50 protein-coding genes (1 of these 50 running past the window's edge) are annotated in these 57032 nt (G+C 67.2%); 20 read left to right on the top strand and 30 right to left on the bottom strand.

Features of this window, described 5'->3' with window-relative positions:
* Positions 1-669, top strand: the 3' portion of a protein-coding gene (locus AUL32_RS09040) for an FAD-dependent oxidoreductase (protein ID WP_062113898.1). Its footprint begins 1530 nt before the window's first position; the window shows 669 of its 2199 coding nt (coding positions 1531-2199); the start codon falls outside the window, past its left edge; its stop codon occupies positions 667-669.
* Between the two features lie 64 nt (positions 670-733).
* Here AUL32_RS09040 and AUL32_RS09035 read toward each other — a convergent pair whose 3' ends face one another.
* Complete coding sequence (locus tag AUL32_RS09035; protein ID WP_061976620.1) at positions 734-1762, bottom strand: YihY/virulence factor BrkB family protein; 1029 nt, start codon at positions 1760-1762, stop codon at positions 734-736.
* Between the two features lie 592 nt (positions 1763-2354).
* Here AUL32_RS09035 and AUL32_RS09030 point away from each other — a divergent pair.
* Together AUL32_RS09030 and AUL32_RS09025 are read left to right on the top strand one after the other, a co-directional pair.
* Positions 2355-2999, top strand: a complete 645-nt coding sequence (locus AUL32_RS09030) for a S24 family peptidase (protein ID WP_062113896.1) — start codon at positions 2355-2357, stop codon at positions 2997-2999.
* A 73-nt stretch (positions 3000-3072) separates the two neighbouring features.
* Entirely contained in the window at positions 3073-3849 is a 777-nt protein-coding gene (locus AUL32_RS09025; protein ID WP_062113894.1) for a thermonuclease family protein, read from the top strand.
* A 69-nt stretch (positions 3850-3918) separates the two neighbouring features.
* Here AUL32_RS09025 and AUL32_RS09020 read toward each other — a convergent pair whose 3' ends face one another.
* A complete protein-coding gene (locus AUL32_RS09020) occupies positions 3919-5580 on the bottom strand; it encodes a lysine--tRNA ligase (protein ID WP_062113892.1) in 1662 nt (553 codons plus the stop codon).
* A 102-nt stretch (positions 5581-5682) separates the two neighbouring features.
* Positions 5683-6519 carry a transporter substrate-binding domain-containing protein gene (locus AUL32_RS09015; RefSeq protein WP_244497764.1) on the bottom strand — a complete coding sequence of 279 codons (837 nt, stop codon included), beginning with the start codon at positions 6517-6519 and terminating at the stop codon, positions 5683-5685.
* 143 nt (positions 6520-6662) lie between these two features.
* Between AUL32_RS09015 and AUL32_RS09010 the strand changes: the two genes are divergently transcribed.
* Positions 6663-8624, top strand: coding sequence for a glycosyltransferase family 2 protein (locus tag AUL32_RS09010; protein ID WP_062113888.1), 1962 nt, complete (start codon positions 6663-6665; stop codon positions 8622-8624).
* On the opposite strand, the gene AUL32_RS09005 is transcribed toward AUL32_RS09010, so the two are convergent.
* Both AUL32_RS09005 and AUL32_RS09000 read right to left on the bottom strand, forming a co-directional pair.
* Complete coding sequence (locus AUL32_RS09005; protein ID WP_061976626.1) at positions 8597-8842, bottom strand: DUF2188 domain-containing protein; 246 nt, start codon at positions 8840-8842, stop codon at positions 8597-8599. The two genes, AUL32_RS09010 and AUL32_RS09005, sit on opposite strands and share 28 nt — an antisense overlap.
* Before the next feature lie 71 nt (positions 8843-8913).
* On the bottom strand, positions 8914-9162 hold the full coding sequence (locus tag AUL32_RS09000) for a hypothetical protein (RefSeq protein WP_062113885.1): 249 nt from the start codon (positions 9160-9162) through the stop codon (positions 8914-8916).
* Between the two features lie 149 nt (positions 9163-9311).
* On the opposite strand from AUL32_RS09000, the gene AUL32_RS08995 reads away from it, so the two are divergent.
* Positions 9312-9731, top strand: coding sequence for an NUDIX hydrolase (locus AUL32_RS08995; protein WP_062113882.1), 420 nt, complete (start codon positions 9312-9314; stop codon positions 9729-9731).
* 60 nt (positions 9732-9791) lie between these two features.
* On the opposite strand, the gene fdhD is transcribed toward AUL32_RS08995, so the two are convergent.
* Positions 9792-10598, bottom strand: coding sequence for a formate dehydrogenase accessory sulfurtransferase FdhD (gene fdhD / locus AUL32_RS08990; RefSeq protein WP_062113879.1), 807 nt, complete (start codon positions 10596-10598; stop codon positions 9792-9794).
* Between the two features lie 251 nt (positions 10599-10849).
* Between fdhD and AUL32_RS08985 the strand changes: the two genes are divergently transcribed.
* The 3 genes from AUL32_RS08985 to ribB all read left to right on the top strand — a co-directional run bounded on the left by AUL32_RS08985 (position 10850) and on the right by ribB (position 13179).
* The gene (locus AUL32_RS08985) at positions 10850-11512 is read left to right on the top strand and encodes a TerC family protein (RefSeq protein ID WP_061976629.1); all 663 of its coding nucleotides are present in this window, start codon (positions 10850-10852) and stop codon (positions 11510-11512) included.
* Positions 11509-11976, top strand: coding sequence for a preQ(1) synthase (queF, locus tag AUL32_RS08980; protein WP_062113876.1), 468 nt, complete (start codon positions 11509-11511; stop codon positions 11974-11976). Before AUL32_RS08985 ends, queF begins: the two co-directional genes overlap by 4 nt.
* A 72-nt stretch (positions 11977-12048) precedes the next feature.
* Positions 12049-13179, top strand: a complete 1131-nt coding sequence (gene ribB / locus AUL32_RS08975) for a 3,4-dihydroxy-2-butanone-4-phosphate synthase (protein ID WP_062113874.1) — start codon at positions 12049-12051, stop codon at positions 13177-13179.
* 312 nt (positions 13180-13491) lie between these two features.
* Here ribB and AUL32_RS08970 read toward each other — a convergent pair whose 3' ends face one another.
* Positions 13492-14763 (bottom strand): porin, encoded by a 1272-nt coding sequence (locus AUL32_RS08970; protein ID WP_061976632.1) that lies wholly within the window; start codon positions 14761-14763, stop codon positions 13492-13494.
* Positions 14764-15437: 674 nt separating this feature from the next.
* On the opposite strand from AUL32_RS08970, the gene AUL32_RS08965 reads away from it, so the two are divergent.
* A complete protein-coding gene (locus AUL32_RS08965; RefSeq protein ID WP_062113872.1) occupies positions 15438-16529 on the top strand; it encodes a pyridoxal phosphate-dependent aminotransferase in 1092 nt (363 codons plus the stop codon).
* Positions 16530-16559: 30 nt separating this feature from the next.
* Here AUL32_RS08965 and AUL32_RS08960 read toward each other — a convergent pair whose 3' ends face one another.
* Complete coding sequence (locus tag AUL32_RS08960; RefSeq protein ID WP_062113869.1) at positions 16560-16823, bottom strand: hypothetical protein; 264 nt, start codon at positions 16821-16823, stop codon at positions 16560-16562.
* Positions 16824-17104: 281 nt separating this feature from the next.
* Between AUL32_RS08960 and AUL32_RS08955 the strand changes: the two genes are divergently transcribed.
* From AUL32_RS08955 to AUL32_RS08945, 3 genes are all read left to right on the top strand, one after another.
* Positions 17105-17455 carry a DUF2147 domain-containing protein gene (locus AUL32_RS08955; RefSeq protein ID WP_061977856.1) on the top strand — a complete coding sequence of 117 codons (351 nt, stop codon included), beginning with the start codon at positions 17105-17107 and terminating at the stop codon, positions 17453-17455.
* A 350-nt stretch (positions 17456-17805) separates the two neighbouring features.
* Positions 17806-19077, top strand: coding sequence for a porin (locus AUL32_RS08950; RefSeq protein WP_061976635.1), 1272 nt, complete (start codon positions 17806-17808; stop codon positions 19075-19077).
* 283 nt (positions 19078-19360) lie between these two features.
* Positions 19361-19705, top strand: a complete 345-nt coding sequence (locus AUL32_RS08945; protein WP_062113866.1) for a DUF2147 domain-containing protein — start codon at positions 19361-19363, stop codon at positions 19703-19705.
* A 206-nt stretch (positions 19706-19911) separates the two neighbouring features.
* On the opposite strand, the gene AUL32_RS08940 is transcribed toward AUL32_RS08945, so the two are convergent.
* Positions 19912-20619, bottom strand: a complete 708-nt coding sequence (locus tag AUL32_RS08940; protein WP_061976637.1) for a glutathione S-transferase family protein — start codon at positions 20617-20619, stop codon at positions 19912-19914.
* Positions 20620-20795: 176 nt separating this feature from the next.
* Between AUL32_RS08940 and AUL32_RS25100 the strand changes: the two genes are divergently transcribed.
* The 4 genes from AUL32_RS25100 to sbmA all read left to right on the top strand — a co-directional run bounded on the left by AUL32_RS25100 (position 20796) and on the right by sbmA (position 24918).
* A complete protein-coding gene (locus AUL32_RS25100; protein ID WP_156421136.1) occupies positions 20796-20954 on the top strand; it encodes a hypothetical protein in 159 nt (52 codons plus the stop codon).
* Between the two features lie 76 nt (positions 20955-21030).
* On the top strand, positions 21031-22533 hold the full coding sequence (locus AUL32_RS08935) for an AMP nucleosidase (RefSeq protein WP_156421381.1): 1503 nt from the start codon (positions 21031-21033) through the stop codon (positions 22531-22533).
* Between the two features lie 4 nt (positions 22534-22537).
* The gene (locus AUL32_RS08930; RefSeq protein WP_062113864.1) at positions 22538-23563 is read left to right on the top strand and encodes an endonuclease/exonuclease/phosphatase family protein; all 1026 of its coding nucleotides are present in this window, start codon (positions 22538-22540) and stop codon (positions 23561-23563) included.
* Positions 23564-23685: 122 nt separating this feature from the next.
* Positions 23686-24918 (top strand): peptide antibiotic transporter SbmA, encoded by a 1233-nt coding sequence (gene sbmA, locus AUL32_RS08925; protein WP_062113862.1) that lies wholly within the window; start codon positions 23686-23688, stop codon positions 24916-24918.
* A 27-nt stretch (positions 24919-24945) separates the two neighbouring features.
* Here sbmA and AUL32_RS08920 read toward each other — a convergent pair whose 3' ends face one another.
* On the bottom strand, positions 24946-26622 hold the full coding sequence (locus AUL32_RS08920; protein ID WP_062113940.1) for an electron transfer flavoprotein-ubiquinone oxidoreductase: 1677 nt from the start codon (positions 26620-26622) through the stop codon (positions 24946-24948).
* A gap of 161 nt (positions 26623-26783) precedes the next feature.
* On the opposite strand from AUL32_RS08920, the gene AUL32_RS08915 reads away from it, so the two are divergent.
* Together AUL32_RS08915 and AUL32_RS08910 are read left to right on the top strand one after the other, a co-directional pair.
* The gene (locus AUL32_RS08915; RefSeq protein ID WP_244497762.1) at positions 26784-27680 is read left to right on the top strand and encodes a uracil-DNA glycosylase; all 897 of its coding nucleotides are present in this window, start codon (positions 26784-26786) and stop codon (positions 27678-27680) included.
* Between the two features lie 124 nt (positions 27681-27804).
* On the top strand, positions 27805-29055 hold the full coding sequence (locus tag AUL32_RS08910) for an MFS transporter (RefSeq protein ID WP_061976641.1): 1251 nt from the start codon (positions 27805-27807) through the stop codon (positions 29053-29055).
* A 9-nt stretch (positions 29056-29064) separates the two neighbouring features.
* On the opposite strand, the gene AUL32_RS08905 is transcribed toward AUL32_RS08910, so the two are convergent.
* Complete coding sequence (locus tag AUL32_RS08905; RefSeq protein ID WP_244497759.1) at positions 29065-30015, bottom strand: DMT family transporter; 951 nt, start codon at positions 30013-30015, stop codon at positions 29065-29067.
* A 272-nt stretch (positions 30016-30287) separates the two neighbouring features.
* Between AUL32_RS08905 and pepN the strand changes: the two genes are divergently transcribed.
* Together pepN and AUL32_RS08895 are read left to right on the top strand one after the other, a co-directional pair.
* Positions 30288-32936, top strand: coding sequence for an aminopeptidase N (pepN, locus tag AUL32_RS08900; RefSeq protein WP_062113850.1), 2649 nt, complete (start codon positions 30288-30290; stop codon positions 32934-32936).
* Between the two features lie 445 nt (positions 32937-33381).
* Positions 33382-35586: a PAS domain-containing sensor histidine kinase gene (locus AUL32_RS08895; RefSeq protein WP_244497758.1), complete on the top strand. Its 2205-nt coding sequence runs from the start codon at positions 33382-33384 to the stop codon at positions 35584-35586.
* Positions 35587-35792: 206 nt separating this feature from the next.
* Here the strand turns inward: AUL32_RS08895 and AUL32_RS08890 are convergent, their stop codons facing one another.
* The 19 genes from AUL32_RS08890 to AUL32_RS08800 form a co-directional block, all read right to left on the bottom strand.
* The gene (locus AUL32_RS08890) at positions 35793-38768 is read right to left on the bottom strand and encodes a bifunctional [glutamine synthetase] adenylyltransferase/[glutamine synthetase]-adenylyl-L-tyrosine phosphorylase (protein ID WP_062113844.1); all 2976 of its coding nucleotides are present in this window, start codon (positions 38766-38768) and stop codon (positions 35793-35795) included.
* Positions 38758-40176 carry a sensor histidine kinase gene (locus AUL32_RS08885; protein ID WP_062113934.1) on the bottom strand — a complete coding sequence of 473 codons (1419 nt, stop codon included), beginning with the start codon at positions 40174-40176 and terminating at the stop codon, positions 38758-38760. The genes AUL32_RS08890 and AUL32_RS08885 overlap by 11 nt, the downstream gene beginning before the upstream one ends.
* 40 nt (positions 40177-40216) lie before the next feature.
* On the bottom strand, positions 40217-40933 hold the full coding sequence (locus AUL32_RS08880) for a response regulator transcription factor (RefSeq protein ID WP_062113841.1): 717 nt from the start codon (positions 40931-40933) through the stop codon (positions 40217-40219).
* A 110-nt stretch (positions 40934-41043) separates the two neighbouring features.
* Positions 41044-42561 (bottom strand): Do family serine endopeptidase, encoded by a 1518-nt coding sequence (locus AUL32_RS08875; RefSeq protein WP_062113838.1) that lies wholly within the window; start codon positions 42559-42561, stop codon positions 41044-41046.
* Between the two features lie 120 nt (positions 42562-42681).
* Entirely contained in the window at positions 42682-43173 is a 492-nt protein-coding gene (locus tag AUL32_RS08870; RefSeq protein ID WP_062113835.1) for a cytochrome c-type biogenesis protein, read from the bottom strand.
* 2 nt (positions 43174-43175) lie between these two features.
* Positions 43176-45155, bottom strand: coding sequence for a heme lyase CcmF/NrfE family subunit (locus AUL32_RS08865; protein WP_062113832.1), 1980 nt, complete (start codon positions 45153-45155; stop codon positions 43176-43178).
* Positions 45152-45655 carry a cytochrome c maturation protein CcmE gene (gene ccmE / locus AUL32_RS08860; RefSeq protein ID WP_062113829.1) on the bottom strand — a complete coding sequence of 168 codons (504 nt, stop codon included), beginning with the start codon at positions 45653-45655 and terminating at the stop codon, positions 45152-45154. Before ccmE ends, AUL32_RS08865 begins: the two co-directional genes overlap by 4 nt.
* Positions 45652-46830 (bottom strand): c-type cytochrome biogenesis protein CcmI, encoded by a 1179-nt coding sequence (gene ccmI, locus AUL32_RS08855; RefSeq protein ID WP_062113826.1) that lies wholly within the window; start codon positions 46828-46830, stop codon positions 45652-45654. The genes ccmE and ccmI overlap by 4 nt, the downstream gene beginning before the upstream one ends.
* Before the next feature lie 111 nt (positions 46831-46941).
* The gene (locus tag AUL32_RS08850) at positions 46942-47349 is read right to left on the bottom strand and encodes a hypothetical protein (protein ID WP_061976651.1); all 408 of its coding nucleotides are present in this window, start codon (positions 47347-47349) and stop codon (positions 46942-46944) included.
* Between the two features lie 213 nt (positions 47350-47562).
* A complete protein-coding gene (locus AUL32_RS08845) occupies positions 47563-48906 on the bottom strand; it encodes an ATP-binding protein (RefSeq protein ID WP_062113931.1) in 1344 nt (447 codons plus the stop codon).
* Between the two features lie 87 nt (positions 48907-48993).
* Complete coding sequence (locus AUL32_RS08840) at positions 48994-49656, bottom strand: response regulator transcription factor (protein WP_062113824.1); 663 nt, start codon at positions 49654-49656, stop codon at positions 48994-48996.
* 35 nt (positions 49657-49691) lie between these two features.
* A complete protein-coding gene (locus AUL32_RS08835; RefSeq protein WP_062113822.1) occupies positions 49692-50024 on the bottom strand; it encodes a hypothetical protein in 333 nt (110 codons plus the stop codon).
* A gap of 79 nt (positions 50025-50103) precedes the next feature.
* Positions 50104-50310, bottom strand: a complete 207-nt coding sequence (locus AUL32_RS08830) for a hypothetical protein (protein ID WP_062113818.1) — start codon at positions 50308-50310, stop codon at positions 50104-50106.
* Positions 50311-50350: 40 nt separating this feature from the next.
* Positions 50351-54229 carry a baseplate multidomain protein megatron gene (locus tag AUL32_RS08825; protein ID WP_062113815.1) on the bottom strand — a complete coding sequence of 1293 codons (3879 nt, stop codon included), beginning with the start codon at positions 54227-54229 and terminating at the stop codon, positions 50351-50353.
* Between the two features lie 3 nt (positions 54230-54232).
* Positions 54233-54679 (bottom strand): NlpC/P60 family protein, encoded by a 447-nt coding sequence (locus AUL32_RS08820; RefSeq protein ID WP_062113812.1) that lies wholly within the window; start codon positions 54677-54679, stop codon positions 54233-54235.
* Positions 54679-55566 carry a DUF2163 domain-containing protein gene (locus tag AUL32_RS08815; protein ID WP_062113809.1) on the bottom strand — a complete coding sequence of 296 codons (888 nt, stop codon included), beginning with the start codon at positions 55564-55566 and terminating at the stop codon, positions 54679-54681. The genes AUL32_RS08820 and AUL32_RS08815 overlap by 1 nt, the downstream gene beginning before the upstream one ends.
* On the bottom strand, positions 55563-56189 hold the full coding sequence (locus AUL32_RS08810; RefSeq protein ID WP_156421379.1) for a DUF2460 domain-containing protein: 627 nt from the start codon (positions 56187-56189) through the stop codon (positions 55563-55565). The genes AUL32_RS08815 and AUL32_RS08810 overlap by 4 nt, the downstream gene beginning before the upstream one ends.
* 1 nt (position 56190) lies before the next feature.
* Entirely contained in the window at positions 56191-56784 is a 594-nt protein-coding gene (locus AUL32_RS08805; RefSeq protein ID WP_082659435.1) for a phage tail tape measure protein, read from the bottom strand.
* 1 nt (position 56785) lies between these two features.
* A partial coding sequence (locus tag AUL32_RS08800; RefSeq protein WP_244497757.1) for a phage tail assembly chaperone occupies positions 56786-57032 on the bottom strand: 247 nt, incomplete at its 5' end.

Raw genomic sequence — 57032 nt, 5'->3', positions numbered from 1 at the left:
GCCAATCGCTGCGTGCTGCGCTACATGACCGAGGCCTACGACATGCTGGTCGAGGGCGTGCCTCCGGCCATGATCGAGAACGCGGCGAAGTTCGCCGGCATGCCGGTCGGCCCGCTGGCGCTGAATGACGAGACGGCGGTGGATCTCAGCCATCGCATCATGAAGGCGACCATGCGCGACGAGGGACAGGACGCGGTCGATCCGCGCCATTTCCAGCTGGTCGAATCCATGGTGACCGAGGACGGGCGTCTCGGCCGAAAAGCAGGCAAGGGCTTCTACGACTACCCCGCCAAGCCGGCCAAGAAGCACCTCTGGCCGGGCCTGAAGGAGAAGTTCCCGCAGCAGAAGCCAGAGGACGTGGACTTCGCGGAGCTCAAGCAGCGCTTCCTCGTCACCATGGCGCTGGAAGCGGCGCGCACCATGGAGGAAGGCGTCGTGACCGACCCGCGCGAGGCCGATGTCGGCTCGATCCTCGGCTTCGGCTACGCGCCCTATACCGGCGGCACGATCTCCTACATCGACGGCATGGGCGCCAAGGCCTTCGTCGCCCTATGCGAAAAGCTGGAAGCCAAGCATGGCGAACGCTTCCGCCCGACGCCTCTCCTTCGTGAGATGGCCGAGCGCGGCGAGAGCTTCTACGGCCGCTTCGGCGCGGCGGAAGCCGCCTGAGCCAGATAAGGCGGCCCGATCGGGCCGCTGCCACCTCTTCTCAACTCGGGCGGGTCCGCTGGTTTCAGTGGGCCCGCTTTTCTTTGGCGAGGCTGCGGCCGATCGTGTCTGCGACCCGCGCGCCCCGCGCGCCGAGCGGCTTGTCCGGCTTGTCGGTCGTGTCCATCGCGGTCTGGTGCTCCATCTCGGCATTGATCTCGGCGCCAATGATGAAGATGGTCGAGGACAGCCAGACCCACATCATGAAGCCGACCACCGCGCCGAGCGAGCCATAGGTGGCGCCGTAATTGGCGAAGTTCTGCAGGTACCAGGAGAAGCCCATCGAGGCGAGAAGCCAGATGCAGGCGGTCAGCGTGGCGCCGAAGAAGACCCATTTCCAGCGTGCCCGCGCGCGGCTCGGCCCATAGCGGTAGACCATGCTGATGCCGCCGACCGCGAGAACGAAGACCAGCGGCCAGCGGGCCGCCGCGATCAGTTCGTCGGTCAGGCTTTCCGCGCCGATCAGGTTCATGATGATGGGCACCACGCCGACCGTCACGAACATCACGATGCCGATGAAGACCGCGCCCATGGTGAACAGGAAGGCGATGGCGTTGAGCCGAAGGAACGAACGCTCCTCCTGCTCGCCATAGGCGACGTTCATCGCCTCGAACAGCGTCTTCACGCCGTTGTTGGCGCTCCAGAGCGAGAAGAGAAGGCCCGACAGGAAGCCGATCGACAGCGAGGCGGGATCGCGCGTCACGAGATATTGAAGCTGGGAGGTCAGGATGTCGGTGCCGGCGCGCGGCAGAAACTGGCCGACATAGGCGATATGGTCGGCGATCGTGGTCGGATCGGCGACGATGCCATAGAGCGAGACGAAGACCGCCAGCGCCGGGAACAGGGCGAGCAGGAGATAGAAGGTCGCGCCGGCCGCGATCAGCATCACCCGGTCCTCGAAGAACGAGTACCAGAGACGCCAGGCGATATCTTTCCAGCCCCGCCAGGGGATGCCCAGCGGCCCACTGGCGTCGCGCCCCCGCCCCGGCTCGCTGGCGCGGCGGCGGGTTTCCTCGGTCGTGTTCGGGGCAAAGCGCAAGCCCGGCACAGGCATGATCATCTCCAGGAAGCACGAGGCCGGACACAGCCCGCGAACCCAACGGAATGCAGCCTCCGCCCGCAGGTTCCCCTTCAGGCTGTGGAGAACCCATATAGGAGATTGTTTGACAACTCGGCGGCGGAGGGCCGTCGAGTGATTTTGCGACGTTCGCGAGGCGCCAAACTTGCGTGATGCGAGGGCGCATCTGCGAGGATTGGCAACGAAGTGGCGGCGGAAAAACGCCGACGGGCCGACCCGACCGAGTTGTCAAACAGTCTCTAAGAGCGCCTAACAAAATCTCTGGGCGGAGGATGGGCGAGGGATTTTCGTTCGGGAACGAGGAGCGAAGCGCAGTCGATGCCGGCGGCATCGGCGAGCATTCGCGACGAAGTCCACGGCGAAAAGACCCGACCAGCCGACCCCACGAGATTTTTGTTAGGTGCTCTAAGGCCAAACTCCGCGCAAGCTTGCGGCTCGGGCGTGGAAAACCGGGGCCGTTGCGCACTCGCCTCTCGACACCGCGCGCGGGCGACCGTAAACAGATGGGAAGGCAAGGATAATATTCCTTGCCGTCGATCTTCCATCCCCGATCCTCGAGACGATCCGCATGTTTTCCCACGAGCGCATCTGGACGGCGATCGATCTTCTGGCCGCCCGCTGCAAGCTGTCCCCCTCGGGCCTCGCCCGAAAGGCGGGGCTCGATCCCACGACCTTCAACCGCTCCAAGCGCTTTGCCGTCGACGGGCGGCCGCGCTGGCCCTCGACCGAATCGATCGCCAAGATCCTGGAGGCGACGGGCGTCGCGTTTTCCGAGTTCTCCTCGTTCCTGGGCAGCGGCCTGTCGCCGGCCAACCTGCCGGCGCGCCCCTCGGCCGCCGTGCCGCTGATCGGCTTCGCGCAGGCCGGCGTGGGCGGCTTCTTCGACGATGCCGGCTTTCCCGTGGGCCAGGGTTGGGACGAGATCGAACTGCCCGGCCAGGACGGCATGCTCTATGCGCTGGAGGTTTCCGGCCAGTCGATGATGCCGCTCTACCGCGAGGGCGACGTGGTGATCGTCTCGCCCGGCGCCTCGGTGCGGCGGGGCGACCGCGTCGTCGCCAAGACGCGGGACGGCGAGGTCATGGTAAAGATCCTGCAGCGGCAGACCGCCAAGACCGTGGAACTCGCCTCGGTCAACCCGGACTTTCCCGACCGCCAGTTCGCCGCGTCCGAGATCGAATGGATCGCCCGCATTCTTTGGGTCAGCCAGTAGCGCCGAGCACCTGCGACATTCCAACCAGCGGGCGCCGCGCTAGATCCCATGGTGGCGAAACCGAGGACCGAACATGCGAACCTTTCGAATCGCGCTGGGTCTCTGCGCGCTTCTTCTGGCGTGGATGTTTCTCCTGCCGCAGACCGCGCTCGGGCCGGTGGAACGCCGCGTCGCGCGGATCGAGCCCGCTCAAGCCACAGCCTCGACGCCGGCTTCGAGCGAAGCGCGCGCCGCGCCCAGTGAGGCCGAACTCACTCTCGGCCCCGTGCGCACGGTCGGCCCCGTCGCGGTGGAGACAGTCGGCCCCCTGCACCGCCTGCCGCCGGTCGTGAGCGGCGCGGCCGAGCCCCCTGTCGCGGCGATTCCTGCCGCCGAGAGCGAGCCTGAGATCGCGGCCGCCGGGGAGACGACGCAAGCGCCCGTCGAGGAGGCCGCCCTCGCCCCCGAGCCGGCCAAGCCCGAGGTGCCGGGCACGCGCCGCCTGCCCTTCCCGATCGCGCTCGACAGCGGCACGATCCGCTCCGGCGAGACGATGATCCATATCGCAGGCGTCGCGCCCATCGCGCCGGACGCGCGCTGCGCCGACGGGCCGCGCTCCTGGCCCTGCGGGGTGCGAGCGCGCACGGAGTTCCGGGCCTGGCTGCGAGGGCGCACGCTGGTCTGCGATCCCGTCGCCGAGCAGGCGCCGGACGCGCCCGTCGCCTGCCGGCTGGGCGAGGAGGATGTCGGCGAATGGCTGGTGCGCAATGGCTGGGCCAATGCGGAGTCGGGCAGCCGCTACGAGGCGACGGCCGATGCCGCCCGCAAGGAAAGCCGGGGCATCTGGCAATTCGAGATCGCGCAGCAATAGCGCCCGCAAGAGGGCGGACGCTCTCAAGCGCTCAGGCCGGAGCCCAAGCACCCCGGCCCTGTCTCCAGTTCAGGCCAGCGGCTGGAGCCGGCCTTCCAACGCATCGCGGATCAGCCGGCGCGTTTCGGCGATGCCGTAGAGCGCGACGAAGGAGCCGAAGCGAGGCCCCCGCTCCTGCCCGATCAGGATCTGGTAGAGCGCCGAGAACCATTCCAGCGACACGCCGGGGCCGCCGTCCGGCCCCTTCTTCTTGGCGTCTTGGTAGCGCGGCAGCGGCCGGGCCACGTCGAGCACCGCGTCCTGAATCGCGCCGGCGTCGGCGTCCGGCGCAAGGCCGGCGAGCTTCTCGTCCAAGGCTTCCAACGCCCCGCGTTCCACGTCATCCGGCGCGCGGAACCGCTTGGCGGGCCGCACGAAGTCCTCGAAATAGCGCAGAGCGTAGCTCACCAGCCGGTCTAGCTCGGGATCGCTTTCGGCGGTGACGCCCGGCGCATAGCGCGAGATGAAGCCCCAGAGCGTCTTGGCGTCCGAGGCGTTGGAGGCCGAGACGAGGTTGAGCAGCAGCGCGAAGGGCACGGCGATGCCCTTCACCGGCGGCTCGCCATTGTGGATGTGGAACACCGGATTCTGCAGGCGGGACTTGGCGTCCTGCCGGTCGAAGGCGCTGGCGAAGGCGTAATAATCCTCCACCGCCTTGGGGATCACGTCGAAATGCAGACGCTTGGCGGCGCGCGGCTTGTTGAACATGTAGAGGCCGAGGCTTTCCGGCGAGGCGTAGGTCAGCCAGTCCTCGATCGACAGGCCGTTGCCCTTCGACTTGGAAATCTTCGCCCCTTCCGCGTCGAGGAAGAGTTCGTAGACGAAATGCTCCGGCGCCTCGCCCCCTAAGATCTCGCAGATCCGGTCGTAGACCCCGGCATTGGTCTGATGGTCCTTGCCGAACATTTCGAAATCGACGCCGAGCGCGGCCCACCGCATTCCGAAATCGGGCTTCCACTGCAGCTTCACCGCCCCGCCGGTCACCGGCAGCGTCGTCTCCGTTCCGTCCTCGTCGAGGAAGGTGACGGTGCCGGCCTTGGCGTCGACATGCTTCATGGGCACGTAGAGGACCCGGCCGGTCTTGGGCGAGATCGGCAGGAAGGGGCTGTAGGTCGCCTGACGCTCCGTCCCCAGCGTCGGCAGCATGACGCCCATGATGTCGTCGTAGCGCTCGGCCGCGCGCAAGAGCACCGTGTCGAAGCGACCCGAGCGATAATAGTCGGTCGCGCTGGCGAACTCGTATTCGAAGCCGAACGTGTCGAGGAAGCGGCAGAGCATGGCGTTGTTGTGCTCGGCGAAGCTCGCATACTCGCCACCGAACGGATTGGGCACGTCCGTCAACGGCTTCTGGAGATAGGGCTCGAGCGCGGCGCGATCGGGCACGTTCTCGGGGATCTTGCGCATCCCGTCCATGTCGTCGGAAAAGCAGATCAGCCGCGTCGGCACCTGGTCCTGCGTCAAGATGCGGAAGGCGTTGCGCACCATGGTGGTGCGCGCCACTTCGCCGAACGTGCCGATATGGGGCAGGCCCGAGGGGCCGTAGCCCGTCTCGAACAGAGCCTCGCCCTTGCCGGTCCGCTCCAGCCGCTTGACGATCTTGCGCGCTTCCTCGAAGGGCCAGGCATTGGAGGTCAGCGCCTCCGGGTGGATCGTGGCATCGTCATAAACGGAAGGCCGCGGCGCGTCGGACATTCGTTCGGTTTCCTTCATGCAAGGGGTGTAGCGCGCCTGGCGCGCGTCGCTTTGGGCCGGTCTATGGGTCGCGCGCGGCCCTTCGTCAACAAACTCGGGCGGTCAGAAGGCGCTGATCGGGAAGTAGCGCAGGAGAAGCTCCGACAGGCGCTTGTCGCGCACGATGCGCCCGATCGCATAGTCGAAGGCCGCCGCCAGCTGCGGATCGTCTCCGCGCACCGCAATCCCCAGCCCTTCCCCCAGGAACCGATCGGAAAGATAGGGGCCGCCGGCGAACTCGCAGCATTCCCCCGCCGCCTCGCTCGCCTGCCAGAAGGACAGGGCGACGCCGTCCCCGAACAGGGCTCGAACACGGTTGGAGCGCAGCGCTGCTTGCGCATCGGCGGGCGAATCGAAAGCGACGGCGCGCGCCTGCGGGAAAAAGGAGCGCAGCATCGCCTCGTGCGCGCTGCCGGCCACGACGCCGATCTCGGCGCCGGCCAGCCCCGTGCGCAGCGATTGCGAAAGGTCGGTCCCCCGCGCGACGAGAAAGCGGGCGGGAAAGCGCAGGAAGGGCTGCGTGAAGGCGAAGCGCGCGCGGTTCTCCGCCGTAATCGCCAGCCCGGCGACGACGGCGTCTCCCTCCCCGCTCTCCAAGGCGGAGGCGAGCTCGGCGAAGGGCCGCGCCTCGATCTGGCAGATCGCGGTGACATTCAGCTCCTCGCAGATCGCGCGGGCGAGATCGACATGGAAACCCGTCAGCCGGCCGCGCTGGTCGAGAAAGTTGAACGGGGGATAATCGACCGCCGTGAGGAAGCGAATCCGGGTCCGGGCGGAAAGGTCGGGCTCGGCCAGACGCTGCGCCTGATCGCGGAAGTTCGGGGTCTCGACGGACTGCTGGGCGCTCGCCGGCCCGACCAGAAGCAGCAACGCAACCGACAGGTTGCGTAGGCACGACAAGACGCCGGAGTTTCGCGCGGCGGTTGGTTTCCTCCTGCGCGTCATTTCGCAACCATGAAGCGTTGTCCTTCGAGAGGTGACGCGTGTCGGCTGTAACATCCGCCGGGTTGGATGAGAATGAAGCCGCAGCACAGGGATGGCCTTTGTATGGCGCGGCGGCCGGCTTCGGCAAGCCGGCGGGGCTGATCCTCGAACAAGGATCGGACGCGGCGCGGGCCGCTGTCGAGCAGCGCCTGCTTGACGCCTTTCTGCGCCATGCCGGTCTCGACCTCGCTCGTTTCCGCCTGATCCAGGCATCGGCGCGCCACAACGGATCGAGCCTCGACGAAGAGCTTGTGTCCCAGCGCGTCCTGACGGAAGAGGAACTGGCGAGCGCGTTCAGCCGAACGCTCGGCCTGCCCTACGAGGCGATCGAGCCCGGCATCACGATCCTGCGCAACGCGCGCGGGGAGTGGCAGTGCGGCCCGAGGCACCTGAAGGGCTGCGGCACCGGGTTCGAGGTGCTCTTCCATTTCAACCCGATGCTCGGCCGACTGGCGGAACTGGCGGAGGCGATCGAAGCGCTCGGCCCCCTTCGGGCGGCGCTGCGCATCGCCACGCGAAGCGACATCGCCCGCGCGCGGGCCGCCTTCACCGCGAAGGAGCGCTCGGATCGCGCGAGGCTCAGCTTAGCCGCCGACCATCATCGCCTGTCCGCGCGCGAGGTGATGACGCCGCCCCAGGCCGCGGTGCTGACGCTCACCGTCGTGCTGATTTTCTTCGCCTGGGCCAAGCTGACCTGGTTCTGGACGGGTGTTCACGCGCTTTGCAGCGTCTGCGCCATGGGGCTCACCAGCTTTCGCCTGGCCGTCCTGTCCGAAACCCCGCCCTTGGCGGAGACGGAGGCGCGAGCTGCCCCCCAATCGCACGCGCGGATGACCGACGAGGGCCTGCCGGTCTATTCCGTCCTGGTCGCGCTTCACCGCGAAGCGGCGATGGCGCCCTCCATCGTGGCGGCCATGGCCGCGCTCGACTGGCCCCGCTCCAAGCTCGAAGTCTTCTTCGTCTGCGAGGCGTCCGATCCCGAGACCGTCCATGCTGTGGAACGCGCGATCGGTGGCGAGCCGAACTTCTTCGTCATCGCGACCCCGCGCACCGATCCGCTGACCAAGCCCAAGGCGCTGAACTTCACCCTGCCGCTCGCGCGCGGCGAGTTCCTCGTTCTCTACGACGCGGAGGACCGCCCCGCCCCCAATCAGCTTCGGGCCGCTTTTTCCGCCTTTCGCGAGGGCTCGCCCGACCTCGCGTGCCTTCAAGCGCCGCTGGCTGTCCGCAATGCCGGCGACGGCTGGTTCGAAGCCATGTTCGCGATCGAATACGACGTCTTGTTCCGGGCCACCCTACCCTGGCTCGCGGCGTGCGATCTGCCGATCCCACTGGGCGGCACGTCCAACCATTTCCGGCGCGACGTGCTGATGAGTGTCGGCGGGTGGGACAGCCACAATGTCGCGGAAGATGCCGATCTCGGCATTCGTCTCGCTCGCATGGGATACCGGACCGGCGTCATCGCGGCTCCCACCTCGGAAACCGCGACGGGATGCTGGCGCGACTGGCGCAACCAGCGCACGCGCTGGATCAAGGGATGGATGCAGACCTGGTTCGTCCACATGCGCGACCCCATCCGGCTCCTGCGCGAGCTCGGCTGGCGCAACGTCCTGGCCTTTCAGATCGTCTTCGGCGGGATGGTGGCGTCCAGCCTCCTGCACGTCGTCTTCGGGCTGTCGCTGCTCAACGCGGGTCTCGCCTCGCTCGCGGGCGGCGACGATCCGCTCATAGGCCTCGGCGCTCTGGCGTTTCTGGATGTCGCCAATCTGGCGCTGGCCTATGCCAGCTTCATCGCCCTCGCGCGCCGGGTCACGCCAGTAGGGAGACGTCGCCATCTCACCCGGCTCTGGTCGCTCTGGGCCTACTGGTTCCTGGTCAGCGTCGCCGGCGTGCGGGCCGCGCTCCAGCTGATGCGCGCCCCGCATCGCTGGGAGAAGACCCCGCATGGCCCGAAGGCGATGCGGGTTTCGGCGCAGCCCCGCGCGCTTGTCGTTCAGTCGCCGTCGACGACCTCGGCGTGAGGCCGGTCGTCGCCGCGCGAGACCTCCTCGTGCCAGCCGCCTTCCCGGTCCTGATAGACGATGCCCTCGGTTTCGCCGGCCAGTTCCTGTCGGGCGGAGGCGTCGCGCGCAGCGGCGAGCGCGTCGTCATGCGAGCGAAAGGTCTCGGAAAAAACGTCGCCGACCTTGTAGGCCCAGCCGCCATCGTGTTCAACGACCTCGTAGCGGATGTTCGACATAGGGCTCGCTCCTCATTCTGCGTCTTCGCGACATAGGCATTGGGACGCTGTTCGCTTCGCGCAAAGCTAAATCACCCGTGCCGGAAGGCCAGCCCGCGCCGCTTGAATGAACGTTCAAGAATGCGCATCTCCAGACTGTGCCCTCGATCCGCTGTCTCTTGCCTGCGGATTTCGACAACGGGCTCCGCGTCAAGATCGCACGCGATCATTTTTAAGGTCACAAAACTCGCCATTCCATGGTAAGTTAAACGAAGAAGCGGGTAGTTGCGCTTCTTCCAGATCCAATTCAGGCCTTTGCAGGAGGTTTTGGCCCGCAGCATTGGGAACCTTCCTCCATGCCGCCGAGGGATACACAACTTTTGGTAGGAGCCAGATTGGGTCGCGGCCAATATAATTAGGACTTAGAATCCAGTTTGGCACAGTTAGAACATGTGTTCATTCGGACAAACGCGAGACGAAAGCATCGGACATGAAAGATCGCAGGCAGATCGGCGCCATCGCCTATTCCAATGATGCCGAAGCGGGCCTGCGCATCCTTCTGGTGACGTCGCGCGAGACAGGCCGCTGGGTCATCCCGAAGGGCTGGCCGATGAAGTCCAAGCTGCCGCATCAGGCGGCGGCGCAGGAGGCCTTCGAGGAAGCGGGCGTCGAAGGGTCGATCGCAAAGAAGGCGGCCGGCACCTACCGCTATCCCAAGACGTTGCGCAATGGCGACGTCGTGTCCTGCCGGGTCAAGGTCTATCCGATGGAAGTGAAGAAGCTCGCCTCGAAATGGCCCGAGGCGAGCGAGCGCAAGCGGCGCTGGTTCAGCACCGAGGACGCGGCCGCCGCCGTGGTGGAGCCGGATCTGGCCAAGATTTTCCTCTCGATCGGCCAGATCGTCAGCTAAGGCGGCTGGGCGCGATAACGGGCGAGCCTGTTTCGCGTCTAAAAGGTCACGGGGTCGTCGCTAACCGACGGCGCCGAGAACTCGCTGCGGATGAGTGGCGAGTTCGAAATCGGGGCCTCGCACCACGACTGCGAGCGTCAGCCCCGCCACCTCAGCGCTGTCGAGGGCCAGCGCCGTCGGCGCCGAAACAGCCGCGAGCAACTCGCAGCCCATCACCGCGGCCTTCTGCACGAGTTCGACGGACACGCGGCTGGTCATCACCAGGAACCCCTCGCCCGCCGCCACGCCTTCCAAAGCGAGCCAGCCGGCCACCTTATCGAGCGCGTTGTGGCGGCCGACATCCTCGCGCACCACCTGAATCGTGCCGTTCACCGCAGCGAAAGCCGCCGCATGCACCGCCCTCGTGGCGGCGCCGAGCACTTGGCGCGCGCCGAGATCGGCCACGGCCTTCACGATGGCTTCGGGCGCGACGCGCAGGCGATCGGCGAGATCCGGCAATTCCGGCCGCGTTTGCTCCAGGCTCTCGACGCCGCACAAGCCGCACCCCACCGGCCCCGTCATCAGCCGCCGGCGCGCGACATAGCGGGCCGCAAGGCTCGGCGCCAGCCAGAGCCGGCAGTCGTAGCCGCTGTCCGTTTCCTCGATCTCGAGCGTTTCGATGTCGCCGATGGTGCTGACGATCCGCTCGCTGAGCGCGAGGCCGATGGCGAACTCGCGCAGGTCGGCCGGCGTCGCCATCATCACCGCATGGGTCGACCCGTTGACCGAGAGGGCGACGGCCGTCTCGGCAGGCACGTTCCGCTCCTGCCTGACGAAACCACCATTGCGCCAGGCCAGAAGGGGGGCGGCTCGATAGGTCTCGACCAAGGCATGTCTCCCGAACGCAGAAGGAAGGACAAAGTGAGCTTTTCTCGATCTGAGTCGAGGGACACCAGGGCAATTCGACCGTGCTGGAGAGCGCCGAGAACAACAGGTCTGGCCCGTCTCCTGCAACACTCCCCTCGGAACCAGCTGCCTGCTCTTCGTCTACACGAAGCACACGCGGATTTGTTATCGACTTTCACGAGAAACTGAACGAAGAACCCGGCACGTCTCCTTCATCAAGGTTTGTCAAACCCGTGAGCGACTTTTTCTCAGCCGAACTGGCCGCCCTGTTCCAGGTTCTGTTCATCGATATCGTTCTGGCGGGCGACAATGCCGTGGTCGTGGGCCTTGCCGCAGCCGGCGTCGACCCGGCGATCCGCCGCAAGGTCATCTTTCTCGGCATCGCCGGCGCGGTGGTGCTGCGCATCCTCTTCGCGCTCGTCGCGGTGCAGCTTCTGGCGATCGTCGGCCTGACGTTGGCCGGCGGCATCCTTCTGCTCTGGGTCTGCTGGAAGATGTTCCGCGAAATCCGCGAGAGCGACAGCGCCGACGAGGAAGCGGCCAGAATCGCGGCGGAAGGCAAGAAGCACAAGACCTTCGGCCAGGCGCTGTTCCAGATCATCATCGCCGACGTGTCCATGTCGCTCGACAACGTGCTGGCGGTGGCCGGCGCGGCGCGAGACCACCTCACGGTTCTAGTGATCGGTCTCCTGATCTCAGTCGTGCTCATGGGCGCGGCCGCCACATTGATCGCCAATCTCCTGCATAAGTACCGCTGGATCGCCTGGGTGGGCCTTGCCGTCATCTTCTTCGTGGCGCTTCGCATGATCTACCACGGGTGGGACGACGTGGCCTGCCATGTCCAGACGCTGTCGAGCTACTGCTCGGGCATCGCCGTTGAAGGAGCCGCCCATTGACCTCGGGATCGACCGAAAACCTGACGCAGCTTGGCCGGGACACGCGCCCGGCCGCCAGCCCCGAGGAAGCCGTTCTGGAAACGGTCCCCTTCGCGCGGCGCACCGACCCCGGTGCGGTGGTGCGTTTTACCTGCCCCGAATTCACCTCGCTCTGCCCGGTGACGGGCCAGCCGGACTTCGCCCATATCGTCATCGACTACGTGCCGAATGAGCGACTGGTGGAATCCAAGTCGCTGAAGCTGTTTCTGACGAGCTTCCGCAACCACGGCGCCTTTCACGAGGATTGCACGGTGATGATCGCGCAACGCATCGTGGAGGCGACGCGCCCGCTCTGGCTGCGCATCGGCGGCTACTGGTATCCGCGCGGCGGCATTCCGATCGACGTGTTCTGGCAGACGGGTGCACCCCCTGCCGGCGTATTCCTGCCCGACCAGGGCGCCCCGACCTATCGCGGGCGCGGCTGATCGAACACAGCGTCCCGGTTGATCGCGACCCCGGCTCGGCCTAATGCCGATGCCAGAAAAGGGGAAAGCCTCATGCAACTGGACCGAATCGAAGACGCCATCGAGGCCATCGCGGCGGGCGAGCTCGTCGTGGTGGTCGACGACACCGACCGGGAGAACGAGGGCGATCTGATCATGGCCGCCGGCAAGGCGACGCCGGAGAAGATGGCCTTCATGATCCGCCACACGAGCGGCATTCTCTGCGTGCCGATGACGGGCGAGCGCGCGGTGCAGTTGAACCTGCCGCCCATGGTCGCCAACAATCTCGACCCGATGCGCACGGCCTTCACCGTTTCGGTGGACTACAAGGTCGGCATGACCACGGGCATCTCGGCCGAGGAGCGCGCCAACACCGCGCGCGCCCTCGTCAACGACAATGCGATGGGCGCCGACTTCATCCGTCCGGGCCATATGTTCCCGCTGATCGCCCGAGAAGGCGGCGTCCTGACGCGCTCCGGCCACACGGAAGCGGGCGTCGATCTCGCCAAGCTGGCGGGCCTCGCCCCGGCCGGTATCCTTGCCGAGATCGTCAACGACGATGGGACCGTGAAGCGCCTGCCCGAACTCCTGGTGTTCGCCAAGGAGCATGGCCTGCGCATCATCTCGATCGAGGACCTCATCTCCTATCGCATCCGCCGCGAAAGCTTCGTCAAGAGCGTGCGCGACGAGGACATGACGATCGGCGGACTCAAGGGCCGCGTGAAGATCTACCAGACGCCTTTCGACCCCATTCAGCATGTCGCGGTTGTGTTCGGGAACGTGCGCGGCTCGCGCAACGTGCCGACGCGCATCCACCGCGAGCAGCCGGTGGTCGATCTGTTCGGCCGCGCCTCGGGCGGCAAGCCTTGGGTGGACGCCGCGCTGGCGCCGATCCGCAAGGCGGGGAGCGGCATTCTCATGCTGCTTCGCACGGCCAATGTGGACGAGTTCGAGACGGAGGCGCAGGCACGCATCGAGCCGAATGCGGCGGGTGTCGCCGATGGCGAGAAACACGCCAGCGCCCGCGCCCGCTCGCAGCGCTGGCGCGAGGTGGGCGTCGGCGCGCAGATCCTGCGCGATCTCGGCGTCGATTCGATCGCGGTGATGTCGACCACTGAGCGCGACTATGTCGGTCTCACCGGCTTTGGGATCGAGATCGGCGACACCATCCTGCTGGAAGACTGAGCGCCAGCCGCTCGCGAGCACGCGCTCGCTTATCGCCCGGCTGATGGGTAGCGGCCCTTCGCACCGTTTCACCCTCAGCTCGGATGATCAGTTCTCGGGAGGGTCTGACACGCCCCTTCCCCGCTAAGCCCAAATGTGAAACGCCGTCCGGTCCCTCGACAATCGCTCGAAGGGACCGGACGGCGTTTTGCATTGAACGGTGGCCATCATTTCAGATGGGCCAGGACAGGCCGACCCGATCCTGCGAAAGGGCTTGAACGCAAAAAGGCCCGGCTTGCGCCGGGCCTCCTCGTTTCGGATCGGCTGAGCCGATTAGAAGTCGCGCTGGAAGCGGAGGAAACCGGCCACCTGGTCGGTGTCGCCGATCGGGCCGCCGAAGTCGACGTTCTTGTAGGACACTTCGCCGAGCGTGGCGAAGTTGTTCGTGATCTGGTAGCCGACGTTGGCAACCGCAGCGTAGTAGTCGCCGCGAGAATTGATGAAGGCCGGAGCGCCGTTGACGGCAACCAGGAAGCGCGTGTCGAAGGTCTCGCCGTACTGACCGGAGACCGCGATACCGAGCTTGCCGAAAGCCTGAGCGTAGCCCGCACCAGCGGCCCACTCGAGGAAGATCGGCAGCGAGCCCGGGGTCGGGTTCAGGATGTTCGGGTTGTTCGGCGAGAAGGAGTTGACCGAACCGAGGCCGGAGATCGACGCGTAGACGGTGGGGTCGAAGGCATAGTGACCTTCGATCTTCAGCTGCGAGTCAGCCGCGATCAGGTTCTTCAGCAGCACGCCGCCCTTCAGAGCGAAGGCGTCGTTGTTGCCGTTCTGCAGGCGGGTCGGGAAGTTGCCCGACAGCGTAACCGGCGAGAACGACGCGCCGTTGATCTGCTGAGCCGCGAAGGACGAGTAAGCGTTCGCGACGTCTTCAGCGTTGAAGGTCTCGTCGTAGACGGCCGAGAGGTAAGCACCACCCCAAGCGCCGGAATAGACCAGCTTGGCATGAACGTCCGGAACAGCGTCGCCCGTCGCGTCGTCTTCGAGGCCGATCGTGGCCGAGAAGCCGTTGGCGGCGAAGGTGTAGTTGATCTGGTTGGTGTTGAAGTCGCCGACCACGAGATCCGTGTCGGTGAGCAGGCCGTCCTCGAGACCGCCGATGCCCGACGACCACATCGTGTCGCGGTAACCGACCAGCAGGCCGCCGAGCTGGATGTAGGCCTGATCCATCGCGTAGTTCGCGTTGGTGGCGCCCTGGTTGTTGGTGGCCTGGACGCGGGCGAAAGCGCGCAGCGTGCCGAGCTCGGTCTCTTCGCGGGCGTCGAAGTTCAGACGGGCGCGAACCGAGCTGCCGACCTGGTAGTCGTCGCCTTCGAGGTTCACGGCCGGGTCACCGGCGACGTTCACCTGGAAGCGGACGTAACCACCGACGCTGAGGCAGGTCTCGGTGCCGGGGATGTAGTAGAAGCCCTTGCCGTAGACGTCGCAAACGCGGACGTAGTCGACCGGCTCGGGCTCGGCGACGACGACGGCGTCGGCCGCACGAGCGCCGGTGACGGCAACGAGGGCTGCAGCGGAGCCGAGAAGAAGACTCTTGATGTTCATGTCCTGACCTCCAGTCAAGTTATGGATAGGGTTGGGCCTTGTATCGAAGGACAGCCTTCCCTGCCCCATACCCTCAGAAATCCCGGGTCGTCCCCCGCTCTTTCTCGTCTTAGAATATTCACAGTCACGGCATGCGCAATTGCAGAAAGGACACACTGAGGCTGGGGTGACACGTCTTCGCCAGGCTTGTGGCCGGAGAGACACGCATTGCAGGATGGTAAGGGGCCGCCGGAAACGGGCGAAACCGCCTTCGAGCCGCCGAACAGGATCGTCGTCGCCTCCTCTCAACAGCCTGTTTTCGATGTTGTTTCGCCCGATTCCGATCGCGCGTGATGGCCATCATCAGGCGATGCAAAGGCAGTTCGCCTCCTTTCCGCGCCATCGAGACGGGCCGGGCCGAAGCGCCCCGCCATCTCCGCCCGAACGTCAGTTCGAGGTCAGTTTCGAAGCCGGCGGACCCTCGCGAGGTCGATCGCGGCACTCGAATCAAGCCGGAGCGTCTGCCTAGCGGCCTTTCCCCCGGCATCGGTCAGTCGATCACACGGTGACTTTTCCAATCGAGGCGACAGGCTTTAAGACGGAAGAGGCGACAGGCTTTAAGATGGAACAAAAGACGAAGCCGGCGGGTCGCCCGCGCAACGGTCCCCTCCTTATTTAGAAGAGGCGCATCGCCCATGCCGTTCACTGCCCGCACCCTGGCTCTTCCAGCTAGCGTTCCCTTCGTGGGCCCCGAGGCGCTGGAACGGCGGCTGGGGTTTCACTTCCGGGCGCGGCTCGGCGCCAATGAAAGCGTGTTCGGCCCCTCCCCGCGCGTCCTGGAGGCCATGGCCGATGCGGCGCGGGATAGCTGGGCCTATGGCGACCCCGAGCATCACGGGTTGCGCGCTGCGCTAGCCGCGCATCACGGTCTGGATCCGAACTGCTTCGTGACGGGTGAGGGAATCGACGGGCTGTTCGGCCTTCTGGCGCAGCTGACGCTCGACCCCGGCGACACGGTGGTTACTTCGCTGGGGGCGTATCCCACCTTCAACTATCATGTGAACGGCCATGGCGGCGTTCTGGACTTCGTGCCTTATCGCGACGACCGGGAGGATGCGGAGGCACTGGCTGCCCGCATGGCCGAGGTCCGTCCGAAGCTCGCCTATTTCGCCAATCCGGACAATCCGACCGGGAGCTGGCTGGAGGCGGAGGCTGTGGAACGGCTGATGGACGCGGTTCCCGAGGGAACGCTTCTGGTGCTGGACGAAGCCTATAGCGACCTGGCCCCAGCCAGCGCGCTGCCGCCGCTTGAGCCTTTGCGGCCGAACGTCCTGCGCTTTCGCACCTTTTCCAAGGCCTATGGCATGGCGGGTGTGCGCGTTGCCTATGCGATCGGCGCGCCGGAGACCGTGGCGCAGTTCGACAAGGTGCGCAATCATTTCGGCCTGTCGCGGATGGCGCAGGCGGGCGCCGTCGCGGCCCTCGAAGATCAGGCTTATCTTAGAGAGACGGTCGCGAGGATCGAGCGCGCGCGCGATCGCCTTGGCGCGATCGCCGTCGAGGCGGGGCTGCACCCCCTGCCTTCGGCGACGAATTTCGTCGCGATCGATTGCGGCCGGGACGGCGCCTATGCGCGCCGGGTTCTGGAAGCCATCCTGAGCGAGCGCGTCTTCATCCGCATGCCCGGCGTCGCGCCGCTGGATCGGCTGATCCGTGTGACGGTCGGGCGGGACGAGGAGCTCGATCTCTTCGCCCAGGCGCTGCGGATCGCGCTGGAGAGAGCTTGATCCGGACCCTTGAGCGGCAAAGGCGCGGCGTCAGTTGCGGGCGAGCCATTCGCGGGCGAGCCGCTGGGCCCGGGCGACCTGAACCCGCGTCATGCCGCCGGCGAGGTCCTGCCGGTGGAAAGCGGCGTCTTCCACGCCCATGCGGTCGGCGAGGTTGAAGTACATGTGGGCCGAGACGATCTGCGCGGGGTCGGCCGCCAGACGAAGGCCCATGGCGAAGAGCGTATCGCCCAGCGGCATGGCCGTGCCGAGCGCGGTGCCGAAATCTGCGTCCTGAAGTTCGAAACGTGCCATGTCCTGGTTTCCTTTTGCTGGCCTCGTCGGCCGATCATGCAAGCAGGATGGCAGCGGCAACTGAACGGGTCTCTAAAAGACTTGGATAATTCGAACTAAAAGCCGTTGCAGGAAATCGAAAACCTTAACCGACCTCCAAACCTAAGGAATGCGAAGCAGCAGGCGGATCGCGTTGCGCATCGCCCCTTCGACGGCGAAGCCGTTCATCTTCCGCTTGCATGGCGGCGAAAGGTGCATAGCCTGTCCCAAGGCGCGTCAGACGCCGTGTTTGGGAGGATATGATGAAAAAGACCTTGCCGCTGTTGCTGCTTGCAGCGGGCCTTCTGTTTCCCGCCTTGGCGCAGGCCGACCCGATCGAGGGGCGCTGGAAGATGCCGTCGGGCAACGACGCGACGATCGCCCCCTGCTCGGGCGGCTTTTGCCTCACCTATGTCAACGGCCCGTTCAAGGGCAAGCAGTTCGGCCGCATGACCCCCTCGGGCACGGGAACCTACGAGGGCACGGTCACCGACTACACGCGCAACGGCCGCGAGTTCACGGGCAAGGGCAAACTTTCCGGCGACACGCTCTCGGTTTCGGGCTGCGTGCTGGGCGGGCTGATCTGCCGCTCGCAGGAACTGAAGCGCGTCTGACGCATCTGGGCTGACCAGCCCAATAGGGCGACCACGGCGGCGGCCGGGCAGTTTTGCGGCCGCCGTCAGGCACGAATCAGGCAAAATTGCGCCTTGAAGCTTTAATGACAGATTCGCGATCAATAGACGAATATTTGCGTTGCTAATGGTGCCTTAGCTTGTGATGCAAAGCTACAACGCGGAAGGATGAGCAGCTGTTGCGAAGCTGACTTCCGCCGAAATGACTCTTCTCTGAAGAAACGTTCATGTTAAACGCCTCCCAGAGGGCCTCGCCGCTGCCGCAGGCTTTCGCCAACGAACCGAACGAGCTCGCTAGAAGCTCGATCCGAATGTTGACTGGAGAAAAGAACATGAACATCAAGAGCCTTCTTCTTGGCTCCGCTGCGGCCCTCGTGGCAGTCACTGGCGCTCGTGCGGCCGACGCCGTCGTCGTCGCCGAGCCCGAGCCGGTCGACTACGTCCGCGTTTGCGACGTCTACGGCAAGGGCTTCTACTACATCCCCGGCACCGAGACCTGCCTCAGCATCAACGGCTATGTCCGCTTCCAGGTGAACGTCGCCGGTGACCCGGCTCGCAACCTCGAAGGCGACGACTATCAGGTCGGCTCGCGCGTCCGCGCCCGTCTGAACTTCGACGCCCGCGAAGAGACCGAGCTCGGCACGCTGCGCGCTTTCGCCCGCGTCCAGGCCACCAACGCCCAGGGCGGCTCCAACGCGAACTACGCGATGGACCAGGCCTACATCCAGCTCGGCGGCCTGCTCATGGGTTACCGCGACTCGCTCTGGACGTCGGGCGTCGGCGGTCTCGAGGACGGCCTGCTCACCGACACGGACCTCGTGGTCGGCGACTTCAACACCAACCAGATCAACTACACCTTCGCCGCCAACGGCTTCTCGGCCACGATCGGCCTCGAAGACGACGCGACGGGCGACGTTGTTCCGGACGTCCATGCCAAGCTGGTCTACTCCGGCGCCTGGGGTGGTGCTTACCTCTCCGCCGTCTACGACGAGACCTTCAACGCTGAAGACGTCGCGGCTTCCTACGCTTCGTTCTCGAACCAGCGCCTGAACGGCATCAGCGTCGCTCCGGTGACGCTCGCCGGCGTGATCCCGACCCGTCTGCAGGACGGCAACAACGACGCCTTCGCTCTGAAGGGCGGCGTGCTGCTCAAGAACCTGATCGCGGCTGACTCGCAGCTGAAGATCGAAGGTCACTATGCCTTCGACCCCACCGTCTACGCGTCGATCGCCGGTCTCGGCACGGTCAACTCGCTGTCGGCCAACAACCCGAACATCGTGAACCCGACCCCGGGCGCTCTGCCGATCTATCTCGAGTGGGCCGCTGGTGCGGGTTACGCTCAGAAGTTCGGCAAGTTCGGCGTCGCGGTCTCCGGCCAGTACGGCGAGACGTTCGACACGCGCTTCATCGCGATCGTGAACAACAGCCCGGCTCTGATCAACCTGCGGGGCGAGTACTGGGCGGCCGTCGCCAACGTCGGCTACCAGATCACGAACAACTTCGCCACGCTCGGCGAAGTGTCCTACAAGAACGTCGACTTCGGCGGCCCGGTGGGCGAGACCGACCAGTTCGCCGGCTTCCTGCGCTTCCAGCGCAACTTCTAATCCAAAGTTCCTGCGGGCTTCGGTCCGCAGGTTTTCTCGTCGGTTCGCCGACACATGACCTGCCCTCCAGCAAGTCAAATCCCGGCTGGCGGCGTTTCGTCCACCCGTCGGCCAATGCATGGGGCCGTTCCGCTTCTCGCGGAACGGCTTTTCGCTTTCCTACGGCGTGTCGCTAGGAGATGTGGCCAAGGGCCGCCCCGTCAGCGTTTGCCTTGTGGACGCACCGATCTTGAATCCGGGCTGATGGCGCGCATGTGAGACCCCGTTCGACTCGGGAGTTCCCATGCTGCATCCCCACCTTCTCGCTTCGCTGGCCCTCCTTGCCGGAACCGGCACGGCATTCGCGGAACCCATTCTGGGGACTTGGCGCCTGTCGAACGGCGAGACCGTCACCTATTCCCGCTGCGGATCGAGCTTCTGCTCGCGCGTGGAAACGGGACGCTACAAGGGGAAGTCGGTCGGGCAGATGGGCGGGGCGGCGCCGACCTATACCGGCACGGTGATCGACCCGCGCGACGGCAAGAGCTACGAGGGCAGCGCGGAGGTGACGGGTAATAGCCTCGTGCTGACAGGCTGCGTCGCGCGCATCTTCTGCCGGTCGCAGACTTGGAGCCGCCAGGGCGGCTAGAGAATTTCCCGGCAAAGCGGACAGGTTTTCCCGGCGGACAATGCCGGAAGAAGATTCATTGAAGCCTGTTCGGCGAATCCGAATCAGCGGGCAGGCTCCAAGCGTAAGCAGCGCTGTCTCCGCGCGACGCGTGTCACGGCGACGGCAAGCCAACCTCTCGCGAAAGCTTGAGCCCCGCTTTTGCGCGGCTCAAGCTGTTGGATTGCTCAGCGGGCCTTTTGGCCGAACAGGACGCTCTGGGCGTTCTTATCGGCGGCCAAGTTCAGCTTTTCGCGCTCCGCCTTGCCGACGGCGAGACCACGCTCCACCGCAGGCCGCGCCTTCATGCGCTCGAACCAAGCCTTTAGATCGGGAAAGTCCTCGAGCGACTGGCCCTGATTTTCGTGCGGCACGATCCAGCCGATCGAGGCCATGTCGGCGATCGAATAGTCGCCGGCCAGGAAGTCGCGGCCTGCGAGGCGCTTGTTCATCACGCCGTAAAGCCGGTTCACCTCGTTCGTATAGCGGTCGATACCGTAGGCGATCTTCTCCGGCGCATATTGGCGGAAGTGGTGCGCCTGACCCGCCATGGGCCCGAGCCCGCCGACCTGCCAGAACAGCCATTCCTCCACCGCGACGCGCGCCCGCTCGTCGCTGGGATAGAAGCGCCCGAACTTGCGTCCGAGATATTGGAGGATGGCGCCCGATTCGAAGACCGAGATCGGCTCGCCGCCCGGGCCTTCCGGGTCCACGATGGCCGGCATCCGGTTGTTGGGCGCGATCGCCAGGAACTCCGGCTTGAACTGGTCGCCCGCCCCAATGTTCACGAGCTTCAGCTCGTAGGGCACGCCGAGCTCCTCCAGCATGATCGAGATCTTCCAGCCGTTGGGGGTCGGCCAATAGTGAAGTTCGATCGGCTTGGTCTGCTGTGTCATGACACGAAGGCTCCATGATGGCTTCGCCTTCAATCTAGGGGGCGCTTTCCTAGGCAACAGGTCTGCCGGTCCGGCTGTGGCCCGTAGAGATTTTCTGAACGAAAGCATAACCGCCCGGCCAGTCCGGGTTCAGCTTCATGAGGCAGACTTCGACACCCGACCCGATGGAGACTTCGATGCCGCTTCGCCTCGCCATCCTCTGCAGCCTCTTCGCGCTGTTTGCCTTCGGCTTTTCGGAACTGGTGGAGTCGAAGCAGCATGTCCCCGGCATCGGCGTGGCGAGCGCGGGATGCCTCGACCGCGGCGTGGTCTGCCTCAAGCCGGCGGCGGACTGATCTAGTCCCGGCGGAAGCGGCAGATTTCCCCGGCGCGCCGCATTCCCGCGCGAGGCCGCCTCTTGTATGAGGGGCCATGACCGAACCATTCGCGAGTTCGCCCGTGCCGCATTTCGTCTCCCCCGCCTTGCCGGACGCCCGCAGCTTCACCAATGCCGAGGAGGCGGTGGCGGAACTCGCTCGTCTCTACGCGCGATCGGTCGAGTTTCTATGCCAGCGCTTCGACGAGGTGCTGACCTCGGGCGACACGTCGCGCCGGTTTCGCGCCTTCTATCCCGAAGTGTCGATCCAGACCTCCGGCCATGCGCGGGTCGATTCGCGTCTGTCCTTCGGCTTCGTGCCCGGCCCCGGCACCTATGCGACGACGGTGACGCGGCCCGATCTCTTCGACCATTACCTGACCGAGCAGCTCGAGCAGCTCCTGAAGAACCACGGCCAGCCGATTCTGGTCGGCCCGTCGCGCACGCCCATCCCGCTGCATTTCGCCCTGCCCGAAGGCACCTATGTCGACGGCACGCTGGCGGAAAAGCTGGACAAGCCGCTGCGCGACATTTTCGACGTGCCGGATCTGGCCGCGACCGACGATCGCATCGTCAACGGCAATTTCGAGCCGCAGCCGGGCGAGGCCATGCCGCTCGCCCCCTTCACCGCGCAGCGCGTCGACTATTCGCTGATGCGCCTTGCCCATTACACCGCGACGAGCCCGCGTCATTTCCAGAACTTCGTCCTGTTCACGAACTACCAGTTCTATGTCGACGAGTTCTGCGTCATGGCGCGGCGGCTGATGGACGAGGGTGGGCGGGGCTATGACAGTTTCGTCGAGCCCGGCAACATCCTGACCCGCGCCGGCGCCTCGGAGCCGGAAAGCGGCGTTGCCCCGGTTCGCATGCCGCAAATGCCGGCCTACCATCTGACGCGGCCGGACGGCAGCGGCATCACCATGGTCAATATCGGCGTGGGACCGAGCAACGCCAAGACGATCACCGACCACGTGGCCGTGCTGCGCCCGCATGCCTGGCTGATGCTGGGGCACTGCGCCGGCCTTCGCAACACGCAGGCGCTGGGCGACTACGTGCTCGCCCATGCCTATGTGCGCGAGGACCACGTGCTCGACGCCGACCTGCCGGTCTGGGTGCCGATCCCGCCGCTGGCCGAAGTGCAGGTGGCGCTGGAGCAGGCCGTGGCCGACGTCACGGGCCTGTCCGGCTACGATCTCAAGCGCATCATGCGCACGGGAACGGTCGCGACGATCGACAATCGGAACTGGGAGCTGCGCGACCAGACGGAGCCGGTGCAGCGCCTGTCTCAGTCCCGCGCCATCGCGCTCGACATGGAATCGGCCACGATCGCCGCCAACGGCTATCGCTTCCGCGTGCCCTACGGCACGCTTCTCTGCGTCTCCGACAAGCCGCTGCATGGCGAGCTGAAGCTGCCCGGCATGGCGACCGAGTTCTACAAGCGGCAGGTTTCGCAGCATCTCGAGATCGGCATCCGCACCATGCAGAGCCTTGCCGACATGCCGCACGAGAAGCTGCATTCGCGAAAGCTCCGGTCCTTCTTCGAGACGGCGTTCCAGTAGCCCCATGCAGGACTCGGTCGTCTTGAAGGGGCTGCTCGCCATAGCGGCGCTGGCCTGCGGCCTCGCCCTTGCCGCCGGCTTCTTCGGGGCCGAGGCCCATCCGTTCGACAGCGCCAGCCATTTCCGGTTTCAGCTGGCGCTCGTGCTCCTCGTCCTCGCGCTTCTGGCGCTGGGTCTGCGCGCCTGGGGCACGCTCGCCGTCTCGCTCGGCTTCGCCGCGCTGGGTCTCGCCTTCAGCCTGCCCTGGCTCCTGCCGCGCGAGGCGCGGCCGCCGGCCGCCGGGCAGCCGGGCTACACCTTGCTTCAGATGAACCTTCTCTACGATGCACCGGATAAGGCCGAAGCCCTGCGGCGCATCGGCGAGGCCCGGCCCGATATCGTGACCGTGCAAGAGGTCACCTACGAGTGGCAGGATCTGTTCCAGAACCTGTCCGAGAGCTACCCCTTCCAGACCTATTGCGGGCTGGAGAACGAGCGGGACGGCGTCGCCATCCTGTCGCGCCGCCCCTTCGTGGGCGACGCCCTGTGCCAAGCTCGAAACGGACGCGTGACCCAGCTCGTGGACCTCAACGGCCGCACGCTCGCCGTCACCTCGCTGCATCTCGACTGGCCCTGGCCGAAACATCATTGGAAGCAGATCGACGACATGGGCGCCAGCCTCCGGCGCGACGGCGGCCCCTCGCTCCTCGGCGGCGACTTCAACGCCGCGCCCTGGAGCGCGGCGGTGCGCGCGGTGGCGGACGCGGGCGGCTGGCGGATCGTGCGCGGCATCGGTCCAAGCTGGCTGACGGTCCGCTTCAGCCAGATCTGGCCGCGCTGGCTCGGCCTGCCGATCGACCAGCTTCTGGTCTCGCCCGAGGTCCTCGTGGATCAGGTCGAGACGCTGGCACGCACGAGTTCGGACCACCTGCCCGTTCTCCTGCGCTTCTCGCTCCTGCCCGCGCCCCCCGCGCCGACGCAGAGCGTCGCCGAGCCCGCCACTGCCGCCTTCGAGGACCCGGACACGAAGCCGGCGGCGGGCGGCGCTTGAGGTTTCGAGCGCCGCGTCGTTCGGCACCCGATCGTTTATGAAACTTACGTCATGACAGAGACGTAACGGGATCGAGCCCCGCTGGCCTGCCATGATTCGACTCTTCCTGAGGATCAGAGTCGATGTTCGTTTCCTTCTTTCCCCGCCCCCGCCTATTCTTCCCCTCCGTCGCGCTCTGGACGGCGCTCTGCGTCCTGGTCTGGTATGTCGCCGGCCGGCGTTTCGGCGCGCATCTCGGCTTCGGCGGCACAGGGGCGGAAATCGGCATCGCGAGCTTCTGGTCGCCCGCCTCGCTCTGGTTCGACCTCTATTTCGCTGCAGCTGTATCGATCTTCGCCAGCCTCTGGCATCGATTCTCGCCGCACCGCTGGGAGCGCTGGTCGATCCTCGGCTCGGCGCTGATCCTGTTTCTCACCTATTTCCAAGTAGAGGTCTCGGTCGCCGTCAACACATGGTACGGGCCGTTCTACGACCTGATCCAGGCCGCGCTTTCGCATGAGCGATCGGTCACGCCGGGGGACATCTATCGTAGCTTCCTGACATTCGCCGGGCTGGCGCTGGTGGCCGTCACCGTCGGCGTCATCTCCAGCTTCATCGTCAGCCATTACGTGTTCCGTTGGCGACAGGCGATGAACGAGTTCTACATGGCCCATTGGCACCGGCTGCGCGGCGTCGAGGGCGCCTCGCAGCGCATTCAGGAAGACACGATGCGCTTTTCCACGACGGTGGAAGCGCTCGGCGTCAACCTGATCCAAGCGGTGCTGACACTCATCGCCTTCCTGCCGATCCTGATCGGCCTGTCCTCGGCCGTGCGCATATTGCCAATCGTGGGCGAGGTGCCGCATGCGTTGGTCGCTTCGGCACTTCTCTGGTCGGTCTTCGGCACCGGCTTGCTGGCGCTGGTCGGTATCCGCCTGCCCGGCCTGGAATTCGCAAACCAGAAGGTCGAGGCGGCCTATCGCAAGGAGCTGGTGATCGGCGAGGATCGAGCCGACCGCGCCCAGCCGCCGACCGTCGCGATGCTCTTCGCCGATGTCAGGCGCAGCTATTTCCGCCTTTACTTCAACTATCTCTACTTCAACGTCGCCCGCATCGTTTACCTGCAGGTCGACGTGATCGTGCCCTATCTCATTCTGGCGCCGACCATCGCGGCGGGCGCCATCACGCTCGGCGTCATGAACCAGATCCTCAACGCCTTCGAGCAGGTGCGCAGCTCGTTCCAATACCTCGTGACGAGCTGGACGACGATCGTAGAGCTTCTATCGATCTTCAAGCGCCTGCGCACCTTCGAGGCCGTGATCGGGGAGGTCGACATAATGCCCGTCCCCGCCCCTGCGCTGCGGGCCGCCCGATAAGGGAAGGCGGCCCTGCCGGCGTTCGGCCTACATCGTGCCGTAGACCGGTCCTTCGCCGCCCTGCGGCGGAACCCAGGTGATATTGCCGTTCGGGTCCTTGATATCGCAGGTCTTGCAGTGGACGCAGTTCTGCGCGTTGATGACGTAGCGCGGATCGGCCGGGTTGGTCTCGTCCCATTCGTAGACGGCGGCCGGGCAGTAGCGCTGCGACAGGCCGGCGTAGCGATCGTGCTCGGAGCTCTTCTGCAACGCCATGTCCTTCACCCGCAGATGGACCGGCTGGTCCTCCTCGTGATTGGTGTTGGACAGGAAGACCGAGGAGGTCTTATCGAAGGTCAGCACCCCGTCGGGCTTGGGATAGCGGATCGGCTGGTGCTGGTCCGCCGGCTCGGTGGATTCTGCGTCGGTCTTGCCGTGAGGCATCGTGCCGAAGACGGAGAAGCCCACGAGCTGGTTCATCCACATGTCCAGCCCGCCCAGAGCCACGCCCAGCGCCGTGCCGAAACGCGACCAGAGCGGCTTGACGTTGCGCACGGCATAAAGATCCGTGCCGATGGGCGAGGCGCGCCAGCCGTTCTCATAGGATTTCAGGAGATCGCCCGAGCGCCCCTCGGCGATCGCCGCAACGGCGGCTTCGGCCGCCTGCATGCCGGACGAGATCGCGTTGTGAACGCCCTTGATGCGCGGCACGTTGACGAAGCCGGCCGAGCAGCCGATCAGCGCGCCGCCGGGGAAGACCAGGGTCGGCACCGACTGGTAGCCCCCTTCCGTGATCGCCCGCGCGCCGTAGGAGAGGCGCTTGCCGCCTTCCAGAAGCGCGGCGATGTCAGGATGCGTCTTGAAGCGCTGGAACTCCTCGAACGGGTTGAGATAGGGGTTCTTGTAGTTCAGGTGCGTGACGAAGCCGACATAGACCTGATTGTTTTCAAGATGATACAGGAACGAGCCGCCGCCGGTGGCCAGATCCAGCGGCCAGCCGAAGGAATGCTGGATCAGCCCCGGCTTGGCCTTGGCCGGGTCGATCTGCCAGAGTTCCTTGATGCCGATGCCGAATTTCTGCGGCTCGCGGTTCACGTCGAGCCCGTGATGGCGGATCAGCTGCTTGGCTAGCGAGCCGCGCACGCCCTCGCCGATCAGCACGTATTTGCCCATGAGCGCCATGCCGCGCTGGAAGTTCGGCCCCGGCTCGCCCGAGCGCTCGATCCCCATGTCGCCGGTGGCGACGCCGATCACCCGGTCCGTGTCATCTGTCAAAAGCTCGGTGGCGGCGAAGCCGGGATAGATCTCGACGCCGAGCGCTTCGGCCTTCTCGGCCATCCACTTGCAGACCAAGCCGAGCGAGACGACGAAGTTGCCGTGGTTGCCCATGAGCTTGGGCATGAAGGCGTTGGGCAGGCGCACCGCGCCGTGCGAGCCGTAGAAGTAGAACCGGTCCTCGGTCACGGGCTGGCGGATCGGCGTCTCCTCGCTGCGCCACTCAGGCAGGAGCTTGTCGAGCGACGACGGGTCGAGCACGCAGCCGGACAGGATATGGGCGCCGACCTCCGAACCCTTTTCCAGCACCACGACGGACAGATCCGGATTGACCTGCTTCAGCCGGATCGCCGCTGCAAGGCCCGCGGGGCCAGCGCCCACGACGACCACGTCGAACTCCATCGATTCCCGCTCGGGGAGCTCCCGCTCCGGGCTGGCTTCGCTCGCCATGGCTGTTTCCTCCACGCCGTTTTCCATTTTCTCGAACGCTTCTAACGGAATCTTCAGGTGAATGTCTTCCCGATGAAGCGAGCGAAACGGGTTTATGACGCTTTTCCCAAAGCAGGCGATGCCGGTTCCCGTGCCGGAGCCGATCCGGTAAGACGAGGCGTATGACGAGGGCTGAGCCAGAAGCGGACGGACGGATGGGCGAGGCGCTGAGCGCGCTGCTCGACTGGTACGCGCGCGCCGGCATCTCCACCTTCGCCCGCGAGGCGCCACGCGATCGATTCGCGGAGACCGAGGCCGAGACCGAACGGCGACGCGCCGGGCGCCCGGCAGCGGGCGGCCCGGCTCCTGCCGCGACGCAAGGGGCCGCGCCACTCGCTGCCCCGGCCGACCGGCGCCCCGCTCCGCTGCCCCCTCGCCCGGCCGCGCCCGCCATTGCGCTGCGCTCCGACGAGGCGCTGGCGGCCGAGGCGCGCGAGCAGGCGGCCAAGGCCGGGAGCCTCGCCGAGCTTCAGACGCTGCTGGCCGAGTTCACCGGCTGCGGGTTGAAGGCGACGGCCAAGAATCTCGTGTTCGGAAACGGCTCGGAAACGGCCGATCTGATGCTGGTGGGCGAAGCGCCGGGGCGCGACGAGGATCTGGCGGGCGAGCCCTTCGTCGGCCGCTCGGGCCGGCTTCTCGACCGGATGCTCGGCTCGGTCGGGCTGAAACGCGAGGACGTGCGCGTCACCAACACCGTGCCCTGGCGCCCGCCGGGCAACCGCACGCCGACGCCGGCCGAGACGGAGACCTGCCTACCCTTCACGCTGCGCCATATCGAACTGGTCAACCCGCGCATTCTCGTCTGCCTTGGCTCGCCTTCGGCCAAGGTGCTCCTGCGCTCGGAAGAAGGGATCATGCGCCTGCGTGGCCGCTGGGCGAGCATTACCCTGCCGAACGGCGCGACGGTGCCGACCATGGCCATGCTGCATCCCGCCTATCTCCTGCGCCAGCCCAGTCAGAAGCGGCTCGCATGGCGCGATCTTCTGGCTCTCAAAGCCAAGCTCGACGAGAAGGATTGACGGGTTTTCCGAGCGCTGTCCGCAAGACGACATGATCCGTCGCTAATTCGGGTGCGCTGCAATGTGGGTTGGGCTAGGAGAGAGTTCGGCTCGCCCCGGCCGACCCCAGCCTCGGAAATGTCCCATGCGCGCCAGCATCCTGCCGATCGTGTCGCTCCTCCTGTCCACCTTCTTCCTTATGGCCGGGGCGGGGCTGCAGGGCATTCTCCTGCCCGTGCGCGCCGCGATCGAGGGCTGGAGCCCCTACGAAATCGGATTGATGGGCACCGGCTACGCCGTGTTCTTCACGGTCGGCTGCATCGTCATGCCCGCCATCGTGCGCTCGGCCGGCCATGTCCGGGCCTTTTCCTCGCTGGCCGCGCTGCTCGCGATCTCGGTTCTTCTGAATGGCCTGATCGTCCACCCGCTCGCCTGGATCCTGGCGCGCGGCCTCGCCGGCTTCGCGCTGGCCGGCGCCTACATGGTGATCGAGAGCTGGCTGAACGAGCGCGTGACCAACCAGACGCGCGGGCGCATCTTCTCGCTCTACATGGTGATCTCCATGGCCGCGATGATCGGCGGCCAGTTCTCCATGCCGCTGGCCCGGCCGGAGCTCGCCACCGGCTTCATGCTCTGCGCGATCTTCTACATCATGGCGGTGATCCCGACCGCCCTGTCGCGCGCCGAGAGCCCCAAGCCGCTGACGCAGGTGCGGCTCGACCTCAAGGCCATCTATCGCAACTCGCCCGCCGCCGTGATGGGCGTGTTCGCCTCCGGCATCCTGTCCGGCGCATGGACCAACATGGCCCCGGTGCTCGGCCAGAAGATCGGCCTGTCCACCGCAGAGATCTCGACGCTGCTCGTTTCCACCATGGCGGGCGGCGCGGTGCTGCAGGTGCCGCTGGGGCGGCTGTCTGACCGGATCGACCGGCGCGCGGTGATGGTGCTGGCCGGCGTCATCGGGCTCGGCGCCTCCACCTTCGCGCTCAGCTTCTGGTCCGGCAACGTGCTGACCCTTTTCGCCATCGCCTTCGTCATGGGCGGGGTGACCTACCCCGCCTACTCGCTGGCCGTCGCCCATGCCAACGACTATGCCGACACCGCCGACTTCGTGAAGATTTCCGGTGGCCTACTCATTCTCTACGGCTTCGGCACGATGGGCGGGCCGATGCTCGCCGCCTGGCTGATGGAGCGCGGCGGCCCGAGCGGCATCTTTCTGGCGACGGGCGGCGCTCATGCCGCGCTCGCGGGCTATGCCGCCTTCCGCATGATGCGGCGGCAAGCCCTGCCGGCCGAGAGCCGCGAGGAGTTCAAGTCCGTGCCCTTCGCGCGCACGCAGACGCCCGCCTCGTTCGAACTCGATCCGCGCGCCGAAGGCAATCTGCCGGGCGAGTGACCGTTCGCATCAACCCTGCGAAGGCGCGGCGACGCGGCGTGCCTTGCGCCGCTCCAGCCCGAGCTTGTGCTCGCGATAGATGATGAAGACGCCCGACGCGATGACGATCGCCGCGCCTATCAGCGTGGAGGCCTGGATCGTTTCCCCGAAGAACTGGACGCCGATCGCGATGGCGAACAGCATCGAGGTGTATTCGAAGGGCGCGATGGTGGACGTGTCGGCGTAGCGGTAGCAGGAGGTGAGGAGAAGCTGCGCGACACCGCCGCAGAGCCCGGCCAGAACCAGCGCGGCGAACTGCACGGGGTTCGGCCAGACCCAGCCGAAGACGATGGTCGACAGCGCCACGATGCTGGAGGTCAGCGAGAAGTAGACCACGATGGTCGGCGTGCGCTCCTTACGAACCAGCCGTCGCACCTGGATCATGGCGATCGCCGCGAAGGCCGATCCGCCGAGCGAGGCCAGGATGCCATAGGCGCGGTCGGGGTCCACCGCCTCGGCCGTGACGCTGAAATTCGGCGCGGCGACCACAAGGATGCCGCACAGGCCGATCAGCACCGCGCCCCAGCGATAGGCCCGCACCGTTTCCTTGAGGAACAGGGCAGCGAAGACAACGGTGATGAGCGGCGTCGCGTAGGAGATCGCGATCCATTCGGGATAGGGCAACCGCGACAGGGCGAAGAAGCCGAGGCCCATGGAGGTGACGCCGATGATGCCGCGAAGGAAATGGCCCGCGATGTCGTCGGTGCGCAGCGCCGTGCGCAACTCGCCGAGATACAAGAGATAGATCGCAACCGGCACCAGCGCGAAGAAGGAGCGGAAGAAGACGAGCTGCCCGGCGGGGATCGACTCGCCCAGCGTCTTCAGCGCGGTTTGCATCCCGACGAAGATGATGACGGAGAGCACCTTGAGCCCGATCCCGAGCATGGGCTGGGGGGACGGGACGAAGGGGGACGCGGACATGGCACCAAGCTTCGGCTGGCCTGGGGCCGCCGTGCTTTGGCCGCCAAGCGATGCGGCCGCCGGCTCGAACCGGGAAAGAACGGGCGACGGCCTGGGATAGGGAGGGTGATAGGAAACTCTCCCCCAGGCGTCGACCCCTGACGCCGTTCCATCGGGGAAACTTGCGTTCGCCCCGGACATATCGCGTGAACGAGCCACCGCGATGTTGGCAAGCCGGCCGGATCGGCGCTATCCCCGAAACACCATCTGGCATTCTGGAAGGCGAGTCCCCCATGCTGCGAACCGACGACGGACAGATCATCCGGCTCGAAGACTACCGGCCCACCGATTTCGTCATCCATCATGTCGAGATGCGGGTCGCGCTGGCGGAAGGCTCGGCAGACGTCTCCACCGACATCGTGCTGGAGCGGCGCGAGGGAGTGTCGGAAACCGTGCCGCTCGTTCTCGACGGCGACGAGCTGGCGCTGACCGGCCTTGCGCTCGACGGCGAGCCGCTCGCGGCCGACCGGTTCACCGCGACGCCGGAGCAGCTGACGATCGAGGATCTGCCGACCAGCGGCCGCTTCGCGCTGCGAATCGAGACGAAGCTTTCGCCGGAAAGCAACACGCAGCTGATGGGTCTCTACCGCTCAAACGGCGTGTGGTGCACGCAGTGCGAAGCGGAGGGCTTTCGCCGCATCACCTACTTCCTCGACCGGCCGGACGTGCTCGCGACCTATCGCGTGCGCCTGGAGGCGGCCCGCGCGGGCGCGCCCGTGCTGCTGGCCAACGGCAATCCGGTGGAAGCCGGCGAGCTGGAGGGCGGGCGGCACTTCGCGGTGTGGGACGACCCCCATCCCAAGCCCGCCTATCTCTTCGCGCTCGTCGCCGGCGATCTCGATCTTCTGGAAGACCGCTTCACCACGGCGAGCGGGCGAGACGTGCGCCTCGGCATCTACACGGAAAAGGGCCTCAGCCAACGCGCCGCCTATGCGATGGACGCGCTGAAGCGCTCCATGGTCTGGGACGAGCGGCGCTTCGGGCGCGAATACGATCTCGACGTCTTCAACATCGTCGCGATCTCGGATTTCAACATGGGGGCGATGGAGAACAAGGGTCTCAACGTCTTCAACCACAAATACGTGCTGCTCGACCCCGACACGGCGACGGACGGCGACTATGCCGGCGTCGAGACCGTCATCGCGCACGAGTATTTTCACAACTGGACCGGCAATCGCATCACCTGCCGGGACTGGTTCCAGCTCTGCCTGAAGGAAGGGCTGACGGTCTTCCGCGATCAGGAATTCTCCGCCGACGAGCGCTCGCGCGCGGTCAAGCGTATCGCTTCCGTGCATGGGTTGAAGGCGCAGCAGTTCCCGGAGGATCAGGGCCCGCTGCAGCATCCCGTCCGCCCGACGCGCTACCGCGAGATCAACAACTTCTACACGGCCACCGTCTACGAGAAGGGCGCCGAGCTGGTGCGCATGATCGAGACGATCGTTGGCCCGGACGCCTTTCGCGCCGGCATGGACCTTTATTTCGCGCGCCATGACGGCGAGGCCGCGACGATCGAGGATTTCCTCCGCTGCTTCGAGGAAGCGGGACACACCGATCTCTCGCAATTCTCGCTCTGGTATCATCAGGCCGGCACGCCGGTCCTGAGCGTGACCGAGCGTTTTGCCGACGGGCGGCTGACGCTGCGCCTCGAACAGTCGCTCGCCAAGGGCGCGGCCGGAACCGGCACCGAGCCCTTCCACATGCCGGTTCGCTTCGGCCTCGTCGGGCCGGGTGGCGAAGACCTGGCGATCGCGCCCCTCGCGGGCGAGGCGGAGGTGGAGGGCGACGTCATTCACCTCACCACGCAGAGCGCAGAACTGGTCTTCGAGACCGGCGAAACCCGGCCGCTGGTCTCCATCCTGCGCGACTTCTCCGCCCCGGTCACCCTGCGCCACGACCAGCCGCGCGAAGCAAGGCTCGCGCTGGCGCGGCTCGACCCCAACCCGTTCGGCCGCTGGCGCGCCCTGACCGATCTCACCGGCGAGATGCTGCGCGAGGCAGCCCTTGCCGAGACGGCGGGACGCAAGCCGACCTATGACGAGGCCGTGATCGAGGCCCTGTGCCGCTCAGCGGCGGACGAGGCGCTGGAGCCGGCGCTGCGCGCGCTGATGGTCACGCTGCCCGGCGAAGCGGAGATCGCGCGGCTGGTCGGAAGCGACATCGATCCCGAAGCGATCCACCGCGCCCGGCGCGGCGCTCTCCGCCGGCTTGCGGAAGCGGGCGGCGCGCGCTTCCCGGCGCTGCGCGCAGGCCTCGCCGATGGCGACGCCCCCTTCCGCCCGGACGCGGCCAGCGCCGGTCGCCGGGCACTGCGCGCCGCGCTTCTGCCGATCGGCGCCACCACCCTGCCCTCGGCCGAGCCGCTCTTTGCCGAGTTCGAGGCGGCCGGCAATATGAGCGACCGGCTCGCCGCCATCACCGCGCTCGTTCATCTCTTCCCCGAGGCGGAGGAAAGCCGGACCGCCCTCGCCGCCTTCTTCGCGCGCTTCGAAGACGACGCGCTGGTGCTCGACAAGTGGTTCACATTGCAGGCGACGGCCCCGAGTGAGACCATCGTGGACGCGGTGGAGGCGCTGCGCCGCCATCCCAAGTTCACGCTCGCCAATCCGAACCGGGCGCGGGCGCTGATCGGCGGATTTGCGACCGGCAACCAGCGCGGCTTCAACCGCGCGGACGGCACGGGCTATCGCTGGGTGGCCGAACGTCTGGCCGAGCTCGACCGCTTGAACCCGCAGACGGCGGCGCGGCTCGCCACGGCCTTCCGCTCCTGGCGCTCCTTCGACGCGCCCCGGCGCGCGGCGGCCGAGGCGGCGCTTCGCAATCTCGCCGGCCGAGGCAGCCTCTCGCGCGACCTGACGGACATTCTCACCCGAACGCTGGAGTAAGCGTTCGAAGCAGATCGCCGAACGGGCAAGGAACGGCGAAAATCGCTTGACTTCGCAGGGATCGAGGAGATGGCCAAATCGACCTTGCGAAGTCCGAAACTGCAGTGTTCACGTTTTGTTAAGGCTAAGGGAAGAAAAGCGGGGGAAAGCCCTGTGTGCAGGGCGCAACAGCAAGATTTGAGGCTTGCTTCGACCCTGCTCTTTGCCTTCCGCAGCGCTGGACAAGCGAGTCGCGCTCTGTTTGATTGACCCCTGAGTCGGGCTGGCGGAGCCCGATTTCATGGACGGCGGACGAGGGGTCGGTTGGATGAGGTCGGACGCTTCGAGCGTACCGGCAAGAGCGGATTCGTCCCGAATTTCGGGCTGGGTCCGCAGCTTGTCGCAAAGAGTTCTACACCCAGCTCTCCTGTCGTTTCGTGATCGTCTGGGCGAATACGAGCCCACTTTGCGCGGCCTGATCCCCTATTGCGTCATCGCCTTCCTGGTAATCATGGCGCTGGTTCGCATCATCTCGGCGATCGATGAGCGGGACGCGATCGAGGCGCGGGCCGCCAACGAACTGCGCGTCGTGGCGAGCCTCCTGCGCGCCGAGGAAGCCGGCTTCGACCCGGCCATGGCCGATCCGCGCCAACGTGCCAACCAGCTTCTCACCTCGACCCTTCCCCTCTTCCTGAAGGACGACGGGCTCGCAGCCCTCGTCACCGATCGGCAGGGCCGCGTCGTCGCGACCACCATCGGCCAGGAAGCCACGCTCGGCCACAGCCTGGACACGGTGCTGGACGGCAGCCAACCCTTGAGCGTCTTCGGCGAGCGGGCGGGCGTCATGTCCGTGCGCCTCGGCGGCCAGCCGGCGCAGGCAACCGCCGCGCTCCTGACCGAGCCGCTCGGCAGCGTCGTGCTCGTGCGCGTGGAATCGCAGATGTTCGCCGACTGGCGCCGCACGGCTTCGCTCAGCGTCACGCTCTTCTGCCTCACCTGCCTCGTCTTCCTCGCCATCCTCGTGGCCTACTACCGGCAGGCCGTGCGAGCCGGCATGGCCGACAGGCTGCTTCTCGACCAGCATCGCCGGGTGGAAACGGCCCTGTCGCGCGGCCGCTGCGGCTTGTGGGACTGGGATTTGGCGCGCGGTCGCATGTACTGGTCGCGCTCCATGTACGAGATCCTCGGCATGGCGCCGCGCGAGGAGGTCCTGTCCTTCTCCGAGGTCGCCGCGCTTCTCCATCCCGAGGATGGGTCCTTCTTCGAGTTCGCCCGGCAGATCGCTTCGGGCTCGGTCGGCCATTTCGAGCGCTCCTTCCGGATGCGACGGGCCGACGGGCAGTTCCTTTGGCTGCGCGCGCGCGCCGAAGTGGTGCGCACGCCCGACAACGAGATTCATCTGATCGGCGTCGCCGTCGATGTCAGCGAGAACCAGCTCCTGGCGCGCATGACCGACGAGGCGAACACGCGCCTCCAGAACGCCATCGAGAACATTTCCGAGACCTTCGTCCTGTGGGACGCGGACAAGCGCCTCGTTCTCTGCAACTCTAAATATCAGGAAGTCTTCGGCCTCACTGATGCCGACGTGCAGATCGGCACCGCGTTCGAGGTCGTGCGCGCCAAGGGGCGCAAGCCGATCGCCGAGCGCAAGCTGACCAGCTCCACCTTCGTGCAGGGCGAGCGCGCTTCCGAGACGCTGCTGGCGGACGGGCGCTGGCTGCAGATTTCTCAGCGCAGCATGCCGGACGGAAGCCATGTCGCGATCGGCACCGACGTCACGCAGCTGAAGGTTCACCAAGAGCGGCTGAGCGATTCCGAGCGCCGCCTCATGGCGACGATCAACGACCTTTCCGCCTCGCGGCGCGACGCCGAAACCAAAGCGCGCGAGCTGGCTGAACTGAACCACAAATACATCGTGGAAAAGGAGCGCGCCGAGAGCGCCAACCAGGCGAAGACCACGTTCCTCGCCAATATGAGCCACGAGCTTCGCACGCCGCTCAACGCCATCATCGGCTTTTCCGAGATCATGCACGAGGAAAGCTTCGGCCCGATCGGCAACGCCAAATACACGGAATACGCCGCCGACATTCATCAGAGCGGCCATTACCTCCTGAAGCTCATCAACGACATTCTCGACATGTCGAAGATCGAGGCTGGCCGCATGGCGCTGGCCCGCGAGCTGGTCGATTTCCCCGCCATCCTGGCGGAAGCGACCAAGATCGTGGAAGTCCAAGCCGGATCGAAGAACCTGCGCCTGCGAGTGGAGAGCCCGGACAATCTCACCCTGATCGGCGACCGCCGGGCGGCCAAGCAGATCCTTCTCAACCTCATCGCCAATGCGGTGAAATTCACCGGCGCGGGCGGCGAAGTGCGCGTGCGCTCGCGGGTGCGGCAGGGGCATGTGGTCGTGACCATCGCCGACAACGGCATCGGCATTCCCCGCTCGGCGCTGAAAAGCCTCGGTCGCCCCTTCGAGCAGGTGGAGAACGAGCTGACGCGCACCCACAAGGGCACCGGGCTCGGGCTTGCGATCGCGCGTTCATTGGTGGAACTGCAGGGCGGGCGGATGCGCATCGCCTCGACGCCGGGCCAAGGAACGGCAGTGTCGATCCGCCTCCCCTGTGCGGAAGACGGCGAGATGCAGAGCCCGCTGATCTCCGTCGCCGCCTGATCGGCGCGAGGCGACGGCGACATCTCCTGATAAGACGTTAGAGCACCTAACAAGAATCTCATGGGGTCGGCTGGCCGGGTCTTTTCGCCGCTGACGTCGTCGCGAATGCTCGCAGATGCGCCCTCGCATCGACTGTGCTTCGCGCTGCTCGTCCTCGAACGAAAATCCCTCGCCCATCCTCCGCCCAGAGATTTTGTTAGGCGCTCTTAGCCGGCCGGCAACCGGTCGTCCCCCACCCCTTCGAAGGGGATCAACGCGGTGAAGGCCGCGCGCGTCCGGCTTGCCAGATCCTGGATATGCGGCTCGATGCCGGACGGGTCCGCGAGATCCAGCGCGCGGGCCAGCCGTTCCGAAAGGCCCGCCGGCAGGTCCTCGACCCGGAAGGCCGTGCCCGGGCCGAGGCGCAGGAGCTGCACGACGCGCGTCAGATCGGCCATAGCCGCCGGCAGCGCGTCCACGCCCGGCGTTTCGGGTTGGCGACGGACGAGCTCCGTCAGCACCCGCTCGGTGTTGCGGCCGATGAAGTCCAGCGGCACGATCCCGGACAGGATCGACCATTGCGCGATGAACTCGAGATCGGTGAGGCCGCCGACCAGCCGCTTGAGATCGAGCGGCCCACGGGCGGGCTTCTGCACCTCCAGCCGCGCCCGCATGTCGGCGATGTCGTAGCGCAGCAGCGGATCGGCGGCATGGCTCTCGATTGCCGCCTGGATCGCGGCGCGGATTTCTTCGGTCAGCGCGGGATCACCGGCGAGCGGGCGCGAGCGCGTCAGCGCCATGCGCTCCCAAGTCCAGGCCTCCCGCTGGTACTTGCGGAAGGCGTCGATATGGGTGGCGAGCGGTCCCTTGTTGCCCGAAGGTCGAAGACGGAAATCCACCTCGTAGAGCACCCCATCCGCCATCGGCGCGGTCAAGGCGGCGATCAGCCGTTGGGTCAGCCGGGTGTAATAGGTCGAGACCGGCAAGGGCCTGTCGCCGTCCGAGGTCTCTGCCTCGGCATCGTGGTCGTAGAGCAGCATGAGATCGACATCGGAGCTGGCGGTCAGCTCGCCGCTGCCGAGACGCCCGAGTCCAAGCACCACCAGCCGTCCGCCCGGAACCGTGCCATGGGCGCGGCGGAACTCCGCCTCCACCGCCTCCACCAGCGCCTCCAGCGCCGCATCGGCGAGCGCCGTGAAGGCTGCGCCGGCCGCCTCGCCCTCGATCGCGCCGGCCAGAAGCCGGATGCCGACGAGAAAGCGCTGCTCGGAGGCGAAGATGCGCAGCCGGGCCAGCCGCTCCTCGAAAAAGGGCGCCTCGCGAAGAAAACTGCCGAGCCGCTCGCGCAAGAGCGCCCGGGTCGGGATCTCGCGATAGAAGGCGGGGTCGAGCAGCGCGTCGAACACATGCGGGCGCAGCGCGATCGTGTCGGCAAGGCGCGGCGCGGCGGTGATCGCCAGCGCCAGAAGATCGAGAAGCCGTGGGTTGGAGGCGATCAGCGAGAAGAATTGTAGGCCCGAGGGCAGGCCGAAGAGGAAACGGTCGAAGCCCGCCAGCGCGGCGTCCGGGTCCCGCCCCCTGGCGAAGGCTTCCAGAAGCGAGGGCAGGACGCGCACCAGCTGGTCTCGCGCCGCATCCGAGCGGGTGGCGCGATAGCGCCCGCTCGCCCAGCCATGGACGATGCGGCCGATATCGCCAAGGCGGCGATAGCCGATCTGGCCGAGCCATTCGAGCGCAGCGGGATCTTCCGCATCGGAAAGAAGCGCGACCGCGCCCTCGTTCGTCCTCGCCGGGGCGTGATCGGCAAAAAGCGCGGAAAACCGTGCCTCGACCGTTTCCAGCCGTTCGACCAGCGCGCGAGAGAAATCGTCCAACGTCTCGAAGTTGCAGAGGCGTGCGATGCGCAGGAGATCGATCTCCGCCTCCGGCAACGTATGGGTCTGCTCGTCCGCGACCATCTGAACCGCGTGCTCGACGCGGCGCAGGAACCAATAGGCCTCGGTCATCTCCTCGGCGGCGTCCGGCTCGATCCAGCCCTCCTCGGCGAGCCGCGCCAGTGCCTCGTCGGTTCGGCGCAGACGAAGGGCCGGGTTGCGCCCACCCGCGATGAGCTGCTGGGCCTGCGCGAAGAACTCGATCTCGCGAATACCGCCGCGCCCGAGCTTCACGTTTTGCCCGGCAACCATGATGCTCTCGAAGCCGCGATGGCGGTCGATGCGCATCTTCATCGCGTGGATGTCGCCGATCGCCACGAAGTCGAGATAGCGGCGCCAGACGAAGGGCGTGATGTCGCGAAGGAAGGCCGCTGCCGCCTCTGGGTCGCCCGCGATGGGCCGCGCCTTGATCATCGCCGCGCGCTCCCAGTCGCGCCCAGCGCCCTCGTAATACACGAGCGCGGTCGGCACCGGCACGGCGAGCGGCATGGCGGAGGGGTCGGGGCGCAGGCGCAGGTCGGTGCGGAAGACGTAGCCGTCCTTGGTGCGCTCGCCGATCATCTTCACCAGACGGCGCGCGAGCCGCGAATAAAGCTCGACGCTTTCGGGCGGGTCGAGCACCGCCTCGGCCTCCGGTTCGAACAGAACCACGAGGTCGATATCGCTGGAATAGTTCAGCTCCTCGCCGCCGAGCTTGCCCATGCCGAGCACGAAGAGGCCCGAGCCCTGTTCGGGAACGGCGGAGTTGGGCAGCTTCAGACTGCCCTTTCGATCGAGATCGAGAAGGCAGAAGCGAACCGCCCTCGTCACCGCCGCCTGCGCGAGGCGCGACAGGTGGCGGGTCGTGGTGGCGGGCGTCGCCGCGCCGAACAGATCGCGTAGCGCGATCAGAAAGCAGGCCTCGTTCTTGGCCTGCCGCAGCTCGGTCATGATGCCGGTTTCGCTGGCACCGTCTGGAATCGGAGCATCCAGGCTGGCGACCAGCGCCTCCACCCGCTCGCCCGCATCCTCGTCGAACAGATGGTCCAGCCATTGTGGCCCGCGCAGGGCTAGCCCTTCCAGATGCGTGGACAAGGAAAGAGCAGCGCCCAAACGCTCGCGATCGGCATCGAAACCATCTGCGCCGAGCCAGGCGACCAGCCTGTCCAGCCCCTGTGCCTCGGCCGCCGCCGCCAGATCGGACAGGCAGGCGCTGGCCTTCTCGGCCGTCATCGGCACCAGCGGCAGCGTGCCGCCCAGACGCAGCGCTCCCAAAGCCTCATCCCTCATCGCCGGCCCTTCCCCCCTCGGACGGTATCGAGAGACGAACGATAAGGCCGGGAGCGGCATCGTCCAGCGCCATCGTGCCTTCGTGGATGCCGGCAATGGCCTGGACCAGCGAGAGGCCGAGACCGGAGCCGGGCTTGGTGCGGCTTTCGTCCAGCCGGTAGAAGCGCTCCAGAACGCGCACGCGCTTGTCGGCGGGAATGCCCGGGCCGTTGTCGGCGACCTCCAGTCGGAAGCCGTGATCCTCGGACGCGAGGGCCACACGGATGGCGAGCGGCCCCTCGGCCGGCACGCCATATTTCAACGCATTGTCGATGAGATTCGAAAGCGCCTGGGCGATGAGTTCGCGGCTGACCTCGGCCGTGAGGCTGTCCGGCGCTTCCACCGCCAGCGTGCCGCCGGCATCCTCGGCCAGAGGTTCGTAGAGTTCGGTCACGTCGCGCACGATGGCCGCGATGTCGGCCTTCGTCTTCAAGGCCGGGTGCGAACCGGCCTCGACGCGGCTGATCATCAGCAGCGCGTCGAAAGTGCGTATCATGCCGTCCGCCTCGGCCATGACGCCTTCAAGCGCACCGCGCAGCTCGCCGGACGAGGCGTCCTCGGAGCCGCGCAAGGCGGCCTCTACGCGGTTGCGCAGCCGCGTCAGCGGCGTTTTCAGATCGTGGGCGATATTGTCGGAGACCTGCCGCAGACCTTCCTGCAGATGCGAGATGCGGGTCAGCAGCAGGTTGAGATTTTCCGACAGCCGGTCGAACTCGTCGCCCGTGCCCGCTACCGGCAGGCGCTCGCCGAGATCGCCCCCCATGATGCGGGCGGTGGCGACTGACATGTTGTCCAGCCGATGCAGCGCCGTGCGACCGACCAGGAACCAAGCGATCAGCGCGCCGACGCTCATGAGGCCGAGAGCCAGAATCAGCGCGTTGCGCACCACGAGACGAATGCGGTCGAGCTCGGTCTGGTCTCGCCCAACAAGAATCCGCAGTCCGTTGGGAAGCTGGATCACCTGCGCGATCGCCGTGTGGTAGCGGTCGCTCGGGTCCTCCGTGAAGCGCGCATAGCGAAACGCGCTGCCGACGAAGCCGGGATCGTCGAGAACGCCCGCCTCCAGGCTTTCGACATTGCCAGCCAGGATGCGCCCAGTGGCGTCCGTCATGAGATAGAGCGACGCGCCGGGCTGGCGCGAACGGCGGTCGATCGAGCGCACCAGACCGACGATGCCGGCATTCTGATAGACGCGGCCGAGTTCGCCGATCTCCTCGTTGATCGTGTCGCGGTTCTGCGTCTGGAGGATCGAGACGGCCGAACCCGTCACGTAGAAGAGCAGAATACCGGCGAAGACCGCAAAGAGGCTGAGATAGATCGCCGACAGGCGAAAGGCAGTAACCCGCCAGATGTCACGGATACGGGCCATGGTGCGCATGGGATGCGGCGGGGCGACGCGCTACGAGCGCCTACCCCTGCCCCGCGCGCAGGATGTAGCCGGAACCGCGCACCGTGTGGAGCAGCGGCTCGCCGACATCGCGCTCGATCTTGGAGCGCAGGCGCGAGATATGAACGTCGATGACGTTGGTCTGGGGATCGAAGTGATAGTCCCAGACATTTTCGAGCAGCATGGTGCGCGTCACCACCTGCCCCGCATGTTTCATGAGATACTCGAGAAGGCGGAACTCGCGCGGTTGCAGCACGACCGTCTTGCCGCCGCGCTTGACCTCGTGGGACAGGCGATCGAGCTCGAGATCGCCGACGCGGTAGACCGTCTCGATCTCCTTCGTGCCTCGCCGCCGGCCGAGGATCTCGACCCGGGCGAGAAGCTCGGAAAAGGCGTAAGGCTTGGCGAGGTAATCGTCACCGCCCGCGCGCAGGCCCGTGACGCGATCATCCACCTGCCCCAGGGCAGAGAGGATCAGCGCGGGCGTCATGTCGCCCTTCTCGCGTAGCGCCGAGATCACCGAAAGCCCATCGCGCTGCGGCAACATCCGGTCCACCACGAGCACGTCGTAGCCCTGCGTCTCCGCCATATGCAGCCCCGTTTCGCCGTCGGCCGCGTGGTCCGGCACATGGCCGGACTCACGAAAGGCCTTCTGTAGATAGGAGGCGGCTTCTTTGTCGTCTTCGATCAAAAGGATGCGCATGGGTTCGGATGTAGGCGAAACCGCTAACGGCGTCATCGGCCCAGTCCTTTCGGATCGTCGGATTGTGAGAAAAACTGGGTGGCGCCCCGTTTCGGAGACGCCACCCTGCTCAGTCGAACGGCGGAGATACGCCCGCCGCCGGCCGATCAGCTGCCGGAGATCGGCAGGGCGACGAAGCGGTTCTGGTCGCCGTTGCGCAGCTGGAACAGTGCCGCCTTGCGCCCGCTGCCGGAGGCACTCTTGATGGCCGCCTCGACATCGCTCTGCGACTTCACCTGCGTGCCGTTCACCGCCACGATCGTGTCGCCGGCCGAGACCCCGCGGGAGGCGGCTTCCGAGTCCGGGTCGACATCGGTGACCACCACGCCCTGCCCATCGTCGGACGGGGTCAGCGTCAGACCATAACCGCGCAGCGAGGACGGGTTGACCGGCACGCTGCTGTTGGAGCCCGCGTTGGAGGCTTCATCCAGCGAGGCCAGATTGCCCAACGCGACCTTCACCTGCTTGGCCGCATTGTCGCGCCACAGCGTCACGTCGATCGAGGTGCCCGGCTTGAACTCTGCCACCTTGCGGGCCAACTCGCGCGGGCTCGTCACGGTCTCGCCGTTGACGGCGGTGATGACGTCGCCCGTGCGGATGCCGGCCTTGGTGGCGGGCGTCTCGGTGTCAGGCAGGGTCACGATGGCGCCATGCGTGTTGGCAAGGCCCAGCGCTTCGGCGATGTCCTTGGTCACCGGCGCGATCTGGACGCCGAGCCAGCCGCGCTGGACATTGCCGCTGTCGCGCAGCGACTGGATCACCGACTGCGCGGTGGAGGCGGGAATGGCAAAGCCGATGCCCACCGAGCCGCCCGAGGGCGAGAAGATCGCCGTGTTGATGCCGATCACCTGGCCCTGCAGATTGAAGGCCGGACCGCCGGAATTGCCCCGGTTCACCGCCGCGTCGATCTGGATGAAGTCGTCATAGGGGCCGGCGCCGATGTCGCGGCCCCGGGCCGAGACGATGCCCGACGTCACCGAGCCGCCGAGGCCGAACGGATTGCCGACCGCCACGACCCAGTCGCCGACGCGCACCTTGGAATCGTCGGCCCAGCCGACATAGGTGAACTTGACGTTGGGCGCGTCGACCTTCAGCAGCGCCAGATCGGTGCGCTTGTCGGTGCCGATCAGCTTGGCGTCGTATTCCGTGCCATCGTTGAGGACGACGGTGTAGTTGGTGCCGCCTTCGACCACGTGGTTGTTGGTGACGAGAAAGCCGTCGTCGGAGATGAAGAAGCCGGAGCCCTGGGCCATGCCCTCGCGCGGCTTGCGGTTGGGCGCGCGCTGACCAGGGGCGGCCGGGCCGTTCGGATTTCCGAACTCGAAGAAGCGGCGCAGCGGGTGGCCTTCAGGCAGGTTGTCAAAGGGCGAGGCCTGCGGACCGCCGCGATCGGCCACGTCCTCGATCTTCTCCTTCACCCGGACGGAGACGACGGCGGGCGACACCTTCTCGACGACATCGGCGAAGCCGGCGCTCTGTCCGGCCGGGCTGACCTGAACGGCCTGCGCGAAGGACGGCGTGGCATGGGTCAACACCCCGCCGGAAAAGGCGAGGCCGGCAACGCCCGCAGCGAGAACCGCGGCGGACAGGCGACGCTTGGTCTTGGTCGTGATCGTGTTGGTCATGGGATACCCCTGCTGGTTCCGTTCTCGCGCTCGGCGGGACATTTCCGCTTCGTCGTTGACACGGAACCTAGAGGATCGAAGATTACGGCAAGTTTTCAGGCGTGTGAAAGCTTGGTAAGGTCAGATTCGACCCGTTTCCTGCTCCAAACGATCCAGAACCTGCGCGACAGCCGCCTCCTCGGAGGAAGACAAGGGCGCGGCCGAGGCGTCCCGCGCGCGCCGGCGCGACAGGACGAGAGCGGTACCGCCCGCCAGCAACAGCACGATGGGCATGCCCCAAAGAACTAGGGTCTGCGTCTCCAGCCGAGGGCGCAGAAGCACGAACTGGCCGTAGCGCGCGACGAGATAGTCCAGCACCTGCGCATCGCTGTCTCCCGCCAGAAGACGCTGGCGAACCAGGACGCGCAGATCCTTGGCGAGCGCTGCGTCGGAATCGTCGATCGACTGGTTCTGGCAGACCATGCAGCGCAGCTCCGCCGAGAGCGCCCTGGCGCGGGCTTCCATCCCGGCGTTCGGCAACACTTCGTCTGGCTGCACCGCCAGCGCCGGGGACGCCGCCAGCAGGCACAGCGCCGCCACGACGAGGCAAAACCGCCGGGTTCCCCATCGCATCGTCAGGCCCTCGCGGCCGACGCGCGCCGCGCGCGGGACGGCGCACCGACCCGCAGCCGCCGGTCGGCCAGCGACACGCAGCCGCCCAACGCCATGACCACGGCCCCCAGCCAGATCAGCGTGACCAGCGGCTTGGTCCAGATACGGACCACGGTCGCGCCGCCATTGGCCGCCGCATCGCCCAGCGAGATATAGACCTGGCTGAACCAGCGGGTGTGGATGCCCGCTTCCGTCGTCGGCATCTGCCGGGCGGGATAGAAGCGCTTGGCCGACTCGAGGCTCGCCGTCTCGCCGCCACTGCGCGACAGGGTGAAGCGACCGACCTCCTCGCGATAGTTCGGCCCCTCGCGCGGTCCCATCCCTTCGAAGCGTACCAAGGTTCCGCCGGCCTGGACCGTGTCGCCCGGCGCCATGGTGGTGATGGTCTCGGTTGAAAAGGCGCCGACGGAGACGATGCCGAGCAGTGTCACGCCAAGGCCGAAATGGGCCAGCGCCGTGCCGAAGGCCGAGCGCGGCAGGCCGCGCAACCGGCGAAGGGCCAAGCGCGCGCCAACTTTCGGCAACCCGGCGCGAGCAGCCAGATCGCACAGACTGCCCGCCAGGAGCCAGACCGCCAGGCCGAAGCCCAGCGCCGCGAGGATGCGCGTTCCCCGCGTCAGCGCCAAGACTAGGACGATCGCCACGATCGCCGCGCCGATCGCGGCATAGAGGCGTTGCGCGGCGGCCAGAAGATCGCCACGCTTCCAGGCGAGCAGCGGGCCGAAGGGCACGGCGAAGAGCAGCGGCACCATGAGAGGCCCGAAGGTCGCGTTGAAGAAAGGGGCGCCGACCGAGATCTTGGTGCCGGTGACGACTTCCAGCGCCAGCGGGTAGAGCGTGCCGGTCAGAACGGTGGCGCTCGCGGTGGTCAGAAACAGGTTGTTGAAGACCAGCGCCCCTTCCCGCGAGATCGGCGCGAAAAGCCCGCCGCTTTCCAGCTCGCTCGACCGCCAGGCGAAGAGCGCCAGCGAACCGCCGATAAAGACGCAGAGAATGACGAGAATAAAGACGCCGCGCTCCGGGTCCACCGCGAAAGCATGGACGGAGGTGAGCACGCCCGAACGCACCAGAAACGTGCCGAGCAGCGAAAGGGAGAAGGTAAGGATCGCCAAAAGCACGGTCCAGACTTTCAGCGCCGCGCGCTTCTCCATGACGAGAGCGGAGTGCAGCAGCGCCGTGCCGGAAAGCCAAGGCATGAAGGAGGCATTTTCGACCGGGTCCCAGAACCACCAGCCACCCCAGCCGAGTTCGTAATAGGCCCAGTAAGATCCCATGGCGATGCCGGCCGTCAGGAATACCCAGGCGATCAACGTCCAGGGCCGGACCCAGCGCGCCCAAGTCGCGTCGATCCGCCCGTCGATCAGTGCCGCGACGGCAAATGAGAAGGCGATGGAGAAGCCGACATAGCCGAGATAGAGCAGCGGCGGATGGATCGCGAGCCCGATATCCTGAAGGATCGGGTTGAGGTCCTGCCCCTCGAAAGGGGCCGGCACGACGCGCGTGAACGGGTTGGACGTCAATAGGATGAAGAGCAGGAAGGCCACCAGGATCCAGGCCTGAACCGAAAGCACATTGGCTTTCAAGCTCGCCGGCAGATCGACGCCGAAGGAGGAGACCAGCGCGCCGAACAGGGCGAGGATCAGCACCCAGAGCAGCATCGAGCCTTCGTGGTTCCCCCAGACGCCCGACACCTTGTAGAGCATGGGTTTCAACGAATGACTGTTCTCAACGACGTTCAGAACCGAGAAGTCCGACGTGACATAGGCGGTGGTGAGCGCGCCGAAGGCGAAGGCGAGCAGGGCGAAGCAGCCGAGCGACGTAACGCCGCCCGTGTCCATCAGCCGAGCGTCGCCGAGCCGGCTGCCGAGAACCGGCAGGACGGATTGCACCAGCGCCAGGCCCAGCGCCAGCACCAGCGCGAAATGACCGAGTTCGACGATCAAAGCCCCGCTCCGCCCGGGCTCGGCGCGCCGATCTTGGGGCTGGACGCCCCTTCGCTGGCGACCACCGCCCCGTCCTTCCAGAGGCCGCGCGCCTTCATGTCGTCCACCACTTCCTTGGGCATGTAGGTCTCGTCATGCTTGGCGAGCACCGTGTCGGCCACGAACACATGGTCGGGCCCGACCACCCCTTCCGCGACGACGCCCTGCCCTTCGCGGAACAGGTCGGGCAGAAGGCCGGCGTAGCGTACATCGACGCTCTCCACCGTGTCGGTCACGCGGAAGCGCACGAGCTGGCTGCCGCCGCGCTCCACCGACCCGCTTTCGACGATGCCGCCGAGGCGGATGCGCTGGCCTTCCGAAGGCGGACGCGTTGCGAGATCGGTCGGCGAGTTGAAGAAGGCGACGCTGTCCGACAGGGCAGTCAGCACGAGCGCGAACGCCGCCCCCACCACGAAGAGGATGCCAAAGATCGAGCCGAGGCGCTTTTGCTTGCGGGTCATCGCGTGGCGCTGTCTCCCGAGAGGTCGAGCCCGAGCGATCGCGCAAAGGCCAGGATATCCTTACCCTCAGTGCTTTCGGGTGAGAAGACGCCGAGCGCCTTCTCGCCGGCCGCCGTCGCCTCGCCCGTCTGGCCGAGAACGGTGTAGGAGCGCATCAGGCGCTTCCAGCCTTCCTTGTCCTGCGGCGCGGCCTCCAGTCGGCCGGCAAGTTGCGCTACCATGCCCTCGACCATGCCGCGGCGATCGGTCTCGCTCATCTGCCCCGCCGCCTCGATATCGGCGCCGCTCGGGCCGGGCGCCTGCGCCACGGCTTCGGACAGCGCTGCCGGGGCATTCATGCCAAGCTTGGCACTCGCATCGTCGAGCCCCGCCCGTGCCAATGTCAGCCAAGGCGCATCGGCGGGCGACGCGGCGATCAGCGCCCCCCAGGCCTCGCGCGCCTCGGCATAGCGCTCGGTCTGCGAGAGCTGCAGCGCGAGGTAGAAGCGCGCGGCCGGCGCGTCCCGGTCCAGCGCCAAGGCCGCATCGAACTGCGCCTTCGCCTCCTCGGTCACCTGTCCAGCAGCCTGCTGAACCAAAGCCTCGCCGAGACCCACCAGCTTTTCGGCGTTCGGCTTGGTCAGGCGGATGGCGTTCCGGAAGGCCGCCACGGCCTTGTCGGCCTCGCCCATGCGCAGGTAGACCGGCGCGACGATGCTCCATCCCGTCCCATCGTCCGGCTTCTCGACCAGCCTTCGCTCGATGGCGGCGATCATGGTGGAAATGTCGTCGGGGGCGCGTTCCGGTTCGCGGCTGGCCAACGGCAGATCACCGATCTCCGGCGAACCGGCCCTGTCGTAGAAAAGAAAGGTCGCGGCTGGTAGGAACAGGGCGACCGCAAGTCCGGCTATGATGGCGAGGCGGCCCTGCGCCGACCGGCTCGCGCTCTGGTCGATCGCCAGCGCGCCCTCGGCCTTCAGGAGACGACGGGCGATCTCGGCGCGGGCCGTCGCGGCCTCGTCCGGGCCGATCGCCCCGCGTACGAGGTCGCCTTCCAGTTCCAGAAGCTGTGCGCGATAGACCTCCGCGTCATGGCGCGGACGCGGCACCGCCGGCGCGACGCTGGTGCGAAGCAGCGGGCGAACGATCGCGATGGTCGCAATCAAGGTCATGCAGGCGGCGACAAGCCAGAACAAGCGTCATCATCCCATGGGCGGCTTCCGACGAGACCGGCGGCCGGCGAGTAGGCCAAGCTCTATCAAGGGCGCGCGGCCCTGCCTATTCACATCGGCGCAAAGAATGTCTCGTCAGCCGACGGGCGTCCACGTATCGACGCCCGACCGGCAGGCGGTGCCGACCTGGCGCGTCGTCGCGCTTCCACGGGTGACGACATGGGTGTAACCCCGGCAATCCTGCGAGCCGATCCGGTAAAGCTGCGTCGGCACGACTTCGCCGCGATAGCCGTCCGCCGACCAGGGCACGGCCTGCCCCACGGCGCCGAACTGCAACGCCTGATACTGTGCGGCCAAAGCCCCCTGCTCCGCCCGGCCGCTTAGCGGCGCGTTGCCGCTTTTGGGCAGGCTGGGGCGCAGCGACAGAGCGCCGGGCGGCAGAGCAGGCGTGGACGCCTGCGTCAGGGCAGCGCCCGACGACAGGCATCCGCCGAGCGTCAGCGAGGCAAGGAGGGCCGCAAGGGTCTGAAACGCACGACGCATGGGTCAGCCTGATACCGACCGGGGCAAGCCCGGACATTCCGAACGATCTCAGATACTGTTTGACAACTCGGCGGTGGGGGACCGTCGAGTGATTTTGCGACGTTCGCAAGGCGCCAAACGCAGTCGATGCCGGTGGCATCGGCGAGGATTGGCAACGAAGCGGCGGCGGAAAAGCGCCGGCGAACCGACCCGACCGAGTTATCAAACAGTCTCTCAGGAGATCGGCGTATCGGCGGAACGTGGCAAGGTCAGTTCGGCGCGCAATCCCCCGAATTCGGACCGGCCCAACCGAAATTCCCCCCGGTATTGCAAAACGGTCTCAGCCACGATGGAAAGGCCGAGGCCGCTTCCCGGCACCGTCTCGTCGAAGCGACGACCGCGCTTGGTCGCCTCGGCGATCTCCGCCTCGCCGAGCCCAGGCCCGTCGTCCGACACGGTGACGAGGAAGACGCGAGGCCCCTCTGCCGAGACCGCCAGCACGATCCGGCTCCGGCCGTACTTCGCGGCATTCTCCAGGAGATTGCCGAGCATCTCCTCCAGATCCTGCTGCTCGCCGCCAAACACGAGCCGCTCCAGCGCCGCGTCCATCTCCATATCCACCCGGAACGCCGGATTGAGCTTGGCGATGACCCGGACCAGACGCTCGGCCACGGGCTTGACCGGAGCCCGAGCGATCACGCTTTCGCCGCCCGCCGCGATGCGGGCGCGGTCGAGATAATGCTGGACATGGGCCTGCATCCGCTCGCCCTGCTCGCGCAGCACGCGCCCCTTCTCGCCGCCGATCGCTCCGGCTTCGTTCAACAGGACGGCCACCGGCGTCTTCAGGGCATGGGCGAGATTGCCGACCTGCGTCCTCGCCCGCTCCACGATGCGCAGATTGCTGTCGATCAAGGCGTTCATCTCGGCAGCGAGCGGCTGGATCTCGGTCGGAAAGCGCCCCTCAAGCCGTTCCTTCTCGCCGGTGCGCACCGAGGCGAGAGCACGCTGCACGACGGAAAGCGGACGGAGCCCGTAGAGGATCGCTAGGGCGTTGATGACCGTGGAGCCCAGGCCGAACAGGCCGAGATAAAGCGTCAGCTGCCGGTTGAAGGCCGCGATGTCGGCGTCCAACGTGCTCGCATTGCCCATGACGCGAAAGCGAGCGGCATGGTTTTCGCTGTCCAGAACGACTTCCGCCTCCTCGACATAAAGCGTCTCGCCGTCGAGCCCCGGCACCCGGTAGTCGCGCCGATACTGCATGTCGAACGGCGCCTCGGCCTCCGGCACGTCGGCGATGCGCGCGCGCCCGAGCGAGAAGGACGAAAGGCGGCCGGACGTGTTGGCGCTGGCCGGCAGCACCTCCCAGTACCAGCCGGACAGGGGCTGCGAATAGGCGAGATCGCCGAGATCCGGCACGCCGCGCAAAGCGCCGGTCTCGTCAACCGTCACGGCATTGACGAGGTTGAAGAGCTGAGCACGCACCACGGCCTCGAAGCCCGACAGGGCCGTCCGCTCGTAGAGCGAGGAAATCAGGCCGCCGACCACGAGAAAGGCCGCGATCGCCCAGAGGCTGGACATGCCGACGACACGCACCGTGAGGCTTGCCGAGAAACGGGTCTTCCGCGGCACTTCGCTCACCCGTTCGCGCTCCGGCAGCCGCTGATGTCAGCCATCCCGGTGCATCCGATAGCCGAGGCCCCGCACCGTCTCGATCAGGTCCAGGCCGATCTTGCGGCGCAGGCGGCCGACGAAGACTTCGATCGTGTTGGAATCACGGTCGAAATCCTGATCGTACATGTGTTCGGTCAGTTCGCTGCGCGAGACGATCTCGCCTTGGTGATGCATGAGATAGGCGAGCAGCCGGTACTCGTGAGAGGTCAGCTTCAGGGGCGTGCCGTCGACGGTCGCGCGGGAGGATTTGGTGTCGAGCCGCAGCGGCCCGCAGTGAATTTCGGACGAGGCATGGCCGGCCGCGCGGCGGATCAGGGCGCGAAGGCGCGCCAACACCTCCTCCATATGGAAGGGCTTGGCGACATAATCGTCCGCCCCCGCATCGATGCCCGCCACCTTGTCGCTCCAGCGGTCTCGCGCGGTCAACAACAGGACAGGCATGGCGCGCCCGTCGCGGCGCCAGCGCTCCAACACGCTGATCCCGTCCATCTTCGGCAGGCCGACATCCAGCACCACGGCGTCGTAGGGTTCGGTGTCGCCGAGGAAATGACCGTCCTCGCCATCGGCCGCGCTGTCCACGACATAGCCCGCCGCGCGCAGGGCCTCGCCGAGTTGGCGGCTCAGATTGGCGTCGTCCTCAACGACCAAGATACGCATCGTGCCTCCGGTTCGGTGTTTCGATTCGCGAGGCTTTATTGCGGAATCGTGATCGTCTGACGGCGGGGCCGGCTGCCGTCGCGCGCGGGCACCAGAACCGTGACGACGCAGACCGTGCGCCCACCCTGCTCGGAGATCTGAACGGACAGAACCTGTCCGCCCGTCTGCGCGGCGGCCTGGGCGGCGGCGGACGAGCAGCCGCCCTGAGCCAGGAGTTCGGGCCGCTCGTCCGGCTCGTGCGAGGCGGCGGGGGCGAGCGCCGACACGCCGCCCACGCCCGGCGCGGACCAGTTCGCCGAGGAAGGCGAGACCGCCGCCCACAGCGAAAGGCCGGCCATGAGAGGGAGAAGGAGCGTGCGGCGGGTCATCGGCTTTCCCGGTTTCGATCCTCCTTCTTCTAGGCGCCAGCCGCTGAATGTCGAATGAATAGGCCGGGATTTGGCGCGGTCAGCGGATTTCGGCCTGGGCCTGGAAGCGGCCGAGAATGGCGATCACCGCGCCCAGCGCCGAGGCGCCGGCCGCGAGTGCTTCCGCCAGCTGGTCCTGCGCGCCGCCGTCGAGTTGGAAGCCGGCGAGGGCGGCAAGGCTGGCGCAGAGCGCCACGAGCCCGCCCCAGACGGTCTTCGATTTCCACCATTGTTTCGTCTCGATCATGCTGGTCTCCTTGGGGTTTGGATGGATTGGGTTTGGATGGTCAAGGTCGAACCGCCAGCGCGATTCGCCGGGCCACGCCGGCGCCCACGCTGGCGCTCATCTGTGAGACGGCGATGTCGAGGCGCGTGCCGGCCGGGCCGAGCACGGAGCGCCAGGTCGATGCGGCAACGCTCAGCCGCGTCGCCGCTGCCGAGAGATCGAGCGAGCCGCCTCCCAAAGCCGACAGGGTGACGCGATAGGCCTCGTTCTCTTCGCCAAGCGGCGGATCGGCCTCGTCCCACGCGTCCAAGGCGGAGCGGCTGCGGCGCAGCCAGGCGATGGTCAGCGTCCCATCGTCTTCGAAACGGCCCGAGAGATGAGCCGGCGACAAAGGCAGCAGTACGCGGCGGCCAAGCGCGGCCGCCTGCCGGTCGGCCGCCTCGTCGTCGAGTCCCCGCCCGGCGGGAACCGCAAGCCAGGGCCGCTCCTCGCCGAGCCCGGTGAGCGGGGCGGGTATGGCCACGCAGGTTCCGTCGAGCAGCACGAACGGCGCGCCGGCCGCCTGCCCCGCCCGCATGGCGTCCTCCGTGCCGCCCAGCGCGCGCACCAAGCCTGCAAGCCGGAAGCGACCCGGCGCGACCTCCTCGGCATCCCGAAACTGCACGATCTCCCAGGCGCCCGATGTCGAGCGGATCGCCGCTCGGTTGGCACCTGCCAGAAGCGCCGCTTCCGGCACGGAGGCGAGCGCCCCGCGAACCAGATCGACCTCGATCCGGTTGGCCCGGTCCCACACGCCCTCCCGCCCCGCTCCGAGCGGCGCCGTGAGGAAGCCGATCGTGGCGGGGCGGGTCACCCGATCGAAAGGCTGGAAGCCGGAGCCGGTCGGCGAAGCGAAGAGGTCGAGCGGCACGAAGGGCTTGGCGGTCGCCGCCAGAAAGGCGCCTCCCCCGCCCTCGAAGGATGGCAGGTCCATCCAGAACGCCACCGGCCGCGAGGCGATAAGCGGCTGCGCGGAGGCCGGCCCGGAAAGCGAGCCCGCCTCCACGGGCCGCAGCGCGGCCGCGCGAACACGCCGCGCCTCCACCCGCCGCGTCAAGCCGTCCTCGATCCGCTCGATGCGCCAGACGCCGGGCACATCCGGCGCGCGCACGAGATCGCCCGGTGCGAGCGAAAGCTCGGCCGGCGAAAGGGCGAAGCTCGCCGTCTCGCGCTCGCTCCCTTCCCGGTCCAAGAGTTCGGCGGCAAAGCGCCTCGCCTGTCCCTCCGCCAGGATCACCGGCAGTTCCACAGCCGTCTGCCGTGGCCGGTCGGCGTCGCCCAACGCCGCGTCCGCCACCGCCGCCTGATAGGCGCGGGACGGGTCGCTGAAACCCACCAGAACCTCCTCCACCGTCTCCACGGGTTCGGAACGGCGGACCTCGAAGCGCGGCGCGTCGTCATCCTCGGCCAGGGCTTCCAACGCGAATGGGTCGGTTCGCCGAGCGAGCGAGCGAAAGCGCAGCTTCCCGCCCTCCGCGCGCACCTCGGTTCCCGTCAGGCGTAGAAGCTCTTCCAGTTCGGCGCGCGCCGATCCCGGCCCCGACACGAGATAGCCGCCGAGATCGGCCTCGACCGCCGCCGTGTCGCCGGCGTCGAACTCATGGTCGGCCAGCAGCTGATCGATCAGCCCATCCAGCGGCGCGCGGCCAAGCCGCCCCGTCAGCCAGTGCCCGCGCTCCCAATTGGCGCCATCCGCCCAGATCTCGGCCCGGTCGGGAAAGGCCGGCGCCGGCCGCGCGTCCCAGCACCAGAGATGGATCGCCTCCGCCGGCACCATGCGCCCGCCGTAAAGCGGCGAGACCGGATTGTCCGCTTCGCGGAAGCCCGGCGAGGCCGGGTCCCAATGGCCGAGATGCGCCTCGAGGAAGCGGCGCTGCGCCAGATCGTCCCGCCCACCGTTGGAGAAATACGGCCAGTGGCTTTCGGAGGATTTCGGGTCATGGAAGACGTTCGGCTGGTTCGGCCCCTTGTCGATCGCTGGGCAGCCGAGCTCGGTGAACCAGATCGGCTTCGACATCGGCACCCAGCCCGTGGGCAACGCGTTCTCTACCCCGCCGCGCCGCTCGAAATGCCGGTTCGCCCACCAGCCCTTCAGGTCCTTCGGCCGAAACACCCAGGGCTTGCTCAGCCCGTCCGTGATCGGGCTTCGCCGCCCGGCCCGACGCGCCGCCTCGCTTTCATAGTACCAGTCGAAACCTTCGCGGGCGCCGATCGAAGCGCGCAGCGCCTCCCGGTCATAGGGCGACGCGGCCTCGCTCGTGTCTCCTTCGTCCCGCCAGTCGGCCAGCGGCAGGTAGTTGTCGATGCCGACCGCTCCGATGTCCGGCGAGGCCCAGAGGGAGTCGAGATGGTAGAAGACGTCGTTCGACCCATCCTGCGGCTGATGGCCGAAATACTCGCTCCAGTCGGCGGCATAGGTAAGGAGCGTGTGGGGCAGCAGCGCCTTCACGTCCCGCGCCAGCGCCACCAGCGCCTCCACGAAAGGAAAGCGCCCGGCCTCGTCGCGGATCGCGGTCAGCCCGCGCATTTCCGACCCGATGACGAAGGCGTCGACGCCGCCTGCCAGTTTGGCCAGATGCGCGGCATGAAGGATCATGCGGCGGTAGGACCATTCGGCCGGGCCGCCGTAGCGCACCTCCCCGCCTACGATGGCGAAGTCGGCGACGCGGGCCGAGCCGACGAAGCGCAGGACATCCGTCCGCGCCTGCGCGCTTCGATCGGCCGAGCCCGCCCGGCCCGGAGCCTCGTCGAGCGTCATGCGACCGCGCCAGGGATAGGGCGCCTGCTCCGCGCCGCCATACGGGTCCGGCAACGCGTTGCCGGCCGGCACGTCCATCATCAGAAACGGATAGAGAGTCACCCGAAGGCCGCGCGCCCGAAGCTGGGCGATGGCGCGCAGGACGCCGGCGTCCGAGGGCGTGCCGCCATAGGCCGGTGCACCGTTCACCTGGCTGACGAGATGCGCCTGGCCGCGCCCTACGCCGCCCCCGCGCCAGACGATCGTCTCGTCGCGCGCCCGCACCTCGACGCCCGGCCGCACGCTGGCATGGCCCACGCGAAGGTCGTCCGCGAACCAGCTCACCACCAGCGCCGCGCGCTCCAAGCGCGGGCAGAGCGCCGTCAGCTCCTCCAGCGACGCGGCAAAATCGCTCGCGCCGTGCAGCATGTTGCGGTTCGGAAGCCGGTCCGTCCCCGGCCCGATACGCTCGCGCACCGGCAGCGGGTCGAGCCCGTGCTCCGTCGCGCCGGGAATGATCGTCACCGCCCGCAGTCCCGCTTCAAGCGCGCCCACGGGGCGGATCACCTCGCAGCTGATCTGCGGAATGCGGTTGCCCCAGCGCTCCAGCGCCAGATGCTCGAACACGAGATAGGCGAGGCCGCGATAGGCCGGCGCGTTGCCCCGCCCCTGCCGGGCTTCGATCAGGGGATCGGGCTCCTGGTCCTCGCCGCCCTTATGAAGGCGGACATTGACGAGCGACAGGTCGAGCTCCTCGCCATCGGCCCAGATGCGCCGGACATGGGCGATCGGCCCTTCGCAAAGACCGATCGCGACATTGCCGAAATAGCTGTAGGTCGTGACCTCGCTGCGCCCTCGGCCGGCGCCGCCCTTTCCGCCACTGCGCTCCGTGGTCGCCGCTTCCTCGAAGCGCGTCGTCCAGATCACCTGGCCCGCGATCCGCGCCGTGCCGTAGAGCCGGGCGACGCCCGCGCCCTCGTCGGCCTCCATGATGCGGCTGCCGGACAGGCGCGGCCCCTGCCGCTTCGTGCGCGCGCCGAAAAGGCGGTCGTCGATCGCGGAACCGCCGAGCGCGCCGATGGCCCGGCCGGCCATGGCGCCGAAAGGGCCGCCGACGAGCCCGCCCAAGGCGCCGCCCACGGCCTGAAGAAGGATCGTCGCCATGCCTCAGCTCCGGTTGATGAATTGAAAGACACCGGCGATCCGCCCGGCCCAGCCCGGCGTCAGCACCGAGGAAACGACGGAGGCGCCCTCATAAGCGTGGATCAGGCGCAGGGTCCGACCCGCGCCGCCGTCGGGCGCGTCGAGAATCCCGCAATGCTTGGCCGGCCGTCCCTCGCGCCAGCGAAACAGAACGAGGTCGCCCGGTGCCGCCTCGCCCCATTCGATCGGCCGGAAAAGCCGCTGCGCGGCATCGCACATCGGATCGCCCGATCCGGTCTCGGCCCAGTCGGCGCTGTAGGGGCCGGGCGTTTCCGGCTCGGCGCCGTAGACTTCGCGCCAGACCCCGCGCACGAGGCCGAGACAGTCGCAGCCGACGCCCGCGCGGCTGCCCTGGTGGCGATAGGGCGTGCCGAGAAAACCGCGTGCCGCGGCCAGCACAAGCGCCCGCATCACGGCACCACCGGCGAGCCGTCATGCCGCCCGTCGCTCTTGGCGATGCCGAGCGCGCTGTCGGCGCCCGGCAGATGCGGGAAGCCGCGAAAGTTGACGCCGTTGCCGAACCGGTCGCGGCAAGTGGCAAACGAGCGGTCGCAACCCGCCACGAGAGCCACCTGCCCGCCCGCCTCCGGCAGGCGCACGGGCCCCCGATGCAGGAACAATCGCAGCGTTCCCACCTCCTCCCCATCCGCCATCCCGCGCAGCGGCAGCGGCGCCGAGCCGTCCGCCAGGACCAGCCGGCCCTCCGCAAACAAGCCTTGCTCGCCGCGCGCGATCGCCTGAACCGGGCGAACCAGGATCACCGCGTCCGACGCGGACACGACCACGACCGAACGTGTCCAAGGTGCCAGATCGACCCCGCAGCGCCGATCTCCCAAGACGGCGTCGCAGCGGCGGCGATAGGTCCGGCCGCGCTGGCGGTCGAGCCGGGCGGCCAAGCCGCGCAGTTCGGCGCGAAAGCCCCCCGGCCCCCGCGTCACCTCGCCGAGATCGGCAACCTCCATCAGAACGTGATGGCTCGGCTCGTGCCAATCGACGCGGAAGCTTTCGACGCTGGAGCCGTCGAACAGGCCGCGTTCCACATCCGCCTCGCGAATCGCCTCGTCGGAAAAGCCGCCGTCCACCGCCTCGGTCCCGGCGCCCAGCCCGCGCGCCGCTTCGCTCTCGCCGGCCGTCCAGCCGCTTCGGGCGCGAAACAGGGTTCCAGCGAAGCGGAGATCCTCGTCATGATCCGTGAAGCCGAACACGGCGCCGTCGCGCCGCGTCAGCCGCCAGGCGCTGGCGAGCGTCGTCGCCGGCTGTTTCAGCCGCGCCTGGAACTCCGGGGACAAGGTTCTCATGGCCGGATCTCCACCAGCGGAATGGATGGGATGTCGCCGGCCTCGAAGGCGGCGACGTTGACGGCGAGATGATCCATGTCGAAGCGCACCGGCACGTCGAACTCGAAACCGGCCGTTACCGCGCCGCCGACCGGCGGCGCGGCGGCGAAGGTTAGGAGCCCGGTCGTGGCGTCGATGTCGGCGTCGGTCACGACGCCGTTCACCGCCGCCCGCACCGTGCCGGCCAACGGCTTGCGGATCGGCCTGACATAGGCGTCCGCGCCGGTGCCGTAGCGTTTGACGAGTTGGAAGCCGCGCGCTGCGCCATCGCCGGTGCCGAGCGGCTGATCCAGAGCGGTCACAGGCTTGCCCCAGCGCGCCGAGGCAGCGTCGAACGGGTCGCGGAAGCGAAAGCCGACGAGCCGCCCGCGCCGCGCCTCGAAGAACTCGAGCACGCTGACGAGATCGGCTAGGCTCTTGACGCCCGAGCCCGCGTCGTAGCGCCGCCAGGAATGGCGCGTGCGCTGGTTGCGGTTCTCGTAGCCCGTGGAAAGGCGCACGATGTCGGTTCGCCGCTCCGGCCCGCCCGAGGTGCCGAAGGCGACGGCCAGCGGGAAGCGTTCCTCGCTGAAGGAGGCGATCATCTCAAAGGCCCCTCTGGCCGCGCAAGGCGGCGCGCGCCAGCATCGCCTGGATCTGCGTTTCCGCGCGGCGGAAGCTCTGCGCGTCGGGCGTCGAAACGTTGAAGGTGACCGAGGACCCGCCGCGCCGCCCGCCGTCCACCGCAACGCCGAGCGAGCCGTCCGCGCCGCGCTTCAACGGCATGATCGCCTCCGCGCCCGCCTCGCCCATCAGACCGACCTGCCCGCCGGCCGGAAAGAAGCTCGGCGCGCGCACCACGCCGCCCTTGGCGAAGGGAACGACGCCCGGTGCCGGCTGCACGCCCGCGCCCTGCCCGCCCGCGCCCCCCGTCAGGCCGGACAGCAACGAACCGACGACGCTTCCGGCCAGATTTGACAATGGCTTGAGCGCGGCGTCGAGGGCGATGGTCGAGATGCGGCTGCCCAGCCCCTTGAGCACGGTGTCGAGGGAGCGCCCGCCGCCGGCCGCCCCCTTCAGCGCGGCCGTCAACGCGGCGCCGAAACGGTCGGCGCGCGTGGAGAGGTCGGTCAAGGCGCGCTCGAAGCCGCTCGTGTCGGCTTCCACGGCAATGCGCATCGTGTCCACGGACGGGTCCATGTCATCTCCGATCGGGATAGAGTTGAAGAAGCTCGCCGAGCCGCGCGCGGCTCGGGCCGCCTCCGCGTGCGTGAGAGAAGGGCGACGCCAAAGCGGCCAACTCACGCGGGCTCAAGGCCCAGAAGTCTTTGGGGCTGAGACGAAGCGTGCCGAAGCAGAGCGCCATCGCCTCGTCCCAGGGAAAGGCCGCCGCGCCGGCTTCCTTGGCCGGGGCCGGCGCGGCGGCGCTCAAGGGCGCGGCGGGGCGG

The organism is Aureimonas sp. AU40 (genome assembly GCF_001463785.1).
GTDB lineage: Bacteria > Pseudomonadota > Alphaproteobacteria > Rhizobiales > Rhizobiaceae > Aureimonas.
This window is presented reverse-complemented; position numbering and strand designations above follow the sequence as displayed.

Excerpts from the sequence above, each read along its gene's own strand:
- AUL32_RS09035 (WP_061976620.1), bottom strand. The coding sequence starts at position 1,762 with ATGCCTGTGCCGGGCTTGCGCTTTGCCCCGAACACGACCGAGGAAACC.
- AUL32_RS09030 (WP_062113896.1), top strand. The coding sequence starts at position 2,355 with ATGTTTTCCCACGAGCGCATCTGGACGGCGATCGATCTTCTGGCCGCC.
- AUL32_RS09025 (WP_062113894.1), top strand. The coding sequence starts at position 3,073 with ATGCGAACCTTTCGAATCGCGCTGGGTCTCTGCGCGCTTCTTCTGGCG.
- AUL32_RS09020 (WP_062113892.1), bottom strand. The coding sequence starts at position 5,580 with ATGTCCGACGCGCCGCGGCCTTCCGTTTATGACGATGCCACGATCCAC.
- AUL32_RS09005 (WP_061976626.1), bottom strand. The coding sequence starts at position 8,842 with ATGTCGAACATCCGCTACGAGGTCGTTGAACACGATGGCGGCTGGGCC.
- AUL32_RS09000 (WP_062113885.1), bottom strand. The coding sequence starts at position 9,162 with ATGCTGCGGGCCAAAACCTCCTGCAAAGGCCTGAATTGGATCTGGAAG.
- AUL32_RS08995 (WP_062113882.1), top strand. The coding sequence starts at position 9,312 with ATGAAAGATCGCAGGCAGATCGGCGCCATCGCCTATTCCAATGATGCC.
- ribB (WP_062113874.1), top strand. The coding sequence starts at position 12,049 with ATGCAACTGGACCGAATCGAAGACGCCATCGAGGCCATCGCGGCGGGC.
- AUL32_RS08970 (WP_061976632.1), bottom strand. The coding sequence starts at position 14,763 with ATGAACATCAAGAGTCTTCTTCTCGGCTCCGCTGCAGCCCTCGTTGCC.
- AUL32_RS08965 (WP_062113872.1), top strand. The coding sequence starts at position 15,438 with ATGCCGTTCACTGCCCGCACCCTGGCTCTTCCAGCTAGCGTTCCCTTC.
- AUL32_RS08960 (WP_062113869.1), bottom strand. The coding sequence starts at position 16,823 with ATGGCACGTTTCGAACTTCAGGACGCAGATTTCGGCACCGCGCTCGGC.
- AUL32_RS08955 (WP_061977856.1), top strand. The coding sequence starts at position 17,105 with ATGAAAAAGACCTTGCCGCTGTTGCTGCTTGCAGCGGGCCTTCTGTTT.
- AUL32_RS08950 (WP_061976635.1), top strand. The coding sequence starts at position 17,806 with ATGAACATCAAGAGCCTTCTTCTTGGCTCCGCTGCGGCCCTCGTGGCA.
- AUL32_RS08945 (WP_062113866.1), top strand. The coding sequence starts at position 19,361 with ATGCTGCATCCCCACCTTCTCGCTTCGCTGGCCCTCCTTGCCGGAACC.
- AUL32_RS08940 (WP_061976637.1), bottom strand. The coding sequence starts at position 20,619 with ATGACACAGCAGACCAAGCCGATCGAACTTCACTATTGGCCGACCCCC.
- AUL32_RS25100 (WP_156421136.1), top strand. The coding sequence starts at position 20,796 with ATGCCGCTTCGCCTCGCCATCCTCTGCAGCCTCTTCGCGCTGTTTGCC.
- AUL32_RS08935 (WP_156421381.1), top strand. The coding sequence starts at position 21,031 with ATGACCGAACCATTCGCGAGTTCGCCCGTGCCGCATTTCGTCTCCCCC.
- AUL32_RS08930 (WP_062113864.1), top strand. The coding sequence starts at position 22,538 with ATGCAGGACTCGGTCGTCTTGAAGGGGCTGCTCGCCATAGCGGCGCTG.
- sbmA (WP_062113862.1), top strand. The coding sequence starts at position 23,686 with ATGTTCGTTTCCTTCTTTCCCCGCCCCCGCCTATTCTTCCCCTCCGTC.
- AUL32_RS08920 (WP_062113940.1), bottom strand. The coding sequence starts at position 26,622 with ATGGCGAGCGAAGCCAGCCCGGAGCGGGAGCTCCCCGAGCGGGAATCG.
- AUL32_RS08915 (WP_244497762.1), top strand. The coding sequence starts at position 26,784 with ATGACGAGGGCTGAGCCAGAAGCGGACGGACGGATGGGCGAGGCGCTG.
- AUL32_RS08910 (WP_061976641.1), top strand. The coding sequence starts at position 27,805 with ATGCGCGCCAGCATCCTGCCGATCGTGTCGCTCCTCCTGTCCACCTTC.
- AUL32_RS08905 (WP_244497759.1), bottom strand. The coding sequence starts at position 30,015 with ATGTCCGCGTCCCCCTTCGTCCCGTCCCCCCAGCCCATGCTCGGGATC.
- pepN (WP_062113850.1), top strand. The coding sequence starts at position 30,288 with ATGCTGCGAACCGACGACGGACAGATCATCCGGCTCGAAGACTACCGG.
- AUL32_RS08890 (WP_062113844.1), bottom strand. The coding sequence starts at position 38,768 with ATGAGGGATGAGGCTTTGGGAGCGCTGCGTCTGGGCGGCACGCTGCCG.
- AUL32_RS08885 (WP_062113934.1), bottom strand. The coding sequence starts at position 40,176 with ATGGCCCGTATCCGTGACATCTGGCGGGTTACTGCCTTTCGCCTGTCG.
- AUL32_RS08880 (WP_062113841.1), bottom strand. The coding sequence starts at position 40,933 with ATGACGCCGTTAGCGGTTTCGCCTACATCCGAACCCATGCGCATCCTT.
- AUL32_RS08875 (WP_062113838.1), bottom strand. The coding sequence starts at position 42,561 with ATGACCAACACGATCACGACCAAGACCAAGCGTCGCCTGTCCGCCGCG.
- AUL32_RS08870 (WP_062113835.1), bottom strand. The coding sequence starts at position 43,173 with ATGCGATGGGGAACCCGGCGGTTTTGCCTCGTCGTGGCGGCGCTGTGC.
- ccmE (WP_062113829.1), bottom strand. The coding sequence starts at position 45,655 with ATGACCCGCAAGCAAAAGCGCCTCGGCTCGATCTTTGGCATCCTCTTC.
- AUL32_RS08850 (WP_061976651.1), bottom strand. The coding sequence starts at position 47,349 with ATGCGTCGTGCGTTTCAGACCCTTGCGGCCCTCCTTGCCTCGCTGACG.
- AUL32_RS08845 (WP_062113931.1), bottom strand. The coding sequence starts at position 48,906 with ATGTCCAGCCTCTGGGCGATCGCGGCCTTTCTCGTGGTCGGCGGCCTG.
- AUL32_RS08840 (WP_062113824.1), bottom strand. The coding sequence starts at position 49,656 with ATGCGTATCTTGGTCGTTGAGGACGACGCCAATCTGAGCCGCCAACTC.
- AUL32_RS08835 (WP_062113822.1), bottom strand. The coding sequence starts at position 50,024 with ATGACCCGCCGCACGCTCCTTCTCCCTCTCATGGCCGGCCTTTCGCTG.
- AUL32_RS08830 (WP_062113818.1), bottom strand. The coding sequence starts at position 50,310 with ATGATCGAGACGAAACAATGGTGGAAATCGAAGACCGTCTGGGGCGGG.
- AUL32_RS08825 (WP_062113815.1), bottom strand. The coding sequence starts at position 54,229 with ATGGCGACGATCCTTCTTCAGGCCGTGGGCGGCGCCTTGGGCGGGCTC.
- AUL32_RS08820 (WP_062113812.1), bottom strand. The coding sequence starts at position 54,679 with ATGCGGGCGCTTGTGCTGGCCGCGGCACGCGGTTTTCTCGGCACGCCC.
- AUL32_RS08815 (WP_062113809.1), bottom strand. The coding sequence starts at position 55,566 with ATGAGAACCTTGTCCCCGGAGTTCCAGGCGCGGCTGAAACAGCCGGCG.
- AUL32_RS08810 (WP_156421379.1), bottom strand. The coding sequence starts at position 56,189 with ATGATCGCCTCCTTCAGCGAGGAACGCTTCCCGCTGGCCGTCGCCTTC.
- AUL32_RS08805 (WP_082659435.1), bottom strand. The coding sequence starts at position 56,784 with ATGGACCCGTCCGTGGACACGATGCGCATTGCCGTGGAAGCCGACACG.